The sequence below is a fragment of the Streptomyces sp. NPDC004610 genome (assembly GCF_040609715.1).
In the GTDB taxonomy this organism is placed as follows: Bacteria; Actinomycetota; Actinomycetes; order Streptomycetales; family Streptomycetaceae; genus Streptomyces.
In genome coordinates this window covers 57,672-115,342 of the sequence record NZ_JBEXLA010000001.1, presented here as the reverse complement: position 1 = coordinate 115,342, position 57,671 = coordinate 57,672, and the positions used below count along the sequence as shown (strand labels likewise).

Here is a 57,671-nt window from a genome sequence, read left to right as displayed (position 1 = left end):
GATCCGGCTCGCCGCCCGCGTCCCCGTGCTGCGCACCTTCGTCGCGGCGGCCCTGGCACCCCGGTACAGGGAACTGCGCACCGAGGCGCTCGGGCTGCGGATGCACGGCCCCTTCGGGCTCGCCGCCGGGTTCGACAAGAACGCCGTGGCCATCGACGGCATGGCCATGCTCGGCTTCGACCATGTCGAGATCGGCACGGTCACCGGCGAACCCCAGCCCGGCAACCCCAAGCGGCGGCTCTTCCGGCTGGTCGCCGACCGGGCCCTGATCAACCGCATGGGCTTCAACAACGACGGCTCGCTCGCCGTCGCCGCCCGCCTGGCCTCCCGGACGCCCGTCTTCCGGACGGTCGTCGGGGTGAACATCGGCAAGACCAAGGCGGTGCCCGAGGCCGAGGCGGCGGCCGACTATGTGAAGTCCGCCGAGCGGCTCGCCCCGTACGCCGACTATCTGGTGGTGAACGTCTCCTCGCCCAACACGCCCGGACTGCGCAGCCTCCAGGCCACCGAGGCGCTGCGCCCGCTGCTGACCGCCGTGCGCGGGGCCGCCGACCGCAGCGTGCCCGACCGCCGGGTCCCGCTGCTGGTCAAGATCGCGCCCGACCTCGCCGACGAGGATGTGGACGCGGTCGCCGACCTGGCCGTGGAACTCGGCCTGGACGGCATCATCGCCACCAACACCACCATCGCCCGCGAGGGCCTCGGACTGACCTCGCCGCCCGCCCTCACCGCCGAGACCGGCGGCCTGTCCGGCGCCCCGCTCAAGGCCCGCTCCCTGGAGGTGCTGCGCCGCCTCTACGCGCGCGTGGGCGACCGCATCACCCTGATCGGCGTCGGCGGCATCGAGAACGCCGAGGACGCCTGGCAGCGCATCCTGGCCGGCGCCACCCTCGTCCAGGGCTACAGCGCCTTCATCTACGAGGGCCCCTTCTACACCCGCGCCCTCCACAAGGGCCTGGCCGCCCGTCTGCGGTCCAGCCCTTACGCCACCCTCGCCGACGCGGTCGGCGCCGACGTGCGGAGCACCGTATGAGCAACGAGCCCTTCGGCGCCCGGCTGCGCCACGCCATGGACGAGCGCGGCCCGCTCTGCGTCGGCATCGACCCGCACGCCTCGCTGCTCGCCGAGTGGGGCCTGAACGACGACGTGGCAGGTCTGGAGCGATTCAGCCGTACGGTCGTCGAGGCCACCGCCGACCGGGTCGCCGTGCTCAAGCCGCAGAGCGCGTTCTTCGAGCGGTTCGGCTCGCGCGGGGTCGCCGTCCTGGAGCGGACGGTGGCCGACGCGCGCGCGGCGGGCGCCCTGGTGCTGATGGACGCCAAGCGCGGCGACATCGGCTCCACCATGGCCGCCTACGCGGAGACCTTCCTGCACAAGGACTCCCCGCTGTTCTCGGACGCGCTGACCGTCTCGCCGTTCCTCGGCTACGGCTCGCTGGCCCCGGCGGTGGCCCTCGCGCGCGAGAGCGGCTCGGGCCTGTTCGTGCTGGCGCTGACCTCCAACCCGGAGGGCGCCGAGGTGCAGCGCGCCCTGCGCGCGGACGGCCGGGACGTGGCCGCGACGATGCTGGCCCACCTGGCCGCCGAGAACGCCCCCGAGAACGCCGGGGAGAACGCCGGGCAGGAGCCGCTCGGCTCCTTCGGCGCGGTGGTCGGCGCGACCCTGGGCGATCTGTCCTCGTACGACCTCGCCATCGGGGGTCCGCTGCTCGCTCCGGGGATCGGGGCGCAGGGCGCGAGCGCGGCCGATCTGCCGCGGGTCTTCGGCGCGGCGGTGCGCGCGGTGGTGCCGAACGTCAGCCGCGGGGTGCTGCGGCACGGGCCGGACACGGGGGCCCTGCGGACGGCGGCGGAGCGGTTCGCGGAGGAGATCCGGGCGGCGCTGTCCGGCCCCGGATAAACGTCCGATGACTTCTCCAGAGGCATTTGAGGCTGGATACATTCTCAAATCCTGGACGATATGTCTGAAATATCCCGTCCTGACGGAGGCTGACCAGGACTTTTCCGCTGTTCTCGCTGACTCTGGCGGACTTGACCGCTAGTCTCCGACCAGTGGGGGCACCTCCCACGCCCTCCAGGCAGTGGGGGAGATCGGGCAGCGTGTTGCTCGTAGCTCCCCAGGTGTGGGGCGACTAGGTTCCCTTCACCGGTCCGTATCCGACAGTTCGACATCCGAGGTGACGTAGGCGTGGCTCTTCCGCCCCTTACCCCCGAACAGCGCGCAGCCGCGCTCGAAAAGGCCGCCGCGGCTCGCCGGGAGCGGGCCGAGGTCAAGAATCGACTCAAGCACTCCGGTGCCTCCTTGCACGAGGTCATCAAGCAGGGCCAGGAGAACGACGTCATCGGCAAGATGAAGGTCTCCGCTCTCCTGGAGTCGCTCCCCGGCGTGGGCAAGGTCCGCGCCAAGCAGATCATGGAGCGCCTCGGCATCTCCGAGAGCCGTCGTGTACGCGGCCTCGGCTCCAACCAGATCGCCTCGCTGGAGCGTGAGTTCGGCAGCACCGGCAGCTGAGTCCGGATCACTCCGGGTTTGCTGGAATAATCGCTGCATGGCTGCAACATTCCGGGGGACGACCCCCGAGCCCCCGGACGTACGTCCGCGGCTGACCGTGCTCTCCGGCCCCTCCGGGGTCGGTAAGAGCACGGTCGTCGCTCATCTGCGCAAGGAACACCCCGAGGTCTGGCTCTCCGTGTCGGCGACGACCCGCAGACCGCGCCCCGGGGAGAAGCACGGGGTCCACTACTTCTTCGTCACCGACGAGGAGATGGACAAGCTGATCGCCAACGGCGAACTGCTGGAGTGGGCCGAATTCGCCGGGAACCGCTACGGCACCCCGCGTACCGCGGTGCACGAGCGGCTGGAGGCGGGCGAGCCCGTCCTGCTGGAGATCGACCTCCAGGGCGCCCGGCAGGTCCGTTCCTCCATGCCGGAGGCCCAGCTGGTGTTCCTGGCTCCGCCGAGCTGGGAGGAGCTGGTGCGCCGGCTCACCGGGCGGGGCACCGAGCCGCCCGAGGTGATCGAGCGCCGGCTGGACGCCGCGAAGATCGAACTGGCGGCCGAGCCGGAGTTCGACACCACCCTGGTCAACACCTCCGTCGAGGATGTGGCGCGCGAGCTGCTAGCCTTGATGGATGTTGTGTGATCACGACGGTCTGATCGCGAACGTTTGATCACGACAGTTTGATCACGACAGCGTGATCGCACCCCTCATTTTTTCCCATCCATCGGAAGGTAGAGCGTGTCCTCTTCCATCTCCGCGCCCGAGGGCATCATCAACCCGCCGATCGACGAGCTGCTTGAGGCGACCGACTCCAAGTACAGCCTCGTGATCTACGCGGCCAAGCGTGCCCGCCAGATCAACGCGTACTACTCGCAGCTCGGCGAGGGTCTCCTTGAGTACGTCGGTCCCCTCGTGGACACCCACGTCCACGAGAAGCCCCTGTCGATCGCGCTGCGCGAGATCAACGCGGGACTGCTGACGTCCGAGGCCATCGACGGCCCGGCGCAGTAGTATTTTCTGCTTGCGGCAGACTTTTCCACAGGCCCGGCGACCCATCGCCGGGCCTGTGGTGTGTCATAGAACATGAACGTGATCGCGAGCCAGGGGAGTGGCAGTGACGGTGGACAAGCCGAAGGTCGTGCTGGGCGTCAGTGGGGGCATCGCCGCCTACAAGGCGTGCGAGCTGCTGCGCCGACTGACCGAGTCCGGACATGACGTCCGGGTGGTGCCCACGGAGTCGTCGCTGCACTTCGTGGGCGCCGCCACCTGGTCGGCCCTCTCCGGCCACCCCGTCGCCACCGAGGTCTGGGCCGACGTCCACGAGGTGCCGCACGTCCGGATCGGCCAGGGCGCCGACCTCGTCGTGGTCGCCCCCGCCACCGCCGACCTGCTCGCCAGGGCCGCCCACGGCCTCGCCGACGACCTGCTCACCAACACCCTGCTCACCGCCCGCTGCCCGGTCGTCTTCGCACCCGCGATGCACACCGAGATGTGGGAACACCCGGCCACCCAGGAGAATGTGGCGACCCTGCGCCGCCGGGGAGCCGTGGTCATCGAACCCGCCGTCGGCCGTCTCACCGGCGTCGACACCGGCAAGGGCCGGCTGCCCGACCCCGCCGAGATCTTCGAGGTCTGCCGCCGGGTCCTCGCCCGGGGGGTCCGCGAGCCCGATCTCGCCGGGCGCCATCTGGTGATCAGCGCCGGAGGCACCCGGGAGCCGCTCGACCCGGTCCGCTTCCTCGGCAACCGCTCCTCCGGCAAGCAGGGCTACGCCCTGGCCCGCACCGCCGCCGCCCGGGGCGCCAGGGTCACCCTGATCGCCGCCAACGCCGCACTGCCCGACCCGGCCGGGGTGGACCTGGTCCGGGTCGGCACCGCCGTACAGCTGCGCGAGGCCGTGCTCAAGGCCGCCGCCGACGCCGACGCGGTCGTCATGGCCGCCGCCGTCGCCGACTTCCGCCCCGCCGCCTACGCCGCCGGGAAGATCAAGAAGCGCGACGACCACGAACCCGACCCCATCGCGCTGGTGCGGAATCCGGACATCCTCGCGGAGGTGTCCGCCGATCGGGCCCGGCCCGGACAGGTGATCGTGGGCTTCGCCGCCGAGACCGACGACGTGCTCGCCAACGGTCGCGCCAAGCTGGCCCGAAAGGGCTGCGATCTGCTGGTCGTGAACGAGGTGGGGGAGCGCAGGACCTTCGGCTCCGAGGAGAACGAGGCCGTTGTCCTGGGCGCCGACGGCACCGAGACCCCCGTGCCGTATGGCCCGAAAGAGGCGCTGGCCGAAACGGTGTGGGACCTGGTGGCCGCGAGACTGTCCTGACCTGGTGCAGCGCGCCTCGCGGGGAACTCGAACCCGGCACATTGGGGCGTGGCGGCCCTGGCCAATGCCGCCCGGCATTGGGCAGAATGCCCGTGCCGCAGGTCACAGCCCTCCCGAGAGGCGAGACAACTGGGCCGGATGCGGAGCGCGACCGATAAACTGTTCTCGGACGAGGCCGGGCGCAGCCCCCGACCCGTCCGCCCATGATCAGCCAGCAGCCGCTGCAACCACAGGGAGCGTTGTGTCCCGTCGCCTGTTCACCTCGGAGTCCGTGACCGAGGGTCACCCCGACAAGATCGCTGACCAGATCAGCGACACCATTCTCGACGCCCTGCTCCGCGAGGACCCCACGTCCCGCGTCGCCGTCGAGACGCTGATCACGACCGGTCTGGTGCATGTGGCCGGTGAGGTCACCACCAAGGCGTACGCGCCGATCCCGCAGCTGGTGCGGGAGAAGATCCTGGAGATCGGCTACGACTCCTCCAAGAAGGGCTTCGACGGCGCATCCTGCGGCGTCTCCGTGTCCATCGGCGCCCAGTCGCCGGACATCGCGCAGGGCGTCGACACGGCCTACGAGTCCCGGGTCGAGGGTGCCTCCCAGCGGGACGAGGGGGACGAGCTGGACAAGCAGGGCGCGGGCGACCAGGGCCTGATGTTCGGCTACGCCTCCGATGAGACGCCGACGCTGATGCCGCTGCCGATCTTCCTCGCGCACCGGCTCTCCAACCGGCTCTCCGAGGTCCGCAAGAACGGCACGATCCCCTACCTGCGCCCGGACGGCAAGACGCAGGTCACCATCGAGTACGACGGCGACAAGGCGGTCCGCCTGGACACCGTCGTCGTCTCCTCGCAGCACGCCTCCGACATCGACCTGGAGTCGCTGCTCGCCCCCGACATCCGCGAGTTCGTGGTGGAGCCGGAGCTGAAGGCGCTGCTGGACGAGGGCATCAAGCTGGACACCGAGGGCTACCGGCTGCTGGTCAACCCGACCGGCCGCTTCGAGATCGGCGGCCCGATGGGCGACGCCGGGCTCACCGGCCGGAAGATCATCATCGACACCTACGGCGGTATGGCCCGCCACGGTGGCGGTGCCTTCTCCGGCAAGGACCCGTCCAAGGTCGACCGGTCCGCCGCGTACGCCATGCGCTGGGTCGCCAAGAACGTGGTGGCGGCGGGGCTCGCCTCGCGCTGCGAGGTCCAGGTCGCCTACGCGATCGGCAAGGCCGAGCCGGTGGGTCTGTTCGTGGAGACCTTCGGCACCCACAAGGTCGAGCCGGAGAAGATCGAGAAGGCCATCGACGAGGTCTTCGACCTCCGCCCGGCCGCGATCATCCGCGACCTGGACCTGCTGCGCCCGATCTACGCCCAGACCGCGGCGTACGGCCACTTCGGCCGTGAGCTGCCGGAGTTCACCTGGGAGCGGACGGACCGGGTGGAGGCGCTGAGGACGGCGGCGGGGTTGTAGGCGGTTCCGTTCTCTTCTGTACGTACCGGGCCCGGCTCCCTTCGGGGGGCCGGGCTTTGGTGTGTTCGGGGGAGGGGGAGGGGGAGAAGAGGGGGCGGGGGTGGGGCTGGGGCTGGGGTGTTCAGGGGTGGGGAGCGGCGGGCGGTGTGAGGGGGCGTGGGTCCTGGGGGACGCTGGCGGATGCCGGGGGCGTGGCGTGGCGGGCTCTGGGGTGTTGTGATGCCGGGCTTCGGGTGCGCCGGGCGTTGGGGCCGGGGGATGCGAGGTCTCATGGCGAGCAGGGCAGGGCAGGGCGAGGGCAGCTGGCCGAGGGCGTGGCATGCCGGGCGGAGGGACGCGCGGCGCCGCGCGTCAGGTGGGCAAGGCCGCCGGGGGCCACCGTGGGGGTTCATGATCCGTCCGGCCGTGGTGTCAGTGGTGTTTGGTAAGAATGCAAGGGTGAGCAGTGAGAACGGGGCCGGGGTCGGTGGTGGGGCGGGGGTGCCGCCGCCGGAGCAGCTTGCGCTGATCCGGGAGAGTGTGCGGCAGGCGAAGACGCCCCGGGCCAAGCCGCGGACCTGGCGGGGGGCCGCGCTGGCGGAGGAGCTGCCGGTGGCGCGGGTGCTGGTGGACAAGGGCGTGCTGCACCTCGACCGGTACTTCGACTACGCCGTGCCCAAGGAACTGGATGCCGATGCGCAGCCGGGCGTGCGGGTGCGGGTGCGGTTCGGGGCCGGGCGGCACCGGGTGCGGGACGGGCGGCGTGAGGGCGGGGGGCTGATCGGCGGGTATCTCGTGGAGCGGCTCGCCGAGAGCGACTACTCGGGGCCGCTGGCCGCGCTCGCCCAGGTCGTCTCGCCCGAGCGGGTGCTCGACGGGGAGCTCCTCGGGCTGGCCCGGTCCGTCGCCGACCGGTACGCCGGGAGCCTCGCCGATGTGCTCCAGCTCGCCGTGCCGCCGCGCAACGCACGCGCCGAGGGGCGCCCGTCCCCCGATCCGCTGCCCCCGCCCCCGGTGCCGGACGCGGGCTCGTGGGCGCGGTACGAGAACGGGGCCGCGCTCATCGAGGCGCTCGCCACCAAGGGGGCGCCCCGGGCGGTGTGGAACGCCCTGCCGGGACCCGAGTGGAGCGAGGAGCTGGCCCGCGCCGTCGCCGCCACGCTCGCCTCGGGGCGCGGCGCGCTGGTCGTCGTACCCGATGGGCGGGCCGTCGCTCGGGTCGATGGCGCGCTGACCGCGCTGCTCGGGGAGGGGCGGCACGCGGTGCTCACCGCGGAGGCCGGGCCGGAGAAGCGGTATCGGCAGTGGCTGGCCGTGCGGCGGGGGTCGGTGCGGGCGGTGGTGGGAACCCGGGCCGCGATGTTCGCGCCGGTCCGGGACCTTGGGCTGGTCGCGATCTGGGACGACGGGGACGACAGCCACAGCGAACTGCACGCCCCACAGCCGCACGCGCGGGAGGTGCTGCTGCTGCGGGCCGCGCAGGACAGGTGCGCGTTTCTGCTCGGGAGCTGGAGCTGCACGGTGGAGGCGGCGCAGCTGGTGGAGAGTGGCTGGGCGCGGCCGGTCGTGGCGTCCAGGGAGCGGGTGCGGGGGGCCGCGCCGCTGGTGCGGACCGTGGGGGACGGGGACCTCGCGCGGGACGAGGCGGCACGGGCAGTGCGGCTGCCGACCCTCGCCTGGCAGGCGGTCCGGGACGGGCTGCGGCAGGGGCCGGTGCTGGTGCAGGTCCCCCGGCGGGGGTACGTCCCGAGGATGGCGTGCGCGCAGTGCCGGGCGCCCGCGCGCTGCCGGCACTGCTCCGGGCCGCTGGAGGGGCGGTCCGAAGGGGCGCTGGAGTGCGGCTGGTGCGGGCGCGGGGAGAGCGCCTGGCACTGCCCGGAGTGCGGGTCGTTCCGGTTGCGGGCCCAGGTCGTCGGGGCGCGGCGCACCGCCGAGGAACTGGGGCGGGCCTTTCCGGCGGTGCCGGTGCGCACATCCGGGCGGGAGCATGTGCTCGACACGGTGCCGGGGGCGCCCGCGCTGGTGGTGAGCACCCCGGGGGCCGAGCCGGTCGCCGAGGGCGGCTATGCCGCGGCGCTGCTGCTCGACGGGTGGGCGATGCTCGGGCGGCCCGATCTGCGCGCGGGTGAGGACGCGCTGCGGCGCTGGATCGCCGCCGCCGCCCTGGTCCGCTCCCAGCCCTCCGGCGGCACGGTCGTGATCGTCGCCGAGCCGACCCTGCGGCCCGTGCAGGCGCTGGTGCGCTGGGATCCGGTCGGCCACGCGGTACGGGAACTCGCCGAGCGGGCCGAGCTGGGGTTCCCGCCGGTCTCCCGGATGGCATCGGTGGCCGGGCCGCCCGAGGCGGTCGCGCAGTTCCTGGGGGCGGCCGAACTGCCGCCGGGCGCGGAGGTGCTGGGGCCGGTTCCGCTGCCGGTCACCCCGCCGGGGCGGCCCCGGCGGACCGGGGCGCCGCCGCCGGGCGAGTCCTGGGACCGGGCGCTGGTCCGGGTGCCGCCGGGCCGCGGCGCGGCCCTCGCCGCCGCGCTGAAGGCGGCCCAGGCGGCACGGATGGCCCGCGCGGGCGGCGGGGGAGGTGGGGGAGGAGGCGGAGGCGCCGAAGGGAGCCCGGTGCGGGTGCGGATCGATCCGCCGGACATCGGGTGACGGCCGTTGTGCGGCTGGTCGGGTCGGGGGACAGGGGCATCGGGTGACGGCTGCCCTGCGGTTGACCGGTGCTCGTGGACATCCGGTGACGGCCACGCCCTGCCGCCGACCGGGCCGGACGCAAAGGAACGCCCTCCCGGATCGGGCCGGGAGGGCGGGTGTGCGGGTGGGCGGAGGGGAGGAGAGGGGTGACGGTCAGCCGTTGCGGGGGCCCGGGAAGGCCGTGGGGCGTGGGTCGTCCCGCAGGACCGGGCTGCCCGCCGTCGGCTGGGTGGGCATCGCGCGGGCCGCGGGCACGGTCGGCAGGGCGCCCGGGACGTTGACCGCGCGGGCGCCCGACGGGTCCGTCGCCCGCTCCGCCTCGGCGGCGGCCTGCGTGGTGGCCCGGCGGGAGCCGTAGCGGCGGTGCACGGCCTGCTTGGTGACCCCGAGGGCGGAGCCCACCGCGTCCCAGGAGAAGCCGAGCGAACGGTCGAAGTCGACCGCGGCGGTGACCAGCGTCTCGACACTGTCCCGCAGCTCCTGGGCGAGCCGGACGGTCGGGGCGGGGGCACGTCCGTAGACGACGAAGCCCGTGGAGGGGCCGGAGCGGCGGGGGCGGTAGACGTTGCCCAGCTGGGCGGTGAGCGTGCGCAACGCGTCCACCTGCCGGCGGACCCGCTCGATGTCCCGCACCAGCAAGTGCAGGCTGGCCCGAGCCTGGGCGTCGTGGGTTGCGTGGTCGGCCATGAACAAGCCTCTCGAACCGGCGTTGAGGAGAAAGGATCGGGCCACGACAGCGGCCCGTGGGGTCAACTCTTTCTTGACCAACGCGTCTTCGCGCCGCGGGTCACGCTCCAGGGGCGTAAGGGCATATTCGTACGCCCCCGATGGCACCGCGTGCGCGGGCGGCGCCCCCCTGGACCGGGGCGAGGCTGTTCGGCGGTGTCCGGGGGCGAGGTCATGCGGCTGGGTAGGAGAGCCGTCGCTGTCGGGTCCCGGCGAGGGGCGTCCCGGCCGCGTGTCGTCTCCGGGGACGCGGCCTCGGCCGGCGGGCAGGGGAGGGGGCCGTGCCTGCGGCGGGGCTGGGCGCGGCTGGCCACCGCGCTCCGGCTTCCGGCCACCGCCCTCTGCCCTCTGCCCTCCGGCCACCGCCCTCCGGCCACCGCCCTCCGCGCTCCGGCCACCGCCCTCCGCTCTCCGGTCACCGCCCTCCGCTCTCCGGTCACCGCCCTCCGCCCTCCGGAGCCGCGCTCCCCGCTCGCCCCTGAGAACACCCCTCCGTCATGCCCCGGCCCTCAGGCCCTTCGGTTCCCCCGTGCCCCCCGCCACCCCCGCCACCCCGGCCCCCGCCCCTCCGGCGTGCCGCCCGGTCGCCCCATAGACTGGTGCGCTGCCCGCCCCTGAGACGGGGCGCGCGGTCGTGTTCGTTCTCGCCCGAGAGGCCCGATCCCACCCATGAAGCTGGTCTTCGCCGGTACCCCCGAAGTCGCCGTTCCCGCGCTGGACGCCCTGATCGCCTCCGGGCGGCACGAGGTGGCCGCCGTCGTCACGCGGCCCGACGCGCCCGCCGGGCGGGGCCGCAGGCTGGTCGCCTCTCCGGTGGCCGAGCGGGCGGAGGAGGCCGGTATCGAGGTGCTGAAGCCGGCCAAGCCGCGCGACGCCGACTTCCTGGAGCGGCTGCGGGCCATCGCCCCCGACTGCTGCCCCGTCGTCGCCTACGGCGCCCTGCTGCCGCGCGTCGCGCTCGACGTGCCCGCGCACGGCTGGGTCAATCTGCACTTCTCCCTGCTGCCCGCCTGGCGCGGCGCCGCCCCCGTGCAGCACTCCGTCATGGCGGGCGACGAGATCACCGGTGCCTCCACCTTCCTGATCGAGGAGGGGCTCGACTCCGGTCCGGTGTACGGCACGGTCACCGAGGCCGTCCGCCCCACCGACACCAGCGGCGACCTGCTCACCCGGCTCGCCTTCGCCGGGGCGGGGCTGCTGGCCGCGACCATGGACGGCATCGAGGACGACACCCTGACCGCCGTACCGCAGCCCGGTGACGGGGTCTCGCTCGCGCCGAAGATCACCGTCGAGGACGCCCACATCGACTGGGCGGCGCCCGCGCTGCGCGTGGACCGGGTGGTGCGGGGCTGTACGCCCGCGCCCGGCGCCTGGACCGTGTTCCGGGGCGAGCGGCTGAAGCTGATCCAGGTCGCGCTCGCGCCCGAGATCAAGGATCTCGAACCGGGGCGGCTCGCGGTCGGGAAGAACCATGTCCACGTCGGCACCGGGTCGCACGCCGTGGAACTGCTGTGGGTGCAGGCCCAGGGGAAGAAGCCGATGCGGGCGGCGGACTGGGCCCGCGGGGTGCGCGACGCCGACGGCCGTCTGCTGGGCGCGTAGACGGGCACGTGCGGGCGGGGGCGCGGGCGCGGCGTACCGCGACGTACGCTGAGTGGACACCGTATGCACCGATCAGGAACTGATCGACGGACATCTCCGGAGCACCTTTTCGTGAGCGACACCGCACGTCGGCCGGGCAAATCCGGCAAGCCCTACCGCCGTCCCAAGAAGGACCCCGTCCGCATCCTCGCCTTCGACGCGCTGCGCGCGGTGGACGAGCGGGACGCGTACGCCAACCTCGTCCTGCCGCCGCTGCTGCGCAAGGCGCGCGAGAAGGACGGCTTCGACGGGCGGGACGCGGCGCTGGCGACGGAGCTGGTGTACGGCACACTGCGGCGCCAGGGGACCTACGACGCGATCATCGCCGCCTGTGTCGACCGGCCGCTGCGCGAGGTGGACCCGCCGGTGCTGGATGTGCTCAGCCTCGGCGCGCACCAGCTCCTGGGCACCCGGATCCCCCCGCACGCGGCGGTGTCCGCGACCGTGGAGCTGGCCCGGGTGGTGCTCGGCGACGGCCGGGCCAAGTTCGTGAACGCCGTGCTCCGCAAGATCACCCAGCACGATCTGGACGGCTGGCTGGAGCGGGTCGCGCCGCCCTATGACGACGACCCCGAGGACCATCTCGCCGTCGTCCACTCCCACCCGCGCTGGGTGGTCTCGGCGCTGTGGGACTCGCTCGGCGGGGGCCGCGCCGGGATCGAGGAACTGCTCGCCGCCGACAATGAGCGGCCCGAGGTGACCCTGGTCGCCCGTCCCGGGCGGTCCACGACGGAGGAGCTGCTCGGTGAGGAGGCGGCCGTACCGGGGCGCTGGTCGCCGTACGCGGTACGGCTGGCCGAGGGCGGCGAGCCGGGTGCGGTGGACGCCGTGCGCGAGGGGCGGGCCGGGGTGCAGGACGAGGGCAGCCAGTTGGTCGCGCTGGCCCTCGCCAACGCGCCGCTGGAGGGTCCCGACCGGACCTGGCTGGACGGCTGTGCCGGACCCGGCGGCAAGGCCGCGCTGCTCGCCGCCGTGGCCGCCGGGCGGGGCGCGACGCTGCTGGCCGCCGAGCGGCAGCCGCACCGGGCGGGGCTGGTGGCCCGCGCGCTGCACGGCAACCCCGGCCCCTACCAGGTGATCACCGCCGACGGCACCCGTCCGCCGTGGCGGCCCGGCAGCTTCGACCGGGTCCTGATGGACGTGCCCTGCACCGGGCTCGGCGCCCTGCGCCGCCGCCCCGAGGCCCGCTGGCGGCGCCGCCCCGACGACCTCGACGGCTTCGCCCCCCTCCAGCGGGGTCTGCTGCGGACCGCCCTGGAGTCCGTGCGGGTCGGCGGTGTCGTCGGCTACGCCACCTGCTCCCCGCACCTCGCGGAGACCCGGGCGGTGGTCTCGGACCTCCTCAAGCAGTTCCCGAACGCCGATCTGATCGACGCCCGCCCCCTCCTCCCCGGCGTCCCCCACCTCGGCGAGGGCCCCGACCTCCAACTCTGGCCCCACCTCCACGGCACGGACGCCATGTACCTGGCCCTCCTCCGCCGCACAGCCTGAAACCCCCCCGGCACCCCCACGCCGCCAGGGGGCGCGGGGAACTGCGCGCTCAACCCCCACCGACCCGCACCCGCCCCGGCCCATCCCCGCGCACACCCTCCAACGCCCCCGCACTCCCACGCCGCCAAGGGGCGCGGGGAACTGCGCGCTCAACCCCCACCCACCCGCACCCGACCACGATCCCCCGCCACCCCCCTCAGGGGCGCGGGGAACGGCGCGCCCAGCCACCCCCCACCCCGCACATCACCCCCAACCGCGACCACCCCCCACCCCCCGGTCCCCCCACATGGCACGCTAGGCCCCATGCCCGTTCAGATCAGCCCCAGCATCCTGTCCGCCGACTTCGCCCGGCTCGCCGACGAGGCCAGGGCCGTCGACGGCGCCGACTGGCTCCATGTCGACGTCATGGACAACCACTTCGTGCCCAACCTGACCCTCGGCGTCCCGGTCGTGGAATCGCTCGCCAAGGCCACGGACACCCCGCTGGACCTGCATCTGATGATCGAGGCCCCGGACCGCTGGGCCCCCCAGTACGTTGAGGCCGGGGCCTCCTCCGTCACATTCCACGTCGAGGCCGCCGCCGCGCCCGTACGGCTCGCCCGCGAGATCCGCGCCAAGGGTGCCCGCGCCGCCATGGCGCTCAAGCCCGCCACGCCCATCGAACCGTACGAGGATCTGCTGCCCGAGCTGGACATGCTGCTCGTGATGACGGTTGAGCCGGGTTTCGGCGGGCAGGCGTTCCTCGACATCATGCTGCCGAAGATCCGCCGTACCCGTGAGCTGATCGCCAGACATGGACTTGAACTCTGGCTCCAGGTCGACGGCGGCGTCTCGGCGGACACGATCGAGCGGTGCGCCGACGCGGGCGCGGATGTCTTCGTCGCCGGTTCGGCGGTCTACGGGGCCTCCGACCCGGCGGAAGCCGTCCGCGCGCTGCGCGCCCAGGCCGAGTCGGCCACCGCCAAGGCATCCTGGGCGTGCACGCATCAGCACGGGGCGTAGCGGAACCCTCCGCCACGCCGCGCCCGGTGCCGGTGGACCACCGGCACCGGTATCCCCGTCCACCTGGGCGGCAGTGGGTGGACCACCCGCGTGCCTCCTACGCTCAGGCCCGGTCCGGCCACTGCCCCAGCGGGCAGACACCCGGCCAAGGGAACGTGAACGCCTCTCATCAGGGCTGATCAACTCCGCCGGATCTGCGAGGATGAACGGTGAATCCAGAATGTGAACAGCAGTGAGGAGATCGCCGTGTCGGGTATGTCGGCGGGCCGGTCAGCCGCGCGGATGGGACCCGCTGAGCTGGTCCAGGCGGCGGCCATGGCCCGCCGCTTCTACCTAGAGGGCAAATCGAAGATCCAGATCGCGGAGGAGTTCGGCGTCAGCCGCTTCAAGGTGGCCCGGGTCCTGGAGACCGCCCTGGAACGGGATCTCGTACGGATCGAGATCCGAGTCCCCGCCGAGCTGGACGCCGAGCGCTCCGACGCGCTGCGCGCCCGCTACGGTCTGCGGCACGCCGTGGTGGTCGAGTCCCCGGCCGAGGCCGAGGAGACCCCCGACCCGGAGAACCTCGGCGAGGTGGCCGCGGACCTGCTCGGTGAACTGGTCAACGAGGGCGATGTGCTGGGCCTGGCCTGGGGCCGGTCCACGATCCACATGGCCGCCGCCCTCGACAAACTCCCCCCGTGCACGGTGGTGCAGCTGACCGGTGTGTACGACGCCGGGACCTCCGAGCGCGGCTCGGTGGAGGCCGTGCGCCGGGCCGCCCAGGTGTCCGGGGGCGACGCCCACCCGATCTACGCGCCGATGCTGCTGCCGGACGCGGCGACCGCGGAGGCGCTGCGCCACCAGACCGGGATCGCCCGCGCGTTCGAGTACTTCGACAAGGTCACCGTGGCCTGTGTGTCGATCGGTTCCTGGGAGCCGGGCATCTCCACCGTGCACGACATGCTCAGCGACGAGGAGCGCTCGCACTACGCCTCGCTCGGTGTCGCCGCCGAGATGGCCGCGCATCTCTTCGACTCCGAGGGCCGCCGGGTCGGGCGGGACCTGGGGGAGCGGTGCATCACCGTCAAGGCGGACCAGCTGCGCCGGGTGCCGGAGGTGGTCGCCATCGCCGGCGGCCAGCGCAAGGCGGCGGCGATCGACGCCGTGCTCCGTTCGGGCCTGGTCACCAGCCTGGTCACGGACACCTCCGCGGCGGACTTTCTGATGACGGCGGGCGGACCGCCGCCCTCCGCGCTGAACCGCGCGGACCCGGACGGACCCTGACCGCGGGTCATGAGGGGGCGGCCGTGGCAGCGTGGGACACATGCCGCGGCCCGTCCCACCTCCGCCCGCCCGCTCACCCACCCCGGTCGGTGAGCGCCACTTCACCGATGATCACGACGACTCGTTCCGGGCGGTGCCGAGGTGACGCGGGGCGGAGGCGGTGCGGACATGACGGAGATCGTGGTCAGCCTCGATCTCGACGGGGTGGTCGACAAGGCCGGGCTGATGGACCGCTGCGCGCGGGCGCTCGACCTGCCCGACTGGTTCGGCCGCAACTGGGACGCGCTGGCCGAGAGCCTCGCCGACCACGATCTGTGGCCGCGCGAGGCGGTGGAACGGGGCCGGGTGATCGTCGTACGGAACTGGCGGCCGTACGCCGGGGCACGGCCCGCGGACTGGGAGACCGCGCGGGAGGTGTTCGGGGACGCCATGCGCGCGACCACCGGGCTGACCATCGCGCTGGCGCTCGGCGGGAACTCCTGAGGCTTGGCGGCGGGCCCTCGCTTGGAGAAACCTCCTAAACCCTCTCTGACCAGCATGGATGAAACGACCGGGGCGGGTGTTCCGGGCGGCATGGGACAATGAAGTACGTGCTCCTCCCCCTGGCTGTCCTGTCCGGGGGCCGCCGCCGAACTACTGGGATGTGCAGCACGTGCGTTTCCTCAATGACACCCGGCCCTCGTACGACCTGACGTACGACGATGTCTTCATGGTGCCGAGCCGCTCCGCCGTGGGCTCCCGGCAGGCCGTGGACCTCAGCTCCCCGGACGGCACGGGCACCACGATCCCGCTGGTCGTCGCCAATATGACCGCCATCGCCGGGCGGCGGATGGCCGAGACGATGGCGCGGCGGGGCGGCCTCGTGGTGCTGCCGCAGGACATCCCGATCGATGTGGTCGCCGAGGTCGTGGGCTGGGTCAAGGGCCGGCATCTGGTGCTGGACACCCCGATCGTGCTCGCCCCGCACCAGACCGTCGCCGACGCGCTCGCCCTGCTGCCCAAGCGGGCGCACAACGCGGGTGTCGTGGTCGACGCGGAGCGGCGGCCCATCGGTGTGGTCACCGACCGGGATCTGACCGGGGTCGACCGGTTCACCCAGCTCGAAGTCGTCATGTCCAAGGACCTGGTGCTGCTCGACGCGGACATCGATCCCCGCGAGGCGTTCAACCGGCTGGACGGCGCCAACCGCCGCTACGCCCCCGCCGTGGACGCCGACGGCAGGCTCGCCGGCATCCTCACCCGCACCGGCGCCCTGCGCGCCACGCTCTACACCCCGGCCGTCGACGCCGGCGGGCGGCTGCGGATCGCCGCCGCCGTCGGGATCAACGGCGATGTGGCGGGCAAGGCCCGGCAACTGCTCGACGCGGGCGTGGACACCCTGGTCATCGACACCGCGCACGGCCACCAGGAGTCGATGATCAGCGCGGTCAAGCTGGTCCGCGATCTGGACCCGACGGTGCCGCTCGTCGCCGGGAACATCGTGTCGGCGGAGGGCGTGAAGGATCTGATCGACGCCGGGGCCGACATCATCAAGGTCGGGGTCGGGCCCGGCGCGATGTGCACCACCCGGATGATGACCGGGGTGGGCCGGCCGCAGTTCTCGGCCGTCCTGGAGTGCGCCGCCGAGGCCCGCAAGTACGGCAAGCACGTCTGGGCCGACGGCGGGGTGCGCCACCCGCGCGATGTCGCCATGGCGCTGGCCGCGGGCGCGTCCAATGTGATGGTCGGCTCCTGGTTCGCGGGGACGTACGAGTCGCCGGGCGACCTTCAGCAGGACTCGGGCGGGCGGTTCTACAAGGAGTCCTTCGGGATGGCCTCCGCGCGGGCGGTCGCCAACCGGACCTCGGAGGAGTCGGCGTACGACCGGGCCCGCAAGGCGCTGTTCGAGGAGGGCATCTCCACCTCCCGGATGTATCTGGACCCGGCCCGGCCCGGCGTCGAGGACCTGATCGACTCGATCATCGCGGGCGTCCGCTCCTCCTGCACCTATGCCGGTGCCGGTTCCCTGGAGGAGTTCGCCGAGAAGGCGATCGTCGGCATCCAGAGCGCGGCCGGCTACGCGGAGGGCAAGCCGCTGCACGCCAGCTGGAGCTGACGACGGGGGGAGGGGTGGCGGGGCGGCCGGGCGCCCGGAAAACCCGGGGCGCCTGCCTACCGGAGCGGTCTAGCGTGCCCGCTATGGACCGCGCCCCCGAGAGCAGCGTCCCCGGCCACCGCCACCGCCCCCGCGTCGAGATCACCGTCTGCCGCGCCGCCGACCTGCCGGCGCTGGACTGGTGTCTCCGCTCCCCCGGCGCCCCCTCCTTCCACGCCCCCCGGTTCGCCCGGCAGCAGGCGGGGGAGAGCACCTACCTCGTCGCCCGGCTCGACGGCGAACCCGCCGGACACGCCGAGATCCGCTGGCGGGGCTGCGCCGCGCCCGAGGTACCCGTCACCTGCCCGGAGATCAACGGCCTGGGCGTCCGGGACGGACTGCGCTCACGCGGCATCGGCACCGCGCTGATCCACCGCGCCGAGGACCCGGTCCGGGAGCGGGGGGCTGACCGCCGTCGGGCTCGGGGTCGGCGACGACAATCCGCGCGCGGCGGCGCTGTACGGGCGGCTCGGGTACCGGCCGCTGGTCGCCTATGTGGACCGGTGCACGTACCGGGGGCGGGACGGGACGACGGTTGAGTCCGCCGACCCGTGTGTCTTTCTCACGCGGTCGCTGACCTGACCTGACGGGACCTGACCCCACTCGACCCGAACGGTTCCGGGACCGGGGCCGGGGCCGGGAGCAGAACCGGAACCGGAACCGTGACCTGGGCCGTGTTCTACTTCCTCCGTGCTCAACGATCTCGACGAACGCATCCTGCACGCCCTGGCCGAGGACGCCCGGCGCTCCTTCGCGGACATCGGGCACCTGGTCGGGCTGTCCGCGCCCGCCGTCAAGCGGCGGGTGGACCGGCTGCGGGCGACCGGGGCCATCACCGGCTTCACCGTGCGGGTCGATCCTTCGGCGCTGGGCTGGGCGACCGAGGGGTTCGTGGAGATCTACTGCCGCAGCAACACCTCCCCGGAGACCATCCAGCGGGGGCTGGAGCGGTACCAGGAGGTGGTGGCCGCCTCGACCGTCACCGGTGACGCCGATGCCGTCGCCCAGGTGTTCGCCTCGGACATGCGGCACTTCGAGCGGGTGCTGGAGCGGATCGCGGGGGAGCCGTTCGTGGAGCGGACCAAGTCGGTGCTGGTGCTGTCGCCGCTGCTGCGCCGCTTCTCGGCGGGGGCGCCGACGACGGGCTGAGCTGATCCCGCTACCCGGCCGGTGTGTGGGTCGGGGCGTTGTTGCCTGTCGAGTTGTGCAGGCTGAAGCTCACCATGCCCGAGCGGTGGCGGTCGTTGGGCCACTCCACCGGGTGGCCCTTGGGCGGTCGCCGGTACGGTCCTGGACGCGCTGGGCGCCGACCGGTTCGCCGTCGCCGTCGCCGACACCCCGCCCAGCAAGCCCGCCCCCGATACCTGCCTCGGCGCCTGCCGGGCGCTGGGCATGGAACCGGCCGGGTGCGCGGTGCTATTTCAACAGCCCCTCGCATCTGGACCGGCCGTCCGTGACCCGGGCGGCCGACGCGGTGGGCCTGGCCGACTCCTACCGCGACGCCCACCCCACCCCACCCCGGCCACCGCCCCCGGCCACACCTGGTCCCCGATCCACCCCGCCCACGAGGACGGCACCGGCCCCCCCCCGAGCCGCAGGACCGCATCCACTACGTCCTCCACCGAGGCGGCCTGCGCACACTGGCGTCCCGGACGCCGGTCACCGGCACCCCGCCCGCGCTTCCAGGGAAACACCTGGCCCTCGGACCACGCGGCGGTCGTGACGGCGTCCGCCCCGCCCGACGTCCACTGACCGGGTCTTTTAGGAGCGCTGGGGGTACTCCCAGCGCTACCCCCTCCGGGGGCGGAACCGCGCGATCAGCCCCCCACGCCCCCCCCACGCAACAAATCACCACCCCACCCCACCCCCACGCAACAATCCTCGCCCCCACACGCAACAGCCACTCCTTGCCCACCCCTGACCACCCCCTTTACGGTTTTACGTGGCCCCCACACCCACCCTGAGCCCCCGGCGGCAGCCGACCCCTGCCTGAAACATCCGGTGGTAGCCGCCCCGCGAGGAGTCCCGTCCCCGATGACGTCCACCGTCCCCAACGCCGTCGAGCACACCGACGCCCCCGAACAGCGCCCGATCACCATGTTCGGCCCGGACTTCCCCTACGCCTACGACGACTTCCTGGCGCACCCGGCAGGGCTCGGGCAGATCCCGGCGACCGAGCACGGCAGCGAGGTCGCCGTCATCGGCGGCGGACTCTCCGGGATCATCACCGCGTACGAGCTGATGAAGATGGGCCTCAGGCCCGTCGTGTACGAGGCCGACCAGATCGGCGGACGGCTGCGGACCGTCGGCTTCGAGGGGACCGGCAGCGACGGGCTCACCGCCGAGATGGGCGCGATGCGCTTCCCGCCCTCCTCCACCGCCCTCCAGCACTACATCGACATGGTGGGTCTGACCACCCGGCCCTTCCCCAACCCGCTCGCCGAGGCCACCCCGTCGACGGTCGTCGACCTCAAGGGCGAGTCCCACTACGCCGAGACCGCCGCCGACCTCCCGCAGGTCTACCGCGATGTCGCCGACGCCTGGAACCGCTGCCTGGAGGAGGGCGCCGACTTCTCCGCGATGAACCGGGCCCTGCGCGAGCGGGACGTCCCGCGCATCCGGGAGATCTGGTCCCGGCTGGTCGAGCGCCTCGACAACGAGACCTTCTACGGCTTCCTCTGCGCCTCCGACGCCTTCCGCTCCTTCCGGCACCGCGAGATCTTCGGCCAGGTCGGCTTCGGCACCGGCGGCTGGGACACCGACTTCCCCAACTCCATCCTGGAGATCCTGAGGGTCGTCTACACCGAGGCCGACGACCACCACCGGGGCATCGTCGGCGGCTCCCAGCAACTGCCGCTGCGGCTGTGGGAGCGGGCCCCGCAGAAGATCGTCCACTGGGCCCTCGGCACCTCCCTGGCCGGCCTCCACGAGGGCGGCGAGCCCCGGCCCGCCGTCACCCGGCTGCACCGCACCGCCGGGAACCGGATCACCGTCACCGACGCCGACGGCGACATCCGCACCTACCCGGCGGCCGTCTTCACCGCCCAGTCCTGGATGCTGCTCTCGAAGATCGACTGCGACGACGCCCTGTTCCCGATCGACCACTGGACCGCCGTCGAGCGCACCCACTACATGGAGTCCAGCAAGCTGTTCGTCCCCGTCGACCGGCCGTTCTGGCTGGACAAGGACGAGGAGACCGGCCGGGACGTCATGTCGATGACGCTGACCGACCGGATGACCCGGGGCACCTATCTGCTGGACGACGGACCCGGCAAACCGGCCGTGATCTGTCTGTCGTACACCTGGTGCGACGACAGTCTGAAGTGGCTGCCGCTGTCCGCGCACGAGCGGATGGAGGTGATGCTGAAGTCGCTCGGGGAGATCTATCCCAAGGTCGACATCCGGCGCCACATCATCGGCAACCCGGTCACCGTGTCCTGGGAGAACGAGCCCTATTTCATGGGCGCGTTCAAGGCCAATCTGCCCGGCCACTACCGCTACCAGCGGCGGCTGTTCACCCACTTCATGCAGGACCGGCTGCCCGCCGACCGGCGGGGGCTGTTCCTCGCCGGTGACGACATCTCCTGGACGGCGGGCTGGGCCGAGGGCGCGGTGCAGACCGCGCTGAACGCGGTCTGGGGCGTCATGCACCACTTCGGCGGCGCCACCGACCCCACCAACCCCGGCCCCGGCGACCGCTACGACAAGCTGGCGCCGGTCGAACTCCCCGAGGACTGAGGGGGGTTCAGCCGGGCAGCGGGGTCAGCATCATCCGTCCGGCGAAGCCCACCGCCGCGTCCAGCCGGTCGGTGAACTCGTCGGCCACGTCCGGCAGTCGGCGCAGCGCCCACAGCGCGCGGGCCGCCGACCAGGTGGCCTCCCGGGCCCGCTCCAGGCTCCAGGCGCTCAGCAGATGGGTCAGCGGGTCGGCGAGCTGGAGCAGATCGGGGCCCGGCATCAGATCCTCACGGATCCGCTCCTCCAGCGTGGTGAGGAGATCGCCCACGCGGTCGAACTCGTCCTCCAGATCGCCCGGAGCGCAGTCGAGCGTACGGCAGGCGTCCACGACGGCGAGCGCCAGATCGTGCCCGATGTGCGCGTTGATCCCGGCCAGCGCGAACTGCAGTGGGCGTACCCCGGGATGGCGGCGGAGCTGGAACAGCGGACGCCAGCAGGCGGGCGGACGGCGGTCCCGGTCGGCGGCGTCGACCGCGTCGACCGCCGTGAGGTACCGCTCGGCGAACCGGACGTCCAGGGTGATCGCCGCCCTCGGGTCGGGGAACCGGCCCGCGTCGATCCGCTGGTCCACCGCCTCGGTGACGGCGAGATAGACCCGGTTGAAGACGGCGACCCCGTCGCCCGGGGGCAGCGTCTTGTCCAGGACCCGCATCCGCGCGACGACCGTGTCCAGGGCCGTGTCCATGGCCGTGTCCGTGGGTGTGACCGTGGGTGCGTCCATGGCCGTGTCCGCGGAGAGGTCGACGGGTCGGTCGACGGGTCGGGCGTCGGGGGAGCCCAGGGGCGGGGTGAGGTGTTCCGGCTGCGCCATGGGGGCAGGGTCCCAGTCCTGGGCGGGCCCGGGTACCGGCCGGTGGGCCGCTTCCCCAGAACGGGGGACGCGGCCGTCGCGGGAGAGTGAGCCGCGACCGCGCCGGTGCCGTCGGGGCGGGGGCGAGGGGGGATCGTACGGTGGCAGGCTCACGGGCGCGGCGGCTGGCCGCCCGCCGGGCGGCGCGCAGGCGCGCGGCCGGGCGGAACGCGATGGTGGTGGCGGCGTCGGTGGTGGTGACCGTCGGCACGGTGGCCGGGCTGCTGGCCGCCGGGGACGCCCGGCCGCCCCGCCCCGAGGAGGCCGCACCGGCCGAGGTCACCGGCACCCCGCGCGTCGCCCTGCCGTCCGCGCCCTCCATACCCTCACCCTCGCCGTCCCGCTCCCCGGCGCCGCCCTCCCGCTCTCCCGCTCCCTCCGCCTCGCCCACGCCCGCGACGACCGCCCCGAGGGCGACTCCCGCGCCGAGCCGTCCGGCCGCCACCGGGAAGCAGACCGCCCCGGCCGCGCCCCGGCTCTACCGCCACCCCGGCTCCCAGGTGCTCGACTGGGTGCGGGACAACCCGGACGACTCCCGCACCCCCCTGATCGAGTCCGCCATCGCGGCCCGCCCGGCGGCGGTCTGGTTCGCCGACCCCGCCCTCGGCACGATCACCGACCGGGTCCGCGAGGTCGCCTCCGGCGCCGCCGCCCAGGGCCGGGTCCCGGTGCTGGTGCCGTACACCGTCCCGGACCGCGACTGCGGCGGGCACTCCCAGGGCGGGGCCCCGGACCTCGACGCCTACGACGCCTGGATCGACGCCTTCGCCGCCGGGCTGGGGGCGGGCGAGGTGATGGTGATCCTGGAACCGGACTCCGTGGCGCTGTCCGACTGTCTCTCCGGGGCCGACCGCGCCGACCGGTTCGCCTCACTGGCCCGCGCGGGCCGGGTCCTCAAGGCCGCCGGTGCGAAGACCCGGGTGTACTACGACGCCGGGCACTCCGGCTGGCGCGACCCCGCCGCCCAGGCCGCCCTGCTGCGACAGGCGGGCGCCGCCTCCGCCGCGTCCTCCGACGGGATCTTCAGCAACGTCGCCAACTTCCACCGCACGGCCGACGAGATCGCCCACACCCGCCGGGTCCTGGACGCCCTCGACGGCCCCGCCGGGCTCGGCGCGGTCATCGACACCAGCCGCAACGGCAACGGGGCCCCGCCCGACGGCCAGTGGTGCGACCCGGCCGGGCGCAGGCTGGGCACCGCGCCGACGCTCCGCACGGGGCAGGCCCGCATCGACGCCTATCTGTGGGTGAAGCTCCCCGGCGAGTCCGACGGCTGCAAGGGGGCGCCGGGCACGTTCACGCCGTCCTACGCCTATGACTTGGCGCGCGGGGCCTGACCGCCGTGTCGCCGGTGAACCCGGTGACCGGTGACCTGTGTGCGGCGGGAGCCATCCGGCCCGTCGTTCGTCTATGAGCCGGCGCGCGGGCCCCGGGAGTCGTCGTCGCCCGGGGTGTCGTAGGAACTGGTGCCCTCGTCCAGGAGGGGTTCCTGGGTCTTGAGGTGGGCCGGGGCGAAGGCGCGCAGGGCGTGGTACCCGGTGATGACGACGAGGGTGCCGAGCGCGATCCCGCTGAGGGAGAAGGTGTCGCTGATCTTCAGCGAGACATTGCCGACGCCGATGATGATCCCGGCGGCGGCCGGGACCAGGTTCAGCGGATTGCGCAGATCGACCTTGGCGTTGATCCAGATCTGCGCGCCGAGCAGCCCGATCATGCCGTAGAGGATGACGGTGATGCCGCCGAGGACGCCACCCGGGATCGCGGCGACGACCGCGCCGAACTTGGGGCACAGCCCGAACAGCAGCGCGAAACCGGCGGCGGCCCAGTAGGCGGCCGTGGAGTAGACGCGGGTCGCGGCCATCACGCCGATGTTCTCGGAGTAGGTGGTGTTGGGCGGGCCGCCCAGCGCGGTGGACAGCATCGAGCCGACGCCGTCGGCGGAGATCGCCGTACCGAGCTTGCCGTCGAGGTTGTCGCCGGTCATCTCGCCGACCGCCTTCACATGGCCCGCGTTCTCCGCGACCAGCGCGATCACCACCGGCAGGGCGACCAGGATCGCCGACCACTCGAAGGACGGGCCGTGGAAGGAGGGCAGCCCGATCCAGTCGGCCCGGCCCACGGCGGAGAAGTCCAGCCGCCAGTGGTCGGTGATCTGTCCGCTGCCGTCCGCCGAGTGGATCTGCCCGAAGACCCGGTCGAACAGCCAGGAGACCGCGTAGCCGAAGACCAGGCCCAGGAAGATCGCGATCCGGGACCAGAAGCCGCGCAGACACACCACCGCGAGCCCGGTGAACAGCATCACCAGCAGGGCCGTCCACTGGTCCTGCGGCCAGTAGGTGGACGCGGTCACCGGGGCCAGGTTGAAGCCGATCAGCATCACCACCGCGCCGGTCACGATCGGCGGCATCGCGGCATGGATGATCCGGGCCCCGAACCGCTGCACGGCGAGCCCGACCAGGAACAGCGCCGCACCCACCACGAAGACCGCGCCGGTGACGGTGGCACTGCTGCCGCCCTGCGCCCGGATGACCGCGGCGACCCCGACGAAGGAGAGCGAGCAGCCGAGGTAGCTCGGCACCTTCCCGCGCGTCGCCAGCAGGAAGACGACCGTGGCGACACCCGACATCATGATGGCGAGGTTGGGGTCCAGGCCCATCAGCACGGGTGCCACGAAAGACGCCCCGAACATCGCCACCACATGCTGGGCGCCGAGCCCGGCGGTGCGCGGCCACGACAGCCGCTCGTCGGGGCGGACCACCGCGCCGGGTGCCGGGGTGCGTCCGTCGCCGTGCAGTTTCCAGCGGACGCCGAGATCCATGGGGTTGTCGCTTTCGTCGTGCGTGCGGGTCAGGATCATTGTCGGGGGTGGTGGGGGGTGGTTTCGGCCACGCTGGCTCGGGTGCGCCGGTTCGTCGCGGTGGCCGAGTGGCGCCGGGCGGGGTCTGACGGCCGGTCACCGATGGCGGGCGGCGCCGTTCAGCCCGCCGTCGCCGTCGCCGTCGCCGTCGCCGTCGCCGTACCGGCGCCCCGCGCCCACCCCGGCCGCCATGTCCCCGCTTCCTCCCGCTCCCGGTGCGGCTGGAGGCCGGTGAGGTAGGTGCGGAGGGGGGCCAGGGCCGGGTGGGGGTTGCCGGTGTGCCAGAGGAGGAAGTGCGGATAGACCGGCATCGGGTCGCGGACCGGGACCAGCCGCATGTCGTAGCCGGCCGGCCAGACCAGCGGGGTGCGTTCGCAGAGGAAGGTGGCGAGGGTGGTGGAGTCCGCGATGGTGTCGATGAGCGCCTCGACGCCGAAGTTGGGGCCGATGGTGTCGATGGTCAGCCCGAAGTCGTCCGCCAGGGCCTCGTAGTAGGCCGCCCATTCGGTGCCGGGCGCGTTGCCCGGCATCCAGATGCGGTGCCCGGCGAGCTGGGCCGGGGTCACCGCGTCCGCGCCCGCGAAGGCGTGCCCGGGGCCGGTGAACAGCCGCAGCGGCTCGTCCAGCACCGGCACGGCCGCGATGCCGTCCGGCAGCCGCTGCCCCGGCATGGTCACCGCCCGGAAGGTGGCGTCGAGGGTGCCGTCCCGCAGCGCGGCCACCGCCACTTCGGCGCTGGGCAGGGTCACCACGTCCAGGGCGATCTCCGGGTGGGCGCGATGGAAGTCGCGCAGCGCCCCGGCCAGGGACAGCCGCCGCCCGATCACATCGACGCGCAGCGCCCGGCTGCCGGGCCGCACGGCCGCCGCCGCCCGCTCCTCGGCGGTGAGCAGCGCACGGGCGTGCGGCAGGAACGCCTGGCCGTCCACGGTGAGTTCGGCGCCCCGCGCGGTCCGGGTCAGCAGCCGCACCCCGAGATCCCGCTCCAGCGCGGCGATCCGCTTGGACACGGCCTGCTGGGTGAGCGCCAGATCCACGGCGGCCTTCTGGAACTGGCCGGTCGCGGCCACGGCGACAAAGGTGCGTACGGCGTTGAGATCCACGCCCACAGCCTAGGAGCACAACGGGTGGTTGTGGCGCGCGGGTGCGGATGGTGTGCGATCAGGTCGGGCCGGAGATGCTTCCAAGACGGCTCGACCGCCTCCGAGCTGCTCAGCGGCCACCGCGGAGGGGATCACCCTGCCGAACTCGTTCGTCCCTTCCCACAACCACGCCGGGTGCGGAAGGCTCTACGGCGGCCGGAATCCCCGCGTCGCCCGGCCGCCGGGCCCGCCCGCCATCGCCGCCCGCCGTCGCCGCCCGGCGGGGCACCGGCCCGGGTGGGGCACCGGCCCGGGTGGGGCACCGGCCCGGGTGGGGCACCGGCCCAGGCGTGCGGCCCCGGCTACGGCGTGCGGCCCCGCCGTCGGAGGAGACCCGCCGTCAGAGGAGACCCGTCGTCGAAGGAGCCCCGCCGTCGAAGGAGCCCCACCGTCGGAGGAGACCCGCCCACGGACCCGTACCGCGCGGACGCGCTACACCTGCCGCTCGCTCACCACCGGGCTCGCCCCCGTCGCCTTCGGCTGCTCCCGGTCGCCCGAGCGCAGTACCCGGGCGAACACGGCCAGCCCGCTCGCCAGCACCGTCACCAGCGCGAACGACACCACCAGACTGGTCAGCTGGGCCAGCCCGCCGATCGCGCTGGGCGCGACCAGCCCCGAGGTGTACGTGATGGTCGCGACGCCCGCGATGGCCTGGCTCGGGTTGGGTCCGCTGCGCGCGGCGGCGGCGAAGCACAGCGGTACGACCACCGCGATGCCGAGCCCCATCAGGGCGAAGCCGCCCATGGCGACGGCCGGGTGGCCGCCGAACACGATCAGCAGCCCGCCGAACGCGGCCAGGACCCCGCCGGAGCGGACCGTGCGGACGGCGCCGTAGCGGTCGACCACCCTGTCCCCGGCGAGCCGGGCGATGGCCATGGTGAGGGTGAAGCCGGTGGTGCAGGCCGCCGCGAGTCCGGCCGAGGTGCCGAGCTGGTCCTCCAGATAGACCGCCGACCAGTCCAGGCTGGCGCCCTCCGCGAACACCGCGCAGAACCCGACCGCGCCGATCAGCACCGCCGACTTCGGCGGCAGCGCGAACCGCGCCGGTGGCTCCTCGTCCTCGGTCGGCTGGAGATCCAGCACCCAGGTGCAGGCGATCAGCCCGAGCACGGTCAGCACCCCGGCCGCGATCACATGGTGCAGCCGGGCGTCCGTGCCCAGATGCGCGGCCAGGGTGCCGCCCGCCGAGCCCAGCAGCGCGCCCACGCTCCACATGCCGTGCAGCGACGAGATGATCGAGCGGCCCAGCCGGTTCTCGACCTCGACGCCGAGCGCGTTCATCGTCACGTCCGCCATGCCCGAGGTGCCGCCGAACACGAACAGGGCCAGACACAGCGTGGCCAGGTTCGGTGCCATCGAGGGCAGGATCAGTGACAGCGTCCACAGCGCCAGCAGCCCGCGCAGCGCCGTCCTCGCGCCGAACCGGTGACTGATCCGGCCCGCCAGCGGCATCATCAGCGACGCGCCCAGCGCCGGGAAGGCCAGCGCCAGCCCCAGCTGACCGGCGCTCACCCCGGCGTGGTCCTGGATCCACGGCACCCGGGTGGCGAACGAGCCGGTCACCGACCCGTGCACCAGAAATACGGCGGCCACCGCGAAGCGGGCCTGCCGCACCGCGCGCGGATCATGGATCCGTTCGGCCATCCCACTCATCTGTCGAACCCTCCCCGTTGTCCTCTGCCGTCCCCTGTCCGTGGACAGGTACGCGAACGACCCCCGCCATGGCGGTGCCGAACGCCCGGCGTAAACTATCAGGGTCCCTGCCTGATAGATAGTGAGAATTCCGGAGGCCGTGATCGGCGCGGCCCCGCCCGTCTGGGAGGATCCCGGCATGCCCGCATCCCCGAGCACCGCCCGGGTCATCAACGACCGGCTCGCCCTGCGTCTGCTCCAGGACGAGGGCCCGCTGACGGCCGGTCAGCTCAAGACGCTGACCGGACTGTCCCGGCCCACGGTCGCCGACCTGGTGGAACGGCTCACCGCCGCCGGACTGATCGAGGTGGTCGGCGAGGCCGGCGAACAACGCCGCGGCCCCAACGCGCGGCTGTACGGCATCGTCGCCGGGCTCGCCCAACTCGCCGCGCTCGATGTGCGCACCGAGGGCATCTCCGTGATCGTCTCCGATCTGCTGGGCGCGGTGCTGGCCGAGTCGGCGCTGCCGATAGGCGGTGAACTGGGCACCGGACCGGCGCTGGAGCAGGCGGTGGCCCTGGTGGAGCGGACTGCCGAGGAGGCGGGCGCCGACCGGCTGCACACCGTCGGCATCGGCGCCCCCGGCCTCATCGACCCGGCCACCGGCGAGCTGCGTGACTCCAAGGGCCTGCCCGAGTGGCACCGGCGGCTGGTCGCCGCGCTCCAGGAGCGGATGCCGGAGGCCCGGGTCACCGTCGACAACGAGACCAACCTCGCCGCGGTCGCCGAACAGCGCGAGGGCGCCGCCCACGACCGGGACACCTTCGTCCTGCTCTGGCTGGGCCATGGCGCGGGCGCCGCCGTCGTCCTGGACGGCCGCCTGCGCCGCGGTGCCTCCGGCGGCACCGGCGAGATCGGCTTCCTCCCCGTCCCCGGCACCTCCGGCCTGCCCTCGGCGACGGACTGCGAGGGCGGCTTCCACTCCCTGGCGGGCTCGACGGCGATCGAACGCCTCGCGGCCGGACACGCCCTCCCGGCACCGGACCCGCTGCCCGGCGAGCCCGCGGCGGCGTCCCTGGTCCGGCTGGCGGCGGGCCGGTCGGCCACCCACGCCCCCTCCGCCGCCTTCCTCGACACCCTCGCCGACCGCGTCACCATCGGCGCGGCCTCGGTGGTGGCGGTCCTGGACCCCGGCTGTGTGGTGCTGGGCGGCGAGATCGGCGCGGCGGGCGGCCCCGACCTCGCCGCCCGCGTCCAGACCCGGCTGCACCGCATGTCCCCCCTCCCGACCGAGGTCCGCCCCACGACACTGGGCGGCACGGCGGTCCTGAGGGGAGCGCTGCTGACGGCGCGGGACAGGGCGCAGGAGGAGGTGTTCGCGCCGTAACGGCTCGTAGCGCCCCGCCCCTCCCCCCCCGGCCCGCCGAAACTCCCTGGTTCCCCTGGCTGGCCCCGGTCGGCTCACCGCCCTCCGCGCGGACGGCCCCTCACCGGCCCCTCACCCCCCGAACCGCTCCGCCAGGTACGCCTCGAACGTCCCCTTCCCCACCACCGCCCCCTCCCGCGTCAGCTGCTCCCCGGCCCGCAGCGCCCGGTACGCGCGTCCGAAGAGCGGGACCCGGATCACCCGCCGCCGCTTCCCGGTCGCCGCCTGCGCGTAGGCCAGCGCCAGGGACTCGAACGAGCGGACCTCGGGGCCACCGAGGTCCGGGACGCGCCCGGCGGGGGCACCCAGGGCCAGTTCCACCAGCAGGTCCGCGACCTCCCCGACCGCCACCGGCTGATCGTTCACCCCCGTCGGCACCGGCATCACCGGCGACTTGGCCAGCACCGCGCAGAGTTGCGCCACCAGATCGTGGAACTGCGTGGCCCGCAGCACCGTCCAGCCCAGCCCCGACCCCTCCACCAGCCCCTCCACCGCCAGCTTGGACCGGTAGTAGCCGATCGGCACGGCATCTACACCCACGATGGAGATATAGACCAGATGCCCGACCCCGGCCCGCCGTGCGGCGGCGATCAACTGCTCCGCCGCCTTCTCGTCACCCCCGCGCGGCGAACTCGCGCAGTGCACGACCGTGTCTGCCCCGGCGACGGCCGCGTCCAGCCCGGCGCCGCCCTCGCGCAGATCGACGGCGTACGGCTGGGCGTGCCGGCTGAGGATCCGCACCTCGTGCCCGGCCGCCCGCAAGCGCTCGGCGACGAGCCGGCCGAGAGTTCCGGTACCGCCGGTCACCAGGATCGTGCTCATGCTGTTCAGCCCCTTCGGGACAGCGCGCGTCCCCGGCCGGGACGCCCTCTCCCCACGGGGACCGGACAGCCGCCCGGAATGTGACAGCCGGCCGCGCCCCGTTCAGACCCCGCCGAGCTGACGCCGTACGAAGTCCAGCTTGTCCGGGTTGACCACGGCCCGCACATCGGTGATCCGGCCGTCGTGGACGTCGAACACGGCGACCGCCGTGACCTGGTCCCCGGCCCAGGCGACGAGACCGGTCCCGCCGTTGATCTCGGCGACCGTGTAGCGCAGATCGGCCAGGAACTTCCGGCCACCGCCGAGCAGAAAGCGGACCACCTTGAGCCGGCCCTCGATCGGCCGGGGAGCGGCGACGGCCTTCCCACCACCGTCGCCGTACCAGGTGACGTCCTCGGCGAGCACCTTCTCCAGCCCGGCGAGATCGCCGTCCCGGGCGGCGGTGAGGAAGGAGGCGACGAGTTCCGCCTGCCGCTCGGGCTCGGCCGGGAACCGGGACTCCTCGGCGGCGAGATGCCCGGTGGCCCGGCGGTAGAGCTGACGGCAGTTCGCCTCGGTCAGATCGAGCACTTCGGCGATCTCCCGGTGCCCGTACCCGAACGCCTCGCGCAGGACGTACACCGCCCGCTCGGTCGGGGTCAGCCGCTCCAGCAGGACCAGCACGGCCAGCGAGACGGCGTCGCGCTGCTCGGCGGATTCGAGGGGGCCGAGGGCGCCGTCGGAGGTGACGACCGGCTCCGGCAGCCAGGTGCCGACGTATCGCTCACGGCGGACCCGGGCGGAGGTCAGCCGGGTGAGGCAGAGGTTGGTGACGACCTTGGCGAGCCAGGCCGCCGGGTGCTCGATCCGCTCGCGGTCGGCGCCGCTGAAACGGAGATAGGCGTCCTGGACGATGTCCTCCGCCTCGTCGGCGGAGCCGAGCATCCGGTAGGCCAGTCCGAACATCCGGGGCCGGTGGTTCTCGAAGGTCTCGACACTGGTCGCCATGGACCAACCATGACAGAACGGCCCCCAGCCGGGAGGGGCCGGGGGCCGTCGGGGGAGAGGGATTGGGGGAACCCGGCGGCGGGCAAGGGCCGTCGTCACCGCCGCCGGGCCCGATCTGGGGGGGGCGAAGCCGTGCGGCTCCGCCGGTTGGGGTGGCGGGGCCGGGGGTGTTTCCTGGCTCCGCGGGTTGGGGTGGCGGGCCGGGGACGTTTCCCGGTCCCGCCGGTTGGGGTGGCGGGGCCGAAGGTGTGCCAGGGCTCCGCCGGTTGGGGTGGCGGAGTCGAGGACGTTTCCCGGTCCCGCCGGTTGAGGTGGCGGGACCGGGGGTGTTTCCTGGCTCCGCGGGTTGGGGTGGCAGGGCCGGGGATGCTCCCTGGCCCGGCCGGTCGGGGTGGCAGGGCCGGGGACGTTCCCCGGTCCCGCCGGTTGAGGTGGCAGGGCCGAAGGTGCTCCCGGCCCGCCGGCCGAGGAGGCGGGCCGAGGATGCCCCCGGCCCTGCCGGTCGAGGTGGCGGAGCCGTGGACGCTGCCCGGTCCCGCCGGTCGGGGTGGTGGGCCGGGGACGCTCCCAGGCCCGGCCGGTCGGGGTGGCAGGGCCGAGGATGCTCCCTGGTCCAGCCGGTCGGAGTGGAGCTCCCAGGCCCGGCCGGTTGGGGTGGCAGGGCCGAGGATGCTCCCTGGTCCAGCCGGTCGGAGTGGCAGGGCCGAGGACGTTCCCCGGTCCCGCCGGTCGGGGTGGCGGGACCGAAGATTGCTCCCAGGCCCCGCCAGTTGAGACGGCGGAGCCGAGGCCGCTCCCCGACCCAGCCGGTCGAGGAGGCGGAGCCCAAGTCGCTCCCGGGCCCCGCCGGTCAAGGTCGGCGGAGCCGAGGCCGGTCCCGCACCCCGCCCCTCAAGGAGGCGGAGCCGAACGCGTTCCCCAGCCCCGCCCCTCAAGCGGTCGGCACCGGAGAAGTCCCGCCCCCGCCGCGCCCCGGAGAGGGCCGGGCCGGATCACCGGCCCCACCACACCCCGGTCCCGGCGAACCCCGCAGGGAATCCGCCCCGGCGCCCCGTCCGGCGTCCCCCGCAGGGAATCCGTCCCGGACCCGGCATCACCCCGGAGGGGTTCCCTCCCGGTCCTGGCGTCCCCCCGGAGGGGATCCGCCCTGGACCCGGAGCGCGCCCCGCAGAGAGAACGCCCCCGGACCCGGCGCCCCCCGGAGGGGAACCACCCCGGACCCGGCGTCCCCCCGGAGGGGAACCACCCCGGACCCAGCACCGCCCCGGAGGGGATCCGCCCTGGACCCAGCACCGCCCCGCAAGGAATCCACCCGCCACCCCAAACCCCGCCCCGCGGGGAACCCACCTGCGGGGAACCCGCCCCGCAGGGAACCCGCCCGCAGGGAACCCACCCCAGGGAACCCACCCCGCCCCCCCGGAGGGGATCAGCAGGCGCCCTGGTCCTGCCAGACGCCCCACTCACCCGTCGTGCCGGGCTCCTCGCCCTTCGTCCACCACTTGGCCTTCCAGCTCTTGCCCTTGTGGGACACCACCGTGCCGGTGCCGTACTCGGCCGTCGCGCTCCACGCCGCCGGGACGCACGGCCCCGTCGGGGTGGGGCTCGGGGTGCCGCCCGTGCCGCCGCCCGGCTCGACCACCGTCGTGCCGCGGGCCAGATCACCGGCCAGGGCGTAGGTCTTGCCGCCGAAGGTCACCGTCCAGTTGGAGGGCGTGGACACCGGCATGTAGTAGACGAAGTCCAGCTCCACCGAGGCACCGGGGGCCAGCGTCTGCCAGGCCGGGAGCTTCAGCGAGACCCGGTGGAAGTCGCCCTTCAGCCCGCCCACGTTGTTCGCCGCGGTGTGGTCGCTGCGCACGATCGTGGTGCCCCAGCCGGACTGGTCCTTGGCGTTGCCCGGCGCGGAGGAGGCGTAGTCGAACTGGAACTCCGTACCACCCGGCAGGGTCGCCGTGGTGTTGTTGGTGATCTTCAGCTTGGGGCTGATCGGGTAGTTGGTGTCACCCAGCGGGAACTGCCCGAAGTCGACGTCCACCTTCACGGCCTCCGTCGGCAGCGCGATGTTCGACTTCTTGGCGCCGTAGGGGGCGGCAGCCTTGTACTTGTCGTACATCAGCGTGATCAGCGAGTCGCCCGGCTCGTACTGGCCCTTCGCGGCGTTCCAGTCGTAGTCGCCGGCCAGCTCCCAGATCATGGTGCCGCCGAGGCCCTTGTCGATCACATAGTCCGTCTTGGTGGTGATGGACTGCTCGTCCTCGGTGGAGATGAAGACCTTCTTCTCGGCGTTCCACAGCCACGGCGAGACCAGCGTCGGGTCGTACTTGCGGACATAGGTGCCGGTCAGCTTGGTGTCCGCGGGCAGGCCGAACTGGGTGAGGTAGTCGGGGACGATCCCCTTCTCCAGGTTCTTGGCGTGCCACATCGGGTTGAACCCGGCAGGCGCCTCCTGCCCATTGGTGTCCTTGTCGTGCCAGACGTTGTCGATGCCGACGGCGCCGTCACCGCACTTGGTCAGCCCCGAACCCGCCGGGCAGCTGGTCGCGGACGCCTTGCCCCACAGTCCGTCGGTGCCGCCCTGGACGTTCTTCCAGCCCCGGGTGTACGTCGGCACACCGATGTTGATCCGCCCGGCCGGCATCGAACCGCGGAAGTAGTGGTACGCCCAGTCGGTGTTCAGATACCCGATCCCGCCGTACTGGGACGTGGTGTAGATCCCGGACCCCGCCAGCTCGGTGTCCTTGCCGTCGTCGTAGAGCGCGGCGTTGGGCCCGACATGCTCGTTCCAGGTCCCGTGCAGGTCGTACGACATGATGTTGACGTAGTCCAGGTACTTCTGGACCTGGAAGGTCTCCATGCCGCGCAGCAGATAGCCGGAGGAGGGCGCGGCCACGGTGAGCAGATAGTGCTTGCCGTCGGCGGCCGAGGCGCGGTCCAGCTTCTCGCGCAGGGTCTTCATCAGCGCCGCGTAGCTCTTGCCGAGCCCGGCCCGGAGGGCGTTGGCCACGGTCCAGTCGGCCGGGTTGCCCGCGTCCTTCATGGAGGTCGGGTACTCGTAGTCGATGTCGAGCCCGTTGAAGCCGTAGGTGCGCAGGAAGTCGACCGCGGAGTCGGCGAAGGTGTCGATACCGGCCTGGTTGACCGAGCCGTCGGCGTTGGTGGTCGTCTTGTAGAACCCGGCGCTGTCGGCCCAGCCGCCCACCGAGATCAGCGTCTTGACGTCCGGGTGCTGCTTCTTGAACTTGGTCAGCAGATTGAAGTGGCCCTTGTAGGGCAGGGCCGGGTCCATCTCGGCACCGGGGACACCGGGGAAGGTGATCCCGGTGTTGGGGTTGTCCGCCCCGGCCGCGCCGATGCTGATCTTGTTCGCCGAGTCGATGCCCGCGAAGGCGTAGTTGATGTGGGTGATCTTGTCCCACGGGATGTCGCTGGCGAGGTAGGCGGGCCTGCCGTCCTTGCCGGTGCGCCAGTTGGCGAAGTAGCCGATGATCCGGCGCTGGTGGTCCGCGCCGAGCTTCTCGCGGCCCTCGGTGTCGTAGACCGAGCAGTAGGGGACCTCGACGCCGGGGGTGCGGTACAGCCCGTCGGGGCGACATGACTCCTGGTCGGCGGCGTGCGAGACGCTCGCCGGGAGTCCGGCGAGCAGCAGTCCCGCGACCGCGCCGGCGGCGGCGAGCAGGGCGGGTCTCGCACGGCCGGGGGACGGGATGCGTGAGGGGGAAGGCACAGTCGGTTCCTCTCCACGGAAGTTGCGAGGACAGTAAAGAGGACTAGACCATTGCGTCAATAGGTATGGACCAATTGCAACGAGGGCCGCTCGGAGGGGAGTTGGGCCGCATATGCGGGCGCCGGGTGGGCGAAGGCTGGGAGAAGCCTGTGCGGACCGGGGCCGGGCCGGGGCCGGACCTAGGTCGGGCCGTGGACGAAGGGTCCCGCGCCCGGCGTCCGCCCGCTGCCCCTTCGGACCCCCTTCAGACACCCTTGAGCCGCCCTTGAGTCTCCCTTCAGGTAACCCTCCGCCACCCCCGGCCACCCCCCGTGAGCAACCTTGTGAGTCACCCCACAAATGCTCGCCCGTATGGATGTCCCGGCGGCGTGGCACACTGGCTGAGTAACAACAGCAGCGCACTCCGGGGTCGGTGAAAGTCCGAACCGGCGGTTACAGTCCGCGACCCGGTCGCCTCCAGCGACCGGTTGACCAGGTGAAATTCCTGGACCGACGGTTAAAGTCCGGATGGGAGGCAGTGCGCGGCGGGCGAGTTTTTCCGGTACGCCGCCGTAGTGGTCCGTCCGTGGTTCCCACGGGCCGTCCCCGGCGTCGCCGCCGGTGTTCTCGCGCGCAGAGTCTGTCGTCCTCGACAGCCCCCGGAGTCCGTGCCCGAAGAGGCAGGAGGACCCGGGAAGTGTTCACCGGAATCGTCGAAGAGCTGGGCGAGATCACCGCCGTCGAGAACCTCGACGACGCCTGTCGCTTCCGGCTCCGTGGCCCCGTCGTCACCGAGGGTGCCCGGCACGGAGACTCCATCGCCGTCAACGGCGTCTGCCTCACCGTCGTGGACCACGAGGGTGACGAGTTCACCGCCGATGTCATGGCCGAGACCCTCAAGCGCTCCAGCCTCGGCGCCCTGGCCGTCGGCTCCCGCGTCAACCTGGAACGCCCGACCGCCGTCGGCGCCCGCCTCGGCGGCCATATCGTCCAGGGCCATGTCGACGGCACGGGCACGCTCCTCGCCCGCACCCCCTCCCCGCACTGGGAGATCGTGAAGATCTCCCTGCCCGCCGAGCTGGCCCGGTACGTGGTCGAGAAGGGCTCCATCACCGTCGACGGCATCAGCCTCACCGTCGTCGACGCGGGCGCCGACCACTTCACCGTCAGCCTGATCCCCACCACCCTCGCCCTGACCACCCTCGGCGTGAAGCAGCCCGGCGACCCCGTCAACCTGGAGGTCGACGTGATCGCCAAATACGTCGAGCGGCTGCTCACCACCGGCGGCGCGACCCTCCCGGCGCAGGCCCCCGTGACGCAGGCCCCAGCCGTACCGGCCCCCGCAGCGCAGGCCCCTGTAGCCGTGACGCAGGCCCCCGCCGCGCAGGACCCCGCGACACAGTCCCCCGCACAGGCCCCCGCGTCGCAGGACCCCGGAGAACCCCGGTGAACTCCCTCAACTCCGAGGCGTTCGTCCTGTTCGGCCAGCACATCATCTGGTCGGACATGATCGGCAACCTCCTCGGTCTCGTCGCCCTCGCCCTGGGCTGGCGCCGCTCCCTGTGGACCTGGCCGGTGCAGTTCCTGTCCGGGCTGATCCTCTTCGGCGCCTTCTTCGGCCATCTCACCGGCAGCGCGGGCAAACAGGTCGTCGTCATGGCCGTCGCCCTCTTCGGCTGGTGGCAGTGGCGGCGCCGCACCCGCAGCGGCGCCGCCGGGGACGGCCGGATCGCCGTCCGCTTCGCCACCTGGCGCGAACGCGCCGCCCTGCTCGCCGCCGCGGCGGCCGGCACGGTCGGCGTGGCCCTGCTCTTCTCCGCCCACCCCTCCCTGTCCTGGGACCCCTGGCCCGACGCCTACATCTTCGTCGGCACGGTCGTCGCGATGTACGCCCAGGCCCGCGGCATGGTCGAGTTCTGGTTCGCCTGGCTGCTGGTCGACCTGGTCGGCGTCCCCCTCAACTTCGCCAACGGCTACGCCTTCTCCGGCTTCGTCTACGTCATCTACGGCGCACTCGTCCTGTGGGGCATGCGCGACTGGTGGCTGCGCACCCGCAACGACGCGCGGCCCCTGATGGAAGGAGCGCACGCATGACCATGGCACCCGTCCTCCACTCCGCCGACGGCTTCGAGCACATCGCCCTCGACCCCGTGGCACAGGCCATCGCCGATATCGCCGCGGGCCGCCCGGTCGTGGTCGTCGACGACGAGGACCGCGAGAACGAGGGCGATCTGGTGATCGCCGCCGAGAAGGCCACCCCCGAGATCGTCGCCTTCATGATGAGCGAGTGCCGCGGCATGATCTGCGCCCCCATGGAGGGCGGGGAACTCGACCGGCTGAAGCTGCCGCAGATGGTCCAGGACAACACCGAGTCGATGCGGACCGCGTTCACCGTCACCGTCGACGCCTCGCCCGCGCACGGGGTGAGCACCGGCATCTCCGCCGCCGACCGCGCCACCACCCTGCGCCTCCTCGCGAGCGGCACCGCCGAACCCGGCGACCTGGTCCGCCCCGGCCATATCTTCCCGCTGCGCGCCCGCCCCGGCGGCGTGCTGGTCCGCAACGGCCACACCGAGGCCGCCGTCGACCTCGCCCGGCTCGCCGGACTGCGCCCGGCCGGCGCCATCGTGGAGATCGCCGGTGAGGACGGCCGGATGCTCCGGCTGCCCGAGCTGATCCCCTTCGCCCGCAAGCACGGCCTGACGATCATCTCCATCGAGGACCTGATCGCCCACCGCCGCGCCGCCGAGCCCACCGTCCGCCGCGAGGCCGAGACCCGGCTCCCCACCGCCCACGGCACCTTCACCGCCTACGGCTACCGCTCCCTCACCGACGGCGTCGAGCATGTGGCGCTGGTCCACGGCGACCTCGGCGACGGCGAGGACGTCCTCGTCCGGATGCACAGCGAATGCCTCACCGGCGATGTCTTCCACTCCCTGCGCTGCGACTGCGGCCCCCAGCTGCGCACGGCGATGGAGCGCATCCAGGCCGAGGGCCGGGGCGTGGTCGTCTACCTCCGCGGCCACGAGGGCCGGGGCATCGGCCTGCTCTCCAAACTCCGCGCCTATGAACTCCAGGAGCACGGCCGCGACACCCTGGACGCCAATCTGGAGCTGGGCCTGCCCGCCGACGCCCGGGACTACGCGGCCGGCGCCCGCATCCTCGCCGACCTCGGGGTGCGCAGTCTGTGCCTGATGACCAACAACCCCGACAAGACCGACGCCCTCGTCCGGCACGGCCTGGCCGTCACCGGCCGGGAGCCGATGCCCGTCACCGCGGGTGAGTTCAATCTGACCTATCTGCGCACCAAACGGGACCGGATGGGCCACGACCTGCCCTGGCTGGACACCCCCGCCGACCCGGCGGCCACCTGCGGCAACCAGTAGCAGCACCCCCGACGTACCCGACGAACCCGAGGAGAGAAGAGAACGTGAGCGGCAAGGGCGCACCGGAACTGTCCGTGAGCGATGTGGCCGACCTGCGGGTCGGCGTGATCGCCGCGCAGTGGCACGAGAAAGTGATGGACGGACTGGTGGACGGCGCCCTGCGCGCCCTGCGCGACCTGGGCATCGCCGAGTCCACCGTGCTCCGCGTCCCCGGCAGCTGGGAACTGCCGGTGGCCGCCCAGGTCCTCGCCGGCCGCGGCTACGACGCCGTCGTCGCCCTCGGCGTCGTCATCCGCGGCGGCACCCCCCACTTCGAGTACGTCTGCCAGGGCGTCACCGCCGGCCTCACCCGGGTCGGCACGGACACCGGTGTCCCCGTCGGCTTCGGCGTCCTCACCTGCGACACCGAGGAGCAGGCCCTGGACCGCGCCGGGCTGCCCGGCTCCAGCGAGGACAAGGGCCATGAGGCGGTGACCGCCGCCGTCGCCACCGCCGCCGCCCTGCGCTCACTATCCGAACCATGGCGTTAGCCCGCCCGGCACACCGCGTAAAGTGGGCGCCACCATGTCCAAGAAGACGTTCGAGGAGCTGTTCACCGAGCTCCAGCACAAGGCCGCCCACGGCGACCCCGCCAGCTCCCGCACCGCCGAACTCGTCGGCAAGGGCGTCCACGCCATCGGCAAGAAGGTCGTCGAAGAGGCCGCCGAGGTCTGGATGGCCGCCGAGTACGAGAGCAAGGACGCGGCGGCCGAGGAGATCTCCCAGCTGCTGTACCACGTCCAGGTGATGATGGTCGCCCGCGGCATCTCCCTGGACGACGTCTACGCCCACCTGTAAGCCCCGCAGTCCCCCCTCCGCCTCACGCAAAGGAAGCCGACCTCATGCTGCGCATCGCCGTCCCCAACAAGGGTTCCCTTTCCGGCCCTGCGGCGGACATGCTGCATGAGGCCGGCTACCGCCAGCGCCGCGAGTCCAAGGAACTGCGGATCGTCGACCCGGTCAACGAGGTCGAGTTCTTCTACCTCCGCCCCCGCGACATCGCGATCTATGTCTCCACCGGCCGCCTCGACATCGGCATCACCGGCCGCGATCTGCTGGTCGACTCCGGCGCCGGCGCCGAGGAGATCCTCCCCCTCGGCTTCGCCCGCTCCACCTTCCGCTACGCCACCAAGCCCGGCACCGCCGACGCCCTCGCCGACCTGAACGGCAAGACGGTCGCGACCTCCTACGAGGGCATCGTCGCCAAGCACCTCGCCGACAGCGGCATCGACGCCTCCGTCGTCCACCTCGACGGCGCCGTCGAGACCGCGATCGAACTCGGGGTGGCCGAGGTCATCGCCGATGTCGTGGAGACCGGCACCTCGCTGCGCAACGCCGGTCTTGAGGTGTTCGGCGAGCCCATCATGCAGTCCGAGGCCATCGTCGTCCGCCGCACCGGCGCCGATGTCGAGGAACCCAAGGTCGAGCAGTTCCTGCGCCGCCTCCAGGGCGTCCTGGTGGCCCGGACGTACGTGATGATGGACTACGACATCCGCGCCGAGAACCTCGAAGAGGCCGTGGCGATCACGCCCGGTCTGGAGGGCCCGACCATCTCCCCGCTGCACAACGAGGGCTGGGTCGCCGTCCGCGCGATGGTCCCGTCCAGCGACGCCCAGCGGCTGATGGACGACCTCTACGACATCGGCGCCCGCGCCATCCTGACCACCGCCATCCACGCCTGCCGCCTCTGAGGCCGAGAGGTACCGAACCGATGCCGGACCAATCGATGCCGGACCAGCCGAAGCCGGACGAACCGACGCCGGAGGCGGCGCCCGCGCTGCCCGTCACCTTCCGCCCCACCCGCACCCGGGCCGTGCTGCTCACCGCCGCGACCGCGATCTTCACGGTGGTGTCGGTGATGGCGCTGCTGCTGGACCGGCTCTCCACCGCCGAGCGGATCAGCTTCGTGTTCACCGCGGCGCTGCTCTCCGCCGTGGTGCTGGTCCTCGCCCGGCCCCGGGTCGTCGCCGAGGACTCCGGGGTCACGGTCGTCAACTTCGCCAGCGCCCGCCGGCTGGAATGGGCCGAAATCATCCGGGTCAATCTGCGCGTCGGTGATCCCTGGGTCTTTCTCGACCTCAGCGACGGCACCAGCCTCGCCGTGATCGGTATCCAGCCCGGCATCGCGAAGGAGCAGGCCATCGCCGATGCCCGCGCCCTGCGCGCCCTGGTCGAGGCCCGCGCCGGACAGCCGGCCGGCCCACAGCACGGCTGACCCGCCGCGTCCACCCTCCCGCGGGCGCGGCTGTCGTGATTAATCTGGTCCCGGAGGCGTTTCGCTGCGCCCCGCCCCCGTGATCGCCGCCCGGCGTGCGGGGGTTCCAGCTACCCGAGGAGTGACTCCCTCCGGCGATGGACGGACCGTCCTGTAGTACCTGCGCCGCCCCCGGTCGACATAGCGTCGAGGTCGAGGCGGCGGCATCATGACCCTCCCCCTTCTCTTACTGGCGGCAGCCTTTCTGCTGATTCTCGCCAATGGCTTCTTCGTGGCAGCCGAGTTCGGCCTGGTCACCGTGGACCGCCCCGACGCCGAACAGGCCGCCGCGGCCGGGGACCGCCGGGCCGCCACGGTCGTCGCGTCCCTCAAGGAACTCTCGTTCCAGCTCTCCGGCACCCAGCTCGGCATCACCCTCACCTCCCTGGTCGTCGGCATGCTCGCCGAACCCGCCCTGGCCCAGCTCCTGGACGGCCCCCTGCTCGCCACCGGACTGCCCGAGGGCGCGGTCCCCGGTGCCGCCGTGGTCGTCGGGATGTTGCTGGCGTCCGCCGTGCAGATGGTGGTCGGCGAACTCGTGCCGAAGAACTGGGCGGTGTCCCGGCCGCTGGAGGTCGCCCGGTTCGTGGCCGGCCCCCAGCATCTGTTCGCCCGGGTCTTCCGCCCGGTGATCGCGGCCCTCAACGCGGTCGCCAACCGGCTGGTCCGCGCCCTCGGTTTCGAGCCCGCCGAGGAGCTGGCCTCCGCCCGCACCCCCGGCGAACTCGTCTCCCTGGCCCGCCACTCCGCGCGGGCCGGTGCCCTGGAGCAGGACACCGCGGACCTGTTCGTCCGCACCCTGTCCCTCGGCGGGCTCACCGCCCAGCACGTCATGACCCCCCGGCTGAAGGTCGCCGCCCTCCAGGAGACGGCGACCGCCGAGGACGTCGTCAACCTGGTACGGGCCACCGGGCTCTCCCGGTTCCCGGTCTACCGGGAGCGGATCGACGAGATCGTCGGCATGGCCCATCTCAAGGACGCCCTCGCCGTCCCGGTCCATGAGCGGCTGCGCACCCCGGTCGACCGGATCGCCCGGCCCGCGCTGCTGGTCCCCGAGACCCTGCCGGTGCAGCCGCTGCTGGCCCGGCTGCGCAGCGAGCAGCCGATCGCGGTCGTCGTCGACGAGTACGGCGGTACCGCCGGGGTGGTCACCCTGGAGGACATCGTCGAGGAACTCGTCGGCGAGGTCCGCGACGAGCACGACGGGCAGGACGCGCCCGAGCTGTGCCCGGCCCCGCCCGAGGACGGCCGCCCCGCCTGGGACGCCGACGGCAGCTGCCGGGTCGACACTCTGCGCCGTATCGGCCTGGACGCCCCGGACGGACCGTACGAGACGGTCGCGGGGCTGGTCGCCGATCTGCTGGGCCGGATCCCGGCCGTCGGCGACCGGGCCGAGCTGCCCGGCTGGCGGCTCGCGGTGCGCCGGGTCGGGCACTACCGCGCCGAACGGGTCCGGCTGGTCAGGGCCGCCCCGGTGCTGGAGGCGGTCCGATGAGCGTGCTGCAACTGCTGTTCGCCGGGCTGCTGGTGCTGGCCAACGGGTTCTTCGTCGGCGCCGAGTTCGCCCTGGTCTCCGTCCGCCGCAGCCAGATCGAACCCCTCGGCACCGCCCGCGCCCGCCAGGTGCTGTACGGGCTGGAGCATCTGCCGCGGATGATGGCGGCGGCCCAGTTCGGCATCACCGTCTGCTCGCTGACCCTGGGCGCGGTGGCGGAACCGACGGTGGCCCGGCTGCTGGAGCCGGTCTTCGCCTGGGTCCGACTGCCGCACGCCATGATCCACCCCCTGGGCTATGTCATCGCCCTCGCGGTGGTCGTCTTCTTCCATCTGGTGATCGGCGAGATGGTCCCGAAGAACCTGGCGATGGCCGCACCGGAGAAGGCCGCGCTGTGGCTGAGCCCGGGGCTGGTCGCCTTCGCCCGGCTGTGCGGGCCGGTCACCGCCGCGCTCGGCGCCTGCGCCCAGGGTGTGCTGCGGCTCTTCCGGGTCGAGCCGAAGGACGAGATCGAGGCCGTCTTCACCAGTGAGCAGCTCAACCGGCTGGTCGAGGACTCCGGTCAGGCCGGACTCCTCGGCCCCGAGGAGCAGGAGCGGCTGGAGGACGCCCTGGAGCTGGGCTCCCGCCCGGTGACGGACGTCCTGCTCGCCCGCGAGGGCCTGGTCACCGTCGATCCGTCGGTCACCCCGGCCCGGGTCGTCGCCCTCACCGCGCGCACCGGCTACTCCCGGTTCCCGGTGGCGGCGGGGTCCGGCCCCTTCATGGGGTACCTCCATGTCAAGGATGTCCTGGACCTGGAGGACGCCTCCCGGGCGGTGCCGCAGCAGATCTGGCGCCCCATGACGACCCTGCGCCCGGATCTCCCGCTGGACGACGCCCTCACCGTGATGCGCCGGGCGGCCACCCATCTCGCCCAGGTGGCGGACGCCTCCGGCCGGGTCCTGGGCCTGGTCGCCCTGGAGGACGTCCTGGAACTCCTGGTGGGGGAGGTGACGGACCCGGCCCATCAGCCGGCGGCGCGACTGCCGGAACAGGTACTGGCCACATAGGGCCGGTGGTCATATCGCCGACGGATCCTGCGGCCCCCGCCCCGACAGCACCTCCCCGTACGCCTGCATCAGATCCGGCAGTCTGAGGGTCGCCAGGTCGTCCCGGGAGAGGCTGCCCGGGTACCCGGAGAGCCGCAGGTCCCGGTAGGCGCAGCTCTTCTCGTACAGGGTCCGCAGGAACCGGCCGTTGCCGAGTTCGTCGATCCAGCCCTGGTCCACCACATGACCGGCGATCGAGCGCAGCTCGTCCAGGGCCTCCTCGTCCCAGACGTCCCCGTTCTCCGCGGCGAGGACCTCGCCGATGGAGGTGAGTTCCTGGGGGCGGTAGGAGGGGAAGTCGACGCGCGTCGTGAAGCGGGAGGAGAGTCCGGGGTTGGCGGCGAGCAGCCGGTCCATGCCCTCCGGGTACCCGGCGAGGATCACCACCAGATGGTCCCGGTTGTCCTCGGCCCGCTTCAGCAGCACCTGGAGCGCCTCGTCCCCGTACGCGTCCCCCTTGCCGTAGCCGGAGTTGGAGAGCGCGTACGCCTCGTCGACGAAGAGGACCCCGCCGAGCGCGGAGTCGATGAGTTCATTGGCCTTGACGGCGGTCTGGCCCAGATACTCGCCGACCAGATCGGCGCGCTGGGCCTCCACCAGATGGTCGCCGCCGAGCAGCCCGAGGGCGTAGAAGACCCGGCCGAGGATCCTGGCCACCGTGGTCTTGCCGGTGCCGGAGGGGCCGGAGAAGACGAAGTGACGTTTGGGCGGCTGCACCGGCAGCCCCTGACCGGCCCGCAGCCGGGCCATGTTCAGCTGTGCGGAGAGCGCCTTGACCTGGCGTTTCACCGGTTCGAGACCGACCATGCGCTCCAGTTCGGCGAGCGCCTCCTCAAGTAACGCGGCATCGGTCGGCCCGGCGGGCAGTGCGGGCTCGGGGGTGGTCGTCTTGGCGCGTACCACCGGGTCCGGCACCGCCACCGGCGGCAGCGGTCCGGCCGGGGGCGGGCCGCCGGGCGTGCCGGGGCCGCCGGGGCCCGGTTCGGTCAGTCTCAGATTGCGGTCCTCGGTGCCGAACAGCGGATCGAGCCCGTCCGGTCCGTCGAAGCCGTCGGGTCCGACGCCGGTGAGGGTGAGCGCGGCGAGGCCGTCGGCGTCGTCGTAGCCGTCGCCCTCGGAGATGGCGGCGAGCCGGGCGGAGGTGTCCATGAAGGCGGGGTCGACCCGGTGCACCGCCCGGTACAGGGGGAGCGCGGCGGCGCTGCGCCCGGTGCCCTCGTGCGCCCGCGCGAGCCAGTAGCGCAGCTCCTTGCGCTGCGGCTGTTCGCTGCGGCAGCGCATCAGCGCCCCCGACAGCATCGGCTCGGCCTGCCCGTACATCTCCAGCCGGACCCGGGCCATGCCGCCGAACAGCCCGGCCTCGATACCGAGCAGCGGATCACCGAGCAGCGGGTCGGTGTGCCGTACCAACTGCTCCCAGTCCTTGACCAGATAGGAGCGGCAGGCGTGCAGAAAGCGGACCTGGGGGTCGGTGTCGACCGGCGGGAGGCCGGCGAGCGCCCGGTCCAGCTCCGGCACATGCCGTCCGTCCAGCCAGTGCGAGGCGTGCGCGAGCAGCAGATCCCGCGGGCTCTCCAGCACCGGCTGCACCCACCAGCCCAGCCAGTACCAGGAGTTGAGCGTCCGGCAATGCCGGGCGCGCTGTTCGCCGAAGCGGTCGCGGTGGCGGTGCATCCGCAGCAGCGCGGTCGTGGTGTCGACCCTGAGCGCGTGCAGTCCCAGCCAGCCGTCCGCCATTCCAGGGTCGATCCTGACCGCGGTCCGGAACTCGTCCTCGGCCTGTGGATAGGCCCCCATGGTGTAGGCGTCCACACCTCTGAGCCAGGCCAGATCGGCGGGGGCCTCGGGGCCGCCCTGCGTGCCGAAGTCCATCAACGTCCCCCCACAAACCGTGCCCCCGTCGGTGTCCCCCCGGGCCGTCGCCCGGTGGCCGCCGGCTTCGCCAACCGCTGGGCCGCGGACCGGAGTTGCCAGGTGCGCGAAGCAGCCGTCCGTAGGTCGCACCGAGGGCATGGTACCCGCGGCGGCTGGGCCCGCCGTAGGGTGCCGCACGGCCCGTTTGGCGAGGTGGCAGCAGACGGGGCGCACACCTCACGGTGACCCTGGGTGAGCGTGGGGCGGCGCTGGGCGCGCGGAGAGGGGGTGGAGAAAAAGGTCGAAAGGGGAGAGAAGGCAGAACGAAGCCCCCGATCACGGGGGAACAACCGGGGGCTTCGCGTCCTGCGGCGGCCTCGACGGGCCGCACGTTGAGAACGTAAGTCCTGTACGGCCCTTGGGTCAAGCCGAGTTGAAGCACCGGCTCAAGTTCGAATGCAAGGGTCTTCACAAGTTCAGCACATTGACGCCGGGTCCTCACCCTCGGTGACGATCTGGTCCGGGTCCGCGGTCATCAGCGGCCCCGGCAGCACCGCGTACCCCTCGGGTGTCTGCCGTACCAGCACCTGTGCGCGGGGGCGTGAAGGGTCCTCGGCGAAGTGCCGTTCCTCCGCGGCGACCCACCCGGCCCAGAACTCCCGCTGCTCCGCCCCGTCCCGGTCCCGCCCCCGTGCCCACGCCGTCTCACGCGGTACGTCCATCCACAGCAGCCCCGCCAGATACGGGCGCAGCGCGCGTCGGCCCGCGCCGACGCCCTCGATCAGCACCACCGGGGCGGCGGGCAGCGTCCGCGGGGCGCCGAAGGCGTGGGTGCGCCAGTCGTAGGGGGAGTAGCGGGCGCTCTCGCCGCGGGCGAGCGGGGCGATCACCTGGCCGAGGAGGCGGTCGGTCCAGTCGAAGAGCGCGGTGTGGGTGGCGATGTCGTCGAGATGGAGGACCGGGACGGCGGCCCTCCCGCCGGGCAGCGCCTCGGCCAGCCGGGCGGTGAAGGTCGTCTTCCCCGACCCCGCGTGCCCGTCGACCGCGATCAGCCGCACCGGCCCGCACGACGGCGGCAGCGCGGCGAGCCGCCCGGCGAGGGTGGCCAGCGGGGCGGTCGGCGGGGCGGTCGACTGGGATGCCGACGGGGATGCCGGCCGGGAGGTCGGCGGGGAGATCGGAGGGGAGGTCGGCGCGGTGTGCGCGGGGTCATCCGGGTGGGACATCACCCCATCATCGCTGGTACGGGTGGGGGAGCGGGGCGCGGGGCGGTCCCGGTCGTATCAGTGGACTGAACCAATATTGGTCCCCGCCGCACGGTCCGGGATGCTGGCCGGAATGCGTCCCCGGCGGTCATAGTGGGCCCACGCGGTCGGCCCGGCCGCGCGACCGTCCACGGATTCCGGGGGTCCCTCAGCCATGCGCAGCGCCGAACAGCCGTCCCGCAGAACCGTTCTGGCCGCGACCGTGGCCGCCGTCGCCGTGGCCGGCGGCACGGGGTCCGCCTCCGCCGCACCCCGCCAGGGCGCCGCGGGCCCCGGCCGCGCCCCGGCCCGCCCGGTGGACAACCGGGCCTGGACCTCGTACGGCGACTGGCGGTCCGGGATCGCGCGGGGGACGCGGGCGGTGCCCGGGAGCCGTGCCGGGCTGGTGATCGCGGCGGCGGCCGGTACCGCCGAGTACCCGGACCCGCACACCGGGACCACCGCCGTCTGGGAGTACGCCACCTGGACCTCGCCGGTGCACCGGCTCACCGTGCCCGCCACCGAGGCCATCGTCTCCTGGAACGCCGAGACCCCCGCCGGGACCTGGCTCCAGATCGAGCTGACCGGCACCTACTCCGACGGCACGGCCACACCCTGGTACGTGCTGGGCCGCTGGGCGTCGGGCGACGGCGATCTGCGGCGCACCTCGGTGGACGACCAGGGCGACGGCCGCAGCAGTGTCTGGACCGACACCTTCTCGATCGACGACCCGGCGTCCGGGCTGCGGCTGGCCGCGTACCGGCTGCGGCTGACCCTGTACCGCAGGCCCGGCACCCGGCTCACCCCGACCGTCCGGCGGGCCGGCGCGATGGGCTCCGACGTCCCCGACCGCTTCACCGTCCCGGCATCGGCGCCCGCCCTCGCCGCCGAACTCGCCGTCCCGCGCTACTCCCAGGAGATCCACAAGGGCCGGTACCCGGAGTACGACAACGGCGGTGAGGCCTGGTGCAGCCCCACCTCCTCGCAGATGATCATCGAGTACTGGGGCGGCCGGCTCACCGAGGAGCAGCTCTCCTGGGTCGACCCGTCCTTCACCGACCCCCAGATCTGCCACGCGGCCCGGCACACCTACGACCACCAGTACGCGGGCTGTGGGAACTGGCCCTTCAACGCCGCCTACGCGGGCACCTTCGACGGACTCCAGGGCGTGGTGACCCGGCTGGCCTCGCTCACCGAGGTGGAGACCCTCATCAAGGCGGGCATTCCGGTCATCACCTCACAGTCGTTCCTGGCGTCGGAGCTGACCGGCGCCGGATACGGCACCTCCGGGCATCTGATGACGGTGATCGGCTTCACCGCCGACGGCGATGTGATCGCCAACGACCCCGCCTCGCCCAGCAACGACGCCGTCCGCAGGGTCTACCGGCGCCGCGAATGGGAGAACATCTGGCTGCGCACCAAGCGCTACAACGCCTCCGGCAAGATCGCCTCCGGCACCGGCGGGGTCTGCTACCTCTACTTCCCGGCCCGCCCGAACGCCCGCCAGCGCAAGGCCCTCGCGGCGGTCGGAGTGCACTGACCCCGCCCGTCCCGTACGGCAACCCGTCCCCGACCGGCGCGGAACCCGTAAGGCCCTCCTCCGGCGCGGCTGTGACCAACCGTCCCGTAAGGCCCTCCTCCGGTGCGGCTGTGACCAACCTCTCGGCCGCGAAAGCCGCCGACGGTGGCAAGGTGGACGGATCGGCACATCGCCGACCCGGGGGAGTCCACCGTACGCACGACCGGAGCGAGATCCGTATGACCGCGCACTCCACCGCACCCGGCGCACCCGCTGCCTCCCCGCGATCCCGGGCCCGCACCGGCGGCCCCCGTACGGACGGTCCCAGGATCGCCGAGCAGGTGGCCGGCTGGACCCTGGTCGTGGTGATCGCGATGCTGATCACCCAGCTCGGCCTGGTCTGAAGGGCCCGTTCCGCCGCGATGATCTCCGGGGCGGGGCCGACCTGGCATACTGCTCAGCCCTGCCGCCCGGATGAGACCAGGGTCGAATGTGAGTACCAGTCAACGGCGTGACGACGCCCCCCGTCCCCGGGCCCGCGGCACCGAGCGCTCCCAGGCCCGCCGCGCCGAACTCATCGCCATCGGCCGCCGGCTCTTCGCCGACACGTCCTACGACACCCTGTCGATGGACGACATCGCCCGCCAGGCCCGGGTCGCCAAGGGCCTGATCTACTACTACTTCCAGTCCAAGCGCGGCTACTACCTGGCCATCGTCCAGGACGCGGTGTCCGAGTTGATCACCTCCGCCGCCGGAGGTCTGGACCTCGCCCCGGCGGACCGCGTCCACCGCACCATCGACGGCTATCTGCGCTACGCCGAGCACCACCAGGCCGCCTACCGGACCATCGTCAGCGGGGGCGTCGGCTTCGACACCGAGGTGCAGGCCATCCGGGACGGGGTGCGCGAGGCGATCGTCGACACCATCGCCGAGGGCGCCTACGGCAGCCGGGAGATCACACCGGTCGCCCGGATGGCGCTGCTGAGCTGGATCTGCGGGGTGGAGGGCGCCGCCCTCGACTGGATCGCCCGCCCGGTCCTGGACCGGGACACCGTGGGGCGGCTGCTGGTCAGGACCCTCGGCGCCACCCTGCGCGCGGTGGAGGAGATGGAGCCCGCCCTGCGCGCGCCGGGCCCGGCCCGCCGGGACGGAGTACCGGCGTCGAGGGAGGGCTGATCGGTTCGCGGGAACGGCAACGCCTCGGGGCGGGAATCCGCCGATTCCCGCCCCGAGTCCTGTGCGGTGCCCGTTACTTGATGGACTTGATCAGCTCACCGTTCGCGGTGTCGCCGCTCAGCTCCCAGAAGAAGGTGCCGCCCAGGTCCTGGCGGTCCTTGTACTTCATCTTGGTGCCGATGGTCTTCGGGGTGTCGTAACTCCACCAGTTGTCACCGCACTTGGCGTAGGCGGTGCCGCCCACGGTGCCGGTCGCGGGGCAGGTGTTCTTCAGGACCTTGTAGTCCTCGAACCCGGCCTCGTAGGTGCCGGCCGCCGGTCCGGTCGCCGTACCGCCGGGCTCCGCCTGGGTGACGCCGGTCCAGCCGCGGCCGTAGAAGCCGATGCCGAGCAGCAGCTTGGAGGACGGGACGCCGAGGCTCTTCAGCTTGGCGATGGTCGCCGCGGAGTTGAAGTCGGCGTTCGGGATGCCCGGGTAGGCGGTCAGCGGCGAGTGCGGCGCGGTCGGACCGGCCGCGGCCCAGGCGCCGAAGAAGTCGTACGTCATCGGCAGGTACCAGTCGACGTACCGGGCCGCGCCCGCGTAGTTCGCGGCGTCGATCTTGCCGCCCGCGCTCGCGTCGGCGGTGATCGCGGCGGTGACCAGGTTGCGCTTGCCGAACTCGGCCCGCACCGCCTTCATCAGCGCCGGGAAGGACTCGCGACCGCTGGTGTCACAGGTGGCCCCGCAGGCGTTCGGGTACTCCCAGTCGATGTCGATGCCGTCGAAGACGTTCTTCCACTGCGAGTTCTCGACCAGGTCGTAGCAGGACTCGGCGAACGCGGCCGGGTCCTGCGCCGCCTCACCGAAGCCACCGGACCAGGACCAGCCGCCGAACGAGTACAGCACCTTGATGTGCGGGTACTTCTTCTTCAGTTCGAGCAGCTGGTTGAAGGTGCCCTTCAGGGGCTGGTCCGCGGTGTCCGCGACGCCGTCCACCGACTCGGCGGCGGTGTAGGCCCGTTCGGTCGCCGCGTAGCTGTCACCGATCGCGCACTTGCCGTCGACCACATTGCCGAAGGCGTAGTTGATATGGGTGAGCTTCTTCGCCGAGCCCGAGGTGTCGATGTTCTTGACCAGATAGTTGCGGCCGTACGTGCCCCACTCGGTGTAGTAGCCGATCACCTTGTCGGAGCCGTGGTGGGAGGCCGACTGCGCGGCCTCGGCGACGGCCGCGGCCTCGGGCTTCGCCGAGGCGCTGGTCGCACCGGCCAGCAGCCCGGCGCCGAGCACGGTCGTACACACCGTTGCCACGAGCGCCCGGAATCTGGCGCGAGGTCGGTGGAGAGAACGCATCAAGAATCTCCTGGGGAGGGAAAGAGCGCGGGCCGATTGGCATGAACGCATAGATGCGGCGATGAACGGCACCTTAGGAGGACTAGACCAGTCGGGTCAATGGTTCGGACCAATTCTGGCCATGGGGGGTGTGATCGGGGGGAGTCGGCGGGTTTTGGCGGCCAACTGCCTTTGCTCGGACGGGCCTTCGCTCCAACCGGCCGTTGCTCCGCCCGCCCTTACTCCGCCCGCCCTTGCTCTGCCTGTCCCAGCTCTGCCTGCCCCTGCCCTTGCTCCGCCCGGCCCAGCGCGGCCCCGGTCATGGCTTCAGTCGGCGGGCGGTGTCGATCCGCTCGGGCGCGTAGTCATCGTCATCGCCCGCCGCCCTGTGGATCCCGGCCGCCGGTGCTGAACTGGCCCGGCCGTACCGCCGGTGCCACGAGGCGGGCCCACTCCGGGTCGTGGCACCCCGGCAGGGTGCGCCCGCGATGCGCCCAGGTGTGCAGCAGGTCGTGGTAGATCGGCGCGTCCTGCGCGGGCTGGGGCTGGCCCGGGGGAGGGGGCGGGGGCGGGGGTGAAGGCTGAGGCTGTGCGTGCGGCGGTTGTTGCTGCTGCGGGTGGTGCTGCGGGTGGTGCGTACTCCGCTGAACCGATTCTTCGGACAACCGCGCGGCCACCGCCTGCTCCGCGGGCACCAGCCCCGTCGGCATCGGTACGAAGATCTGCTGCTGCCGCCCGGTCGTCGTCGCGTGTCTGGGGGTCATGCCAGGGCAACGCACCCGGCCGGGGACAGGTCACCGATGGCCCGGTGTGAGCGTCAGTTCGTCAACAGGCGCCCCGGTGGTCCACTTCCGCGCCCCGCGCGCCAGGGAGGTCCCCATGTCGAACCCGGACCACGGCGGCCCGCGGGCATCCTGGTGCGGGGCGTCTGCCGGGAGGGAGTGCGCGAGGCGGCCGAGCGGCCGGGGGAGCCGTCAGGCGGCGTGGCGGCGCATCTCGGGGACGCGCATCGGGCGCGAGCCCGGACCGCCCACGTGGGAGAAGGGCTGGGTCCGCCAGTCGAGGCCCTGGGGCAGCGTCAACAGCAGGGCCGTGCCCTGCTCCTGCGGCGCGACGGACGCGTCGGCGGGGCGGGCGTCGGTGGCCTGGCGGCCGGTGCCGGCGCAGACCGTGAGCCCGAACGGGTTCCACGGCGAGACGCACAGCGCGTGCTCCGGCAGGAACTCCTCGTCCGCGAGCAGGGCGATGGGCTGAGCGCAGTCCGGGCAGATCACCCGGTACATCTCGAAGGTGTCGTACGCGTCCGGTTCATCGGCGTCGAGGGCGTCGGTGTCGACGGCCTCCGGCGCGAGTTCCAGGACCGGCTGGGGTCGCTTGGGTGCGGTGCGACCAGGGCGCTTAAGACTCTGCATATGGGTTCTCCCCCTCGGGCTGGGCCGTGAAGGCGCTGCGGCCTCGACCACAGCAAGCACTTCCCGTCCGCTCTTCGAGGTAATCACGAGAGGATCACGAAGCGCTCTCAGGGCTTGTGGTGTTCGTCACATGCCACCCGAAGGTGCCCGCCGCCGTGAAAATGACGGCCCGATCGCCCCCGGGTGGCCCCCGGGCCACCGCCGAGTACATCACGAACGGGGCATGACCTGTGCCTCTGAGCTATCCGTGGAGATCAACGGCACTGTAGGTTCTCGCCCATGGAGGAGCTGGACCGTCATATCGTGCAGCTGCTCGTCAAGGACGGGCGGATGAGCTACACAGACCTCGGCAAGGCCACGGGCCTGTCCACATCGGCCGTGCACCAGCGCGTGCGCCGGCTCGAACAGCGCGGCGTCATCCGCGGGTACGCCGCCGTGGTCGACCCGGAGGCCGTCGGACTGCCCATGACGGCGTTCATCTCGGTCAAACCCTTCGACCCCAGCGCCCCCGACGACATCGCCGACCGACTCGCCGGGGTCCCCGAGATCGAGGCGTGCCACAGCGTCGCGGGCGACGAGAACTACATCCTCAAGGTCCGCGTGGCCACCCCGCACGAGCTGGAGGAACTGCTGGCCCGGCTGCGCTCCCTGGCCGGCGTCTCCACCCGTACGACGGTGGTCCTGTCGACCCCCTACGAGGCCCGGCCCCCGAAGATCTGACACCGGACCGCCCCCGGGCCCCAGCGGCGACGCCGGTCCGCCGGCACGAGAAACTGTCCGCCATGAGTGCACGTACGGTCCTACTCCGCCGCGGCGAGGTCCACAGCCCCGCCGATCCCTTCGCCACCGCGATGGTCGTCGAGCACGGCGCCATCGCCTGGGTCGGCTCCGAGGGCGCCGCCGACGCCTTCGCGGACGGGGTGGACGAGGTGATCGACCTCGACGGCGCCCTGGTCACCCCGGCGTTCACCGACGCCCATGTCCACACCACGGCCACCGGTCTCGCCCTCACCGGCCTCGATCTGAGCACCGCCCCCACCCTGGACGCGGCCCTGGCCCTCGTCCGGGAGTTCGCCGCCGCGCGCCCCGGCGACCGGGTGCTGCTCGGGCACGGCTGGGACGCCGCCCGCTGGCCGGACGGGCGCCCGCCGACCCGGGCGGAGCTGGATCGGGCGACCGGGGGCCGTCCCCTGTACCTCAGCCGGATCGACGTCCACTCGGCGGTCGTCACCACCACCCTGCTCGACCTGGTCGCCGGGGACGTACCACGCGGGGACGCCCCGCTGACCGCCGACGCCCACCACACCGTCCGCGCCGCCGCGCTGGCCGCCGTGACCCCCGCTCAGCGCACCGAGGCACAGCGGGCCGCGCTGGCGCACGCCGTCTCCCGGGGCGTCGGGTCGCTGCACGAGTGCGCCGGGCCGGACATCTCCTGCGAGGACGACTTCACCGGTCTGCTGCGCCTCGCCGCCGAGGAACCGGGACCGCGGGTGACCGGCTACTGGGCGGAGCGGGACATCGCCAAGGCCCGCGCGCTGGGCGCCCTCGGCGCCGCCGGGGACCTGTTCGTGGACGGCGCCCTCGGCTCGCACACCGCCTGTCTGCACGCCCCCTACGCCGACGCCCCGCACACCGGCGTCTCCTATCTGGACGCCGGGGAGGTGGCCGCGCATGTCGCCGAGTGCACCGAGGCCGGACTCCAGGCGGGCTTCCACGCCATCGGCGATGCCGCCGTCGACACCGTGACCGAGGGCGTCCGTGCCGCCGCCGCGAAGGTCGGCCTCGCGCGCGTACGGGCCGCCCGGCACCGCGTGGAACACGCCGAACTCCTCACCCCGGAGTCCGTCGCCGCCTTCGCCGAACTGGGCCTGACCGCCTCCGTGCAGCCCGCGTTCGACGCCCTGTGGGGCGGGGAGGACGGCATGTACGCGCGCCGGCTCGGCGCCGGGCGGGCCCGCACCCTCAACCCCTTCGCCGCCCTGCTGCGGGCCGGGGTCCCGCTCGCGCTCGGCTCCGACAGCCCGGTCACCCCGGTCGACCCCTGGGGCACGGTCCGCGCCGCCGCCTTCCACCGCACCCCCGAGCACCGCATCTCCGTCCGCGCCGCCTTCACCGCGCACACCCGGGGCGGCTGGCGGGCGATCGGGCGCGACGACGCCGGGACCCTGGTGCCGGGCGCGCCCGCCGACTACGCCGTCTGGCGCACCGGCGAGCTGATCGTCCAGGCCCCGGACGACCGGGTCGCCCGCTGGTCCACCGACCCGCGCTCCGGCACCCCCGGCCTGCCCGACCTCACCCCGGGCGCCGAGCCGCCGGTCTGTCTGCGCACGGTGGTCGGCGGGCGGACCGTGTACGTACGGCCGGGCGAGTGATCTCCGGGGGCGCCGACGAGGCGCCCCCGGCCCCCCGTCCCGTCGCGCGACCTGCGTGTCCTCCGCGTCCACCGGCCGGATCGCCGAGGACCCGCAGACCGTGACCGGTGTTGACATCCGGCGCCCCGGGGCCGGTAGGTTCGGCCGGGTCCACCACCGGACGCCCGACCGGCGAACCTCCGCGCGCTCGTCGCCGCGCCACTGGGTCAGGGACGGTGCACCGGCCGGGGCACCGACCACGGGAGCCAGGCTCAGTGCGGCGCCACGGCGAGGGAACGTTCCGGCCCGGTCGGCAGGTGTGACCCGGATGGGGCCCGGACGCTCAGTAGACAACGGCTTTCGGTCGATCCGCAGCCAGCGGGTCCCAGGTCGGCCCGAAGGGCGCCGGGCCCCCATCCGCAGCCCGCGCGATGCCCACCTCCGGGCCCGTGCGGTGCCCGCCTCAGTGCCCCGCGCGGCACCCGCCCGAAAACCCGTCGCGCACTCTTGTCCGGGTCTTGTGCATTCGCGCCGGGCATACCAACGTGCTGTCACGTCATCGCAGGCCGTGGCCACTATGGTGGACGTCTGCGTACGGGACTCGAAGGGGCAGCAGTGAACGACGGTGACGGGGTGCCGGTCACACCGGCCAGGAGCGGGCGTTTCGGTCCGCTCGGCACGGCCCTGGTGATCATCCCGACCTTCAACGAGGCGGAGAACATCAAGGCCATCGTCCGCCGGGTGCGCGAGGCGGTCCCCGGGGCGCATGTCCTGGTGGCCGACGACAACAGCCCCGACGGCACCGGCAAACTCGCCGACGAACTCGCCGCCGACGACGACCGGGTCCACGTACTGCACCGCAAGGGCAAGGAAGGGCTCGGCGCCGCCTATCTCGCCGGGTTCCGCTGGGGCCTGGAGCGCGACTTCGGTGTGCTGATCGAGATGGACGCCGACGGCTCCCACCAGCCCGAGGAACTGCCCCGGCTGCTCACCGCCCTCAAGGGCGCCGATCTGGTGCTCGGCTCGCGCTGGGTGCCCGGCGGGCGGGTGGTGAACTGGCCGCGCACCCGTGAGCTGATCTCACGCGGCGGCAGCCTCTACTCCCGGGTCCTGCTGGACGTCCCGATCCGCGATGTCACGGGCGGCTACCGCGCCTTCCGCCGGGAGACCCTGGAGGGCCTGGGCCTGGCGGACGTGGCCTCGCAGGGCTACTGCTTCCAGGTCGACCTGGCCCGCCGGGCCGTGCGGGCCGGTTACCACGTGGTCGAGGTCCCCATCACCTTCGTGGAACGCGAACTGGGCGATTCCAAGATGAGCCGGGACATTCTCGTCGAGGCGCTGTGGCGGGTCACCACCTGGGGGGTCGGCGAGCGCGCCGGGAAGATCATCGGCCGCCAGGCCGGGCCGGACCGGCACGGCCGCCAGGACCAGGACCGCCATGAGCCCCAGGGCCGCGAGGACGGGCGGGGCCCGCAGGGCGGGCGGGACCGGCAGGACCCGCAGGGTGAGGGCGACCGGCAGGATCCGCAGGGTGAGGGCGACCGGCAGGACGACGACCGTTCGGACCACCGGGACCGGCCGGGCGGGGACGTTCCCCAGGATGCCCAGGATTCCCGAGATCGCCAGGACCGCCGGGACCGCGACGACCGCGCGCAGACCCGGACCCCGCCGGAGGCCCCCGCGCCACCGACCGCGTAAAAGGCACACAGACTCCGCTGACACCGGGCTTATCCCGCACTGAGCCGCGCCCAGGCACACTGGAGTCATGACGACTGGCGCACCGAACCCTTCGACCCCCGCCCGGCCGCGGCGTTCACGGCTGCGCACCTTCCTGCCGCTCGGCATCGCCGCCTGGGTGGTGCTGGAGATCTGGCTGCTGACCGTGGTCGCGAGCAGCGCGGGCGGGTTCACGGTCTTTCTGATCCTGCTGTCCGGGATCGTCGCGGGCGCGGTGGTCATCCGGCTGGCCGGACGACGCGCCTTCCAGGCGCTCAACGAGGCGATGCAGCGGGGCACCGCCCCCACCGGCGGCGGGGGCAACGGGCTGCTGATGCTCGGCGGGCTGCTGCTGATGATCCCCGGTCTGATCTCGGACGCGGCCGGGCTGCTGCTGCTGATCCCGGCGGTCCAGAAGGCCGTCAGCCGGTACGCGGAGCGGACCTTCGAGCGGCGGCTGCGCAAGGCCACCCCCGGCAGCCTCGGCGACGCCTTCCAGCAGGCCCGGATGCACCGCCCGGACGGCAAGGTCGTACCGGGCGAGGTCATCCGGGAGGACCCCGCGGACACCCCGGGGGACCCGCAGCCGCGCCCGCCGCTGAACCGCTGACGCGCGACGGGCTGTACGGCGGGCTGTTCCGGGTGGGCGGTACCGGGTGGACGAACGGCGGGCGTGCGCCGATAACCGCGTGCACCGCGACGACCGGGGACGCCGACAACCGCGTACACCGACGACCGCGGGCGCCGTACGGATGGTGCGTACGGCGCCCGCGGTCGTGTGTGTTTTCGGGTGTCTCGGTCGTCCGGCCTCCCGCTAGGCGGACTTCCTGCTGTCCCGGGGGTGAATCGCGATGTTCATCGCCCCCGAGCGCAGAACGGCCAGCCGCTCCTCAAGGACCTCTTCGAGTTCCTCTCGGGTGCGCCGCTCCATCAGCATGTCCCAGTGTGTACGCGCGGGCTTGGCCTTCTTCTCCTCCGGGCCGTCGCCGTCCACCAGGAGTGCCTGCGCACCGCAGACCTTGCACTCCCACTCCGGCGGGATCTCCGCCTCGACCGAGAAGGGCATCTCGAACCGATGCCCCTTCTCGCATGCGTACTCCACGGCCTGGCGCGGGGCCAGGTCGATGCCGCGGTCCGTCTCGTAGCTGGTCACCACGAGGCGCGTGCCGCGAAGAGCTCGCTCACTCATGAATCGTGCCTCCCGGGCTTGTCGCCCACAGGACAGGGTGTCGCTGTCGTCGTCATCCGGTCAACGTCCGGTCGGCGGTAAAGATTCCCGTTCCGAGTCCCGTTCCGGGTTCCTGCGTCGCCGTCGTAGCCGCAGCCTTGCTGACCAATGTCGTACCCACCGGCGCCCGGTTTGTCACATGTGCTAGGAGATGTCACCCAGCGTTAGAACATCTTTGACGCGCAGTAACGGTACGCCTGGCAGGCCAAACGCGTACACTACAGCCCTTTCGTCGAGAGTGCTAAATCCGTTCGGGGACCGGATTGCCCGCCGCGGCGATCGCCCGTCGCACCGGGACCCGCGCCAGCAGCACGAATCCCAGGGCGAAGAAGATCACCAGCGAGATGATCGCGTCCCGGTAGCTGCCGGTCAGCTGGTAGGTCAGACCGAACAGCAGGGGCCCCAGCCAGCTCATTCCCCGGTCGCTCAGCTCGTACGCGGAGAAGTACTCGGCTTCCTTGCCCGGGGGCACCAGATGCGAGAACAGCGACCGGGACAGGGCCTGGCTGCCGCCCAGGACCAGTCCGATGGCCGCGGCGAGGACGAAGAACCACACCGGCTCCCCCGCCGGGAGGAAGTAGCCCGCGGCCAGGGTGAGGGTCCAGGCGATCAGCGAGCCCAGGATCGTGCGCTTGGCCCCGTAGCGGTCGGCGAGCCGGCCCAGCCCCAGCGCGCCCGCCACCGCCAGCACCTGGACCAGCAGCACCGCCACGATCAGCGTCGACTGTTCGAGGCCCAGCTCCTCCGAGCCGTAGACCGACGCCTGGGTGATCACCGTCTGGATGCCGTCGTTGTAGACGAGATAGGCGAGGAGGAAGGCGAGGGTGAGGGGATGGCGCCGCATATGGCGGATCGTCGCCGCGAGCTGGCGCAGCCCGCTGCCCGCGGGCGCCTCCCCGCCCGGCAGCCGTCGGTCGCGCAGCCGCCGCAGCGGCACCAGCGCGAAGGCGCCCCACCACAGCCCCGCCGAGGCCAGACAGATCCGTACCGCCTCCGACTCGGAGAGGCCGAAGCCGTCATGGCCGAGGTACAGCACCAGATTGGCCACCAGGACCAGGGCCCCGGAGGCGTAGCCGAGGGCCCAGCCGCGGGAGGAGACGGCGTCGCGCTCCTCGGGGCGGGCGATCTGCGGGAGATAGGAGTTGTAGAGCATCATCGCCACGGACTGCGCGGCGTTCGCGGTGATCAGCAGCAGCCCGCCCAGCAGATAGCGGTCGCC

48 protein-coding genes, 2 pseudogenes and 1 riboswitch (2 of these 51 cut by a window edge) are annotated in these 57,671 nt (G+C 72.9%); of the genes and pseudogenes, 35 read left to right on the top strand and 15 right to left on the bottom strand.

Annotation, left to right across the window (positions count from 1 at the left end; genetic code table 11):
- The 8 genes from ABZX40_RS00450 to ABZX40_RS00415 all read left to right on the top strand — a co-directional run.
- Positions 1-1,033, top strand: partial view of a quinone-dependent dihydroorotate dehydrogenase gene (locus tag ABZX40_RS00450; RefSeq protein ID WP_355733146.1) — the 3' portion only. 74 nt of this gene lie to the left of the window's left edge; the window shows 1,033 of its 1,107 coding nt (coding positions 75-1,107); the start codon falls outside the window, past its left edge; it ends in the stop codon at positions 1,031-1,033.
- The gene (gene pyrF / locus ABZX40_RS00445) at positions 1,030-1,899 is read left to right on the top strand and encodes an orotidine-5'-phosphate decarboxylase (protein WP_355733148.1); all 870 of its coding nucleotides are present in this window, start codon (positions 1,030-1,032) and stop codon (positions 1,897-1,899) included. The genes ABZX40_RS00450 and pyrF overlap by 4 nt, the downstream gene beginning before the upstream one ends.
- A 288-nt stretch (positions 1,900-2,187) precedes the next feature.
- Positions 2,188-2,511, top strand: coding sequence for an integration host factor (locus ABZX40_RS00440; protein WP_003977346.1), 324 nt, complete (start codon positions 2,188-2,190; stop codon positions 2,509-2,511).
- A 37-nt stretch (positions 2,512-2,548) separates the two neighbouring features.
- Positions 2,549-3,142: a guanylate kinase gene (gene gmk / locus ABZX40_RS00435; protein WP_355733150.1), complete on the top strand. Its 594-nt coding sequence runs from the start codon at positions 2,549-2,551 to the stop codon at positions 3,140-3,142.
- 96 nt (positions 3,143-3,238) lie between these two features.
- On the top strand, positions 3,239-3,511 hold the full coding sequence (gene rpoZ, locus ABZX40_RS00430; protein ID WP_018570191.1) for a DNA-directed RNA polymerase subunit omega: 273 nt from the start codon (positions 3,239-3,241) through the stop codon (positions 3,509-3,511).
- 109 nt (positions 3,512-3,620) lie between these two features.
- Entirely contained in the window at positions 3,621-4,823 is a 1,203-nt protein-coding gene (gene coaBC / locus ABZX40_RS00425) for a bifunctional phosphopantothenoylcysteine decarboxylase/phosphopantothenate--cysteine ligase CoaBC (RefSeq protein ID WP_355733345.1), read from the top strand.
- Between the two features lie 241 nt (positions 4,824-5,064).
- Positions 5,065-6,288, top strand: a complete 1,224-nt coding sequence (metK, locus tag ABZX40_RS00420) for a methionine adenosyltransferase (RefSeq protein ID WP_355733152.1) — start codon at positions 5,065-5,067, stop codon at positions 6,286-6,288.
- A 438-nt stretch (positions 6,289-6,726) separates the two neighbouring features.
- The gene (locus tag ABZX40_RS00415) at positions 6,727-8,913 is read left to right on the top strand and encodes a primosomal protein N' (protein ID WP_355733154.1); all 2,187 of its coding nucleotides are present in this window, start codon (positions 6,727-6,729) and stop codon (positions 8,911-8,913) included.
- 195 nt (positions 8,914-9,108) lie between these two features.
- On the opposite strand, the gene ABZX40_RS00410 is transcribed toward ABZX40_RS00415, so the two are convergent.
- A complete protein-coding gene (locus tag ABZX40_RS00410) occupies positions 9,109-9,642 on the bottom strand; it encodes a hypothetical protein (RefSeq protein ID WP_355733157.1) in 534 nt (177 codons plus the stop codon).
- 708 nt (positions 9,643-10,350) lie between these two features.
- On the opposite strand from ABZX40_RS00410, the gene fmt reads away from it, so the two are divergent.
- The 9 genes from fmt to ABZX40_RS00365 all read left to right on the top strand — a co-directional run bounded on the left by fmt (position 10,351) and on the right by ABZX40_RS00365 (position 20,953).
- Positions 10,351-11,283 (top strand): methionyl-tRNA formyltransferase, encoded by a 933-nt coding sequence (gene fmt, locus ABZX40_RS00405; RefSeq protein WP_355733159.1) that lies wholly within the window; start codon positions 10,351-10,353, stop codon positions 11,281-11,283.
- A gap of 111 nt (positions 11,284-11,394) precedes the next feature.
- Positions 11,395-12,813, top strand: coding sequence for a transcription antitermination factor NusB (locus ABZX40_RS00400; RefSeq protein ID WP_355733161.1), 1,419 nt, complete (start codon positions 11,395-11,397; stop codon positions 12,811-12,813).
- Between the two features lie 303 nt (positions 12,814-13,116).
- Complete coding sequence (gene rpe, locus ABZX40_RS00395) at positions 13,117-13,815, top strand: ribulose-phosphate 3-epimerase (protein ID WP_355733164.1); 699 nt, start codon at positions 13,117-13,119, stop codon at positions 13,813-13,815.
- A 222-nt stretch (positions 13,816-14,037) separates the two neighbouring features.
- A complete protein-coding gene (locus ABZX40_RS00390; RefSeq protein ID WP_355733167.1) occupies positions 14,038-15,081 on the top strand; it encodes a sugar-binding domain-containing protein in 1,044 nt (347 codons plus the stop codon).
- A 168-nt stretch (positions 15,082-15,249) separates the two neighbouring features.
- Positions 15,250-15,564 carry a barstar family protein gene (locus ABZX40_RS00385; RefSeq protein ID WP_355733170.1) on the top strand — a complete coding sequence of 105 codons (315 nt, stop codon included), beginning with the start codon at positions 15,250-15,252 and terminating at the stop codon, positions 15,562-15,564.
- A 169-nt stretch (positions 15,565-15,733) separates the two neighbouring features.
- Entirely contained in the window at positions 15,734-17,176 is a 1,443-nt protein-coding gene (locus ABZX40_RS00380) for a GuaB1 family IMP dehydrogenase-related protein (RefSeq protein WP_355733172.1), read from the top strand.
- A gap of 83 nt (positions 17,177-17,259) precedes the next feature.
- Entirely contained in the window at positions 17,260-17,754 is a 495-nt protein-coding gene (locus tag ABZX40_RS00375) for a GNAT family N-acetyltransferase (RefSeq protein WP_355733174.1), read from the top strand.
- Between the two features lie 151 nt (positions 17,755-17,905).
- Positions 17,906-18,364 (top strand): Lrp/AsnC family transcriptional regulator, encoded by a 459-nt coding sequence (locus ABZX40_RS00370; RefSeq protein WP_355733177.1) that lies wholly within the window; start codon positions 17,906-17,908, stop codon positions 18,362-18,364.
- A gap of 885 nt (positions 18,365-19,249) precedes the next feature.
- Positions 19,250-20,953 carry an NAD(P)/FAD-dependent oxidoreductase gene (locus ABZX40_RS00365; protein ID WP_355733179.1) on the top strand — a complete coding sequence of 568 codons (1,704 nt, stop codon included), beginning with the start codon at positions 19,250-19,252 and terminating at the stop codon, positions 20,951-20,953.
- Between the two features lie 7 nt (positions 20,954-20,960).
- On the opposite strand, the gene ABZX40_RS00360 is transcribed toward ABZX40_RS00365, so the two are convergent.
- Positions 20,961-21,638, bottom strand: a complete 678-nt coding sequence (locus ABZX40_RS00360) for a DUF5995 family protein (RefSeq protein ID WP_355733348.1) — start codon at positions 21,636-21,638, stop codon at positions 20,961-20,963.
- A gap of 338 nt (positions 21,639-21,976) precedes the next feature.
- Here ABZX40_RS00360 and ABZX40_RS00355 point away from each other — a divergent pair, with 338 nt between their 5' ends.
- Complete coding sequence (locus tag ABZX40_RS00355) at positions 21,977-23,140, top strand: glycoside hydrolase family 6 protein (protein ID WP_355733351.1); 1,164 nt, start codon at positions 21,977-21,979, stop codon at positions 23,138-23,140.
- Between the two features lie 71 nt (positions 23,141-23,211).
- Here the strand turns inward: ABZX40_RS00355 and ABZX40_RS00350 are convergent, their stop codons facing one another.
- From ABZX40_RS00350 to ABZX40_RS00340, 3 genes are all read right to left on the bottom strand, one after another.
- Positions 23,212-24,621: a solute carrier family 23 protein gene (locus ABZX40_RS00350; RefSeq protein ID WP_355733354.1), complete on the bottom strand. Its 1,410-nt coding sequence runs from the start codon at positions 24,619-24,621 to the stop codon at positions 23,212-23,214.
- Positions 24,622-24,779: 158 nt separating this feature from the next.
- A complete protein-coding gene (locus ABZX40_RS00345) occupies positions 24,780-25,763 on the bottom strand; it encodes a LysR family transcriptional regulator (RefSeq protein WP_355733182.1) in 984 nt (327 codons plus the stop codon).
- A gap of 471 nt (positions 25,764-26,234) precedes the next feature.
- Complete coding sequence (locus ABZX40_RS00340; protein ID WP_355733357.1) at positions 26,235-27,446, bottom strand: MFS transporter; 1,212 nt, start codon at positions 27,444-27,446, stop codon at positions 26,235-26,237.
- A gap of 187 nt (positions 27,447-27,633) precedes the next feature.
- Between ABZX40_RS00340 and ABZX40_RS00335 the strand changes: the two genes are divergently transcribed.
- A complete protein-coding gene (locus ABZX40_RS00335; RefSeq protein WP_355733184.1) occupies positions 27,634-28,821 on the top strand; it encodes an ROK family transcriptional regulator in 1,188 nt (395 codons plus the stop codon).
- Positions 28,822-28,932: 111 nt separating this feature from the next.
- Here ABZX40_RS00335 and ABZX40_RS00330 read toward each other — a convergent pair whose 3' ends face one another.
- From ABZX40_RS00330 to ABZX40_RS00320, 3 genes are all read right to left on the bottom strand, one after another.
- Positions 28,933-29,682, bottom strand: a complete 750-nt coding sequence (locus ABZX40_RS00330; RefSeq protein WP_355733187.1) for an NAD(P)H-binding protein — start codon at positions 29,680-29,682, stop codon at positions 28,933-28,935.
- A gap of 102 nt (positions 29,683-29,784) precedes the next feature.
- Positions 29,785-30,669 (bottom strand): RNA polymerase sigma-70 factor, encoded by an 885-nt coding sequence (locus tag ABZX40_RS00325; RefSeq protein ID WP_355733190.1) that lies wholly within the window; start codon positions 30,667-30,669, stop codon positions 29,785-29,787.
- A 1,426-nt stretch (positions 30,670-32,095) separates the two neighbouring features.
- Positions 32,096-34,375, bottom strand: coding sequence for a glycosyl hydrolase family 18 protein (locus ABZX40_RS00320; protein WP_355733359.1), 2,280 nt, complete (start codon positions 34,373-34,375; stop codon positions 32,096-32,098).
- A gap of 412 nt (positions 34,376-34,787) precedes the next feature.
- A riboswitch (FMN riboswitch) is annotated at positions 34,788-34,918 on the top strand.
- 151 nt (positions 34,919-35,069) lie between these two features.
- Between ABZX40_RS00320 and ABZX40_RS00315 the strand changes: the two are divergent.
- The 9 genes and pseudogenes from ABZX40_RS00315 to ABZX40_RS00275 all read left to right on the top strand — a co-directional run.
- Positions 35,070-35,648: pseudogene (locus ABZX40_RS00315) on the top strand (riboflavin synthase); the annotation flags it as partial.
- Positions 35,649-35,818: 170 nt separating this feature from the next.
- Positions 35,819-36,466: a nicotinamide mononucleotide transporter family protein gene (locus ABZX40_RS00310; protein ID WP_355733193.1), complete on the top strand. Its 648-nt coding sequence runs from the start codon at positions 35,819-35,821 to the stop codon at positions 36,464-36,466.
- On the top strand, positions 36,463-37,758 hold the full coding sequence (locus ABZX40_RS00305; protein ID WP_355733195.1) for a bifunctional 3,4-dihydroxy-2-butanone-4-phosphate synthase/GTP cyclohydrolase II: 1,296 nt from the start codon (positions 36,463-36,465) through the stop codon (positions 37,756-37,758). The genes ABZX40_RS00310 and ABZX40_RS00305 overlap by 4 nt, the downstream gene beginning before the upstream one ends.
- 44 nt (positions 37,759-37,802) lie before the next feature.
- Positions 37,803-38,288 carry a 6,7-dimethyl-8-ribityllumazine synthase gene (gene ribH / locus ABZX40_RS00300; protein ID WP_355733198.1) on the top strand — a complete coding sequence of 162 codons (486 nt, stop codon included), beginning with the start codon at positions 37,803-37,805 and terminating at the stop codon, positions 38,286-38,288.
- A 34-nt stretch (positions 38,289-38,322) separates the two neighbouring features.
- Positions 38,323-38,595 (top strand): phosphoribosyl-ATP diphosphatase, encoded by a 273-nt coding sequence (locus ABZX40_RS00295; protein WP_355733200.1) that lies wholly within the window; start codon positions 38,323-38,325, stop codon positions 38,593-38,595.
- A gap of 44 nt (positions 38,596-38,639) precedes the next feature.
- The gene (gene hisG / locus ABZX40_RS00290; RefSeq protein ID WP_355733202.1) at positions 38,640-39,488 is read left to right on the top strand and encodes an ATP phosphoribosyltransferase; all 849 of its coding nucleotides are present in this window, start codon (positions 38,640-38,642) and stop codon (positions 39,486-39,488) included.
- A gap of 20 nt (positions 39,489-39,508) precedes the next feature.
- On the top strand, positions 39,509-40,012 hold the full coding sequence (locus ABZX40_RS00285) for a PH domain-containing protein (RefSeq protein WP_355733204.1): 504 nt from the start codon (positions 39,509-39,511) through the stop codon (positions 40,010-40,012).
- Between the two features lie 208 nt (positions 40,013-40,220).
- On the top strand, positions 40,221-41,546 hold the full coding sequence (locus tag ABZX40_RS00280; protein WP_355733207.1) for a hemolysin family protein: 1,326 nt from the start codon (positions 40,221-40,223) through the stop codon (positions 41,544-41,546).
- The gene (locus ABZX40_RS00275) at positions 41,543-42,598 is read left to right on the top strand and encodes a hemolysin family protein (RefSeq protein WP_355733210.1); all 1,056 of its coding nucleotides are present in this window, start codon (positions 41,543-41,545) and stop codon (positions 42,596-42,598) included. The genes ABZX40_RS00280 and ABZX40_RS00275 overlap by 4 nt, the downstream gene beginning before the upstream one ends.
- Positions 42,599-42,607: 9 nt before the next feature.
- Here the strand turns inward: ABZX40_RS00275 and ABZX40_RS00270 are convergent, their stop codons facing one another.
- Together ABZX40_RS00270 and ABZX40_RS00265 are read right to left on the bottom strand one after the other, a co-directional pair.
- On the bottom strand, positions 42,608-44,509 hold the full coding sequence (locus tag ABZX40_RS00270; protein ID WP_355733213.1) for an AAA family ATPase: 1,902 nt from the start codon (positions 44,507-44,509) through the stop codon (positions 42,608-42,610).
- Positions 44,510-44,967: 458 nt separating this feature from the next.
- Positions 44,968-45,600: a hypothetical protein gene (locus ABZX40_RS00265; protein WP_355733362.1), complete on the bottom strand. Its 633-nt coding sequence runs from the start codon at positions 45,598-45,600 to the stop codon at positions 44,968-44,970.
- A gap of 310 nt (positions 45,601-45,910) precedes the next feature.
- Here ABZX40_RS00265 and ABZX40_RS00260 point away from each other — a divergent pair, with 310 nt between their 5' ends.
- From ABZX40_RS00260 to ABZX40_RS00250, 3 genes are all read left to right on the top strand, one after another.
- Positions 45,911-47,275: a peptidase C39 family protein gene (locus ABZX40_RS00260; RefSeq protein WP_355733216.1), complete on the top strand. Its 1,365-nt coding sequence runs from the start codon at positions 45,911-45,913 to the stop codon at positions 47,273-47,275.
- Positions 47,276-47,493: 218 nt separating this feature from the next.
- Positions 47,494-47,658 (top strand): SCO1431 family membrane protein, encoded by a 165-nt coding sequence (locus ABZX40_RS00255; protein WP_355733219.1) that lies wholly within the window; start codon positions 47,494-47,496, stop codon positions 47,656-47,658.
- Between the two features lie 88 nt (positions 47,659-47,746).
- Entirely contained in the window at positions 47,747-48,430 is a 684-nt protein-coding gene (locus tag ABZX40_RS00250; protein ID WP_355733222.1) for a TetR/AcrR family transcriptional regulator, read from the top strand.
- A 73-nt stretch (positions 48,431-48,503) separates the two neighbouring features.
- Here ABZX40_RS00250 and ABZX40_RS00245 read toward each other — a convergent pair whose 3' ends face one another.
- From ABZX40_RS00245 to ABZX40_RS00235, 3 genes are all read right to left on the bottom strand, one after another.
- Positions 48,504-49,766, bottom strand: coding sequence for a glycoside hydrolase family 18 protein (locus ABZX40_RS00245; RefSeq protein ID WP_355733225.1), 1,263 nt, complete (start codon positions 49,764-49,766; stop codon positions 48,504-48,506).
- Between the two features lie 350 nt (positions 49,767-50,116).
- Entirely contained in the window at positions 50,117-50,509 is a 393-nt protein-coding gene (locus tag ABZX40_RS00240) for a hypothetical protein (protein ID WP_355733228.1), read from the bottom strand.
- Between the two features lie 210 nt (positions 50,510-50,719).
- Positions 50,720-51,157 (bottom strand): hypothetical protein, encoded by a 438-nt coding sequence (locus ABZX40_RS00235; protein ID WP_355733230.1) that lies wholly within the window; start codon positions 51,155-51,157, stop codon positions 50,720-50,722.
- A gap of 279 nt (positions 51,158-51,436) precedes the next feature.
- On the opposite strand from ABZX40_RS00235, the gene ABZX40_RS00230 reads away from it, so the two are divergent.
- From ABZX40_RS00230 to fxsA, 4 genes and pseudogenes are all read left to right on the top strand, one after another.
- The gene (locus ABZX40_RS00230) at positions 51,437-51,877 is read left to right on the top strand and encodes an Lrp/AsnC family transcriptional regulator (protein ID WP_355733233.1); all 441 of its coding nucleotides are present in this window, start codon (positions 51,437-51,439) and stop codon (positions 51,875-51,877) included.
- A gap of 53 nt (positions 51,878-51,930) precedes the next feature.
- A complete protein-coding gene (locus tag ABZX40_RS00225; RefSeq protein WP_355733364.1) occupies positions 51,931-53,529 on the top strand; it encodes an amidohydrolase in 1,599 nt (532 codons plus the stop codon).
- A 594-nt stretch (positions 53,530-54,123) separates the two neighbouring features.
- Positions 54,124-54,903 (top strand): annotated as a pseudogene (locus tag ABZX40_RS00220) (polyprenol monophosphomannose synthase); the annotation flags it as partial.
- A gap of 370 nt (positions 54,904-55,273) precedes the next feature.
- Positions 55,274-55,834 (top strand): FxsA family membrane protein, encoded by a 561-nt coding sequence (gene fxsA, locus ABZX40_RS00215; protein ID WP_355733236.1) that lies wholly within the window; start codon positions 55,274-55,276, stop codon positions 55,832-55,834.
- Between the two features lie 204 nt (positions 55,835-56,038).
- Here the strand turns inward: fxsA and ABZX40_RS00210 are convergent, their stop codons facing one another.
- Positions 56,039-56,413: an RNA polymerase-binding protein RbpA gene (locus ABZX40_RS00210; RefSeq protein ID WP_010046329.1), complete on the bottom strand. Its 375-nt coding sequence runs from the start codon at positions 56,411-56,413 to the stop codon at positions 56,039-56,041.
- A gap of 280 nt (positions 56,414-56,693) precedes the next feature.
- A protein-coding gene (locus tag ABZX40_RS00205) for an MFS transporter (RefSeq protein ID WP_355733367.1) crosses the window boundary here: on the bottom strand, positions 56,694-57,671 show its 3' portion. 297 nt of this gene lie beyond the right edge of the window; only the last 978 of its 1,275 coding nucleotides appear in the window; its start codon lies beyond the right edge, outside the window — the gene reads right to left on this strand; its stop codon occupies positions 56,694-56,696.

Excerpts from the sequence above, each read along its gene's own strand:
- pyrF (WP_355733148.1), top strand. The coding sequence starts at position 1,030 with ATGAGCAACGAGCCCTTCGGCGCCCGGCTGCGCCACGCCATGGACGAG.
- gmk (WP_355733150.1), top strand. The coding sequence starts at position 2,549 with ATGGCTGCAACATTCCGGGGGACGACCCCCGAGCCCCCGGACGTACGT.
- ABZX40_RS00410 (WP_355733157.1), bottom strand. The coding sequence starts at position 9,642 with ATGGCCGACCACGCAACCCACGACGCCCAGGCTCGGGCCAGCCTGCAC.
- fmt (WP_355733159.1), top strand. The coding sequence starts at position 10,351 with ATGAAGCTGGTCTTCGCCGGTACCCCCGAAGTCGCCGTTCCCGCGCTG.
- rpe (WP_355733164.1), top strand. The coding sequence starts at position 13,117 with ATGCCCGTTCAGATCAGCCCCAGCATCCTGTCCGCCGACTTCGCCCGG.
- ABZX40_RS00385 (WP_355733170.1), top strand. The coding sequence starts at position 15,250 with ATGACGGAGATCGTGGTCAGCCTCGATCTCGACGGGGTGGTCGACAAG.
- ABZX40_RS00375 (WP_355733174.1), top strand. The coding sequence starts at position 17,260 with ATGGACCGCGCCCCCGAGAGCAGCGTCCCCGGCCACCGCCACCGCCCC.
- ABZX40_RS00365 (WP_355733179.1), top strand. The coding sequence starts at position 19,250 with ATGACGTCCACCGTCCCCAACGCCGTCGAGCACACCGACGCCCCCGAA.
- ABZX40_RS00360 (WP_355733348.1), bottom strand. The coding sequence starts at position 21,638 with ATGGACACGGCCCTGGACACGGTCGTCGCGCGGATGCGGGTCCTGGAC.
- ABZX40_RS00355 (WP_355733351.1), top strand. The coding sequence starts at position 21,977 with ATGGTGGTGGCGGCGTCGGTGGTGGTGACCGTCGGCACGGTGGCCGGG.
- ABZX40_RS00350 (WP_355733354.1), bottom strand. The coding sequence starts at position 24,621 with ATGGATCTCGGCGTCCGCTGGAAACTGCACGGCGACGGACGCACCCCG.
- ABZX40_RS00340 (WP_355733357.1), bottom strand. The coding sequence starts at position 27,446 with ATGGCCGAACGGATCCATGATCCGCGCGCGGTGCGGCAGGCCCGCTTC.
- ABZX40_RS00335 (WP_355733184.1), top strand. The coding sequence starts at position 27,634 with ATGCCCGCATCCCCGAGCACCGCCCGGGTCATCAACGACCGGCTCGCC.
- ABZX40_RS00330 (WP_355733187.1), bottom strand. The coding sequence starts at position 29,682 with ATGAGCACGATCCTGGTGACCGGCGGTACCGGAACTCTCGGCCGGCTC.
- ABZX40_RS00325 (WP_355733190.1), bottom strand. The coding sequence starts at position 30,669 with ATGGCGACCAGTGTCGAGACCTTCGAGAACCACCGGCCCCGGATGTTC.
- ABZX40_RS00305 (WP_355733195.1), top strand. The coding sequence starts at position 36,463 with ATGACCATGGCACCCGTCCTCCACTCCGCCGACGGCTTCGAGCACATC.
- ABZX40_RS00295 (WP_355733200.1), top strand. The coding sequence starts at position 38,323 with ATGTCCAAGAAGACGTTCGAGGAGCTGTTCACCGAGCTCCAGCACAAG.
- hisG (WP_355733202.1), top strand. The coding sequence starts at position 38,640 with ATGCTGCGCATCGCCGTCCCCAACAAGGGTTCCCTTTCCGGCCCTGCG.
- ABZX40_RS00285 (WP_355733204.1), top strand. The coding sequence starts at position 39,509 with ATGCCGGACCAATCGATGCCGGACCAGCCGAAGCCGGACGAACCGACG.
- ABZX40_RS00280 (WP_355733207.1), top strand. The coding sequence starts at position 40,221 with ATGACCCTCCCCCTTCTCTTACTGGCGGCAGCCTTTCTGCTGATTCTC.
- ABZX40_RS00275 (WP_355733210.1), top strand. The coding sequence starts at position 41,543 with ATGAGCGTGCTGCAACTGCTGTTCGCCGGGCTGCTGGTGCTGGCCAAC.
- ABZX40_RS00270 (WP_355733213.1), bottom strand. The coding sequence starts at position 44,509 with ATGGACTTCGGCACGCAGGGCGGCCCCGAGGCCCCCGCCGATCTGGCC.
- ABZX40_RS00260 (WP_355733216.1), top strand. The coding sequence starts at position 45,911 with ATGCGCAGCGCCGAACAGCCGTCCCGCAGAACCGTTCTGGCCGCGACC.
- ABZX40_RS00255 (WP_355733219.1), top strand. The coding sequence starts at position 47,494 with ATGACCGCGCACTCCACCGCACCCGGCGCACCCGCTGCCTCCCCGCGA.
- ABZX40_RS00245 (WP_355733225.1), bottom strand. The coding sequence starts at position 49,766 with ATGCGTTCTCTCCACCGACCTCGCGCCAGATTCCGGGCGCTCGTGGCA.
- ABZX40_RS00240 (WP_355733228.1), bottom strand. The coding sequence starts at position 50,509 with ATGACCCCCAGACACGCGACGACGACCGGGCGGCAGCAGCAGATCTTC.
- ABZX40_RS00235 (WP_355733230.1), bottom strand. The coding sequence starts at position 51,157 with ATGCAGAGTCTTAAGCGCCCTGGTCGCACCGCACCCAAGCGACCCCAG.
- ABZX40_RS00230 (WP_355733233.1), top strand. The coding sequence starts at position 51,437 with ATGGAGGAGCTGGACCGTCATATCGTGCAGCTGCTCGTCAAGGACGGG.
- fxsA (WP_355733236.1), top strand. The coding sequence starts at position 55,274 with ATGACGACTGGCGCACCGAACCCTTCGACCCCCGCCCGGCCGCGGCGT.
- ABZX40_RS00210 (WP_010046329.1), bottom strand. The coding sequence starts at position 56,413 with ATGAGTGAGCGAGCTCTTCGCGGCACGCGCCTCGTGGTGACCAGCTAC.